Origin of the sequence: Metamycoplasma alkalescens (assembly GCF_900476125.1) — a bacterium.
Classification (GTDB): Bacteria; Bacillota_I; Bacilli_A; order Mycoplasmatales; family Metamycoplasmataceae; genus Metamycoplasma; species Metamycoplasma alkalescens.
In genome coordinates, this window is sequence record NZ_LS991949.1 from 1 (window position 1) to 57,671 (window position 57,671).

The 57,671-nt window shown below is 26.8% G+C and carries 47 protein-coding genes, 5 tRNA genes and 1 rRNA gene (1 of these 53 running past the window's edge); 33 read left to right on the plus strand and 20 right to left on the minus strand.

The window, feature by feature from the left end:
• The 11 genes from dnaA (at nucleotide 1) to recO (ending at nucleotide 6,513) form a co-directional block, all read left to right on the plus strand.
• Nucleotides 1–1,374 carry a chromosomal replication initiator protein DnaA gene (gene dnaA, locus D2845_RS00005; RefSeq protein ID WP_002881396.1) on the plus strand — a complete coding sequence of 458 codons (1,374 nt, stop codon included), beginning with the start codon at nucleotides 1–3 and terminating at the stop codon, nucleotides 1,372–1,374.
• 16 nt (nucleotides 1,375–1,390) lie between these two features.
• Nucleotides 1,391–2,488: a DNA polymerase III subunit beta gene (gene dnaN, locus D2845_RS05845; RefSeq protein WP_002881394.1), complete on the plus strand. Its 1,098-nt coding sequence runs from the start codon at nucleotides 1,391–1,393 to the stop codon at nucleotides 2,486–2,488.
• The gene (locus tag D2845_RS00015; protein ID WP_110858338.1) at nucleotides 2,489–2,713 is read left to right on the plus strand and encodes an RNA-binding S4 domain-containing protein; all 225 of its coding nucleotides are present in this window, start codon (nucleotides 2,489–2,491) and stop codon (nucleotides 2,711–2,713) included.
• Nucleotides 2,714–2,800: 87 nt separating this feature from the next.
• Nucleotides 2,801–2,998 (plus strand): 50S ribosomal protein L28, encoded by a 198-nt coding sequence (rpmB, locus tag D2845_RS00020; protein WP_110858339.1) that lies wholly within the window; start codon nucleotides 2,801–2,803, stop codon nucleotides 2,996–2,998.
• 88 nt (nucleotides 2,999–3,086) lie between these two features.
• Complete coding sequence (locus tag D2845_RS00025; protein ID WP_002881388.1) at nucleotides 3,087–3,791, plus strand: phosphorylase family protein; 705 nt, start codon at nucleotides 3,087–3,089, stop codon at nucleotides 3,789–3,791.
• A complete protein-coding gene (locus tag D2845_RS00030) occupies nucleotides 3,792–4,562 on the plus strand; it encodes a TatD family hydrolase (protein WP_110858340.1) in 771 nt (256 codons plus the stop codon).
• Between the two features lie 5 nt (nucleotides 4,563–4,567).
• A complete protein-coding gene (gene rsmA, locus D2845_RS00035) occupies nucleotides 4,568–5,332 on the plus strand; it encodes a 16S rRNA (adenine(1518)-N(6)/adenine(1519)-N(6))-dimethyltransferase RsmA (RefSeq protein WP_110858341.1) in 765 nt (254 codons plus the stop codon).
• Between the two features lie 94 nt (nucleotides 5,333–5,426).
• Nucleotides 5,427–5,501 (plus strand) — tRNA-Cys (locus D2845_RS00040).
• Between the two features lie 5 nt (nucleotides 5,502–5,506).
• A tRNA-Arg gene (locus D2845_RS00045) sits at nucleotides 5,507–5,583 on the plus strand.
• Nucleotides 5,584–5,700: 117 nt separating this feature from the next.
• Nucleotides 5,701–5,804 (plus strand): 5S ribosomal RNA (gene rrf / locus D2845_RS00050).
• Nucleotides 5,805–5,847: 43 nt separating this feature from the next.
• On the plus strand, nucleotides 5,848–6,513 hold the full coding sequence (gene recO, locus D2845_RS00055; RefSeq protein ID WP_110858342.1) for a DNA repair protein RecO: 666 nt from the start codon (nucleotides 5,848–5,850) through the stop codon (nucleotides 6,511–6,513).
• Nucleotides 6,514–6,627: 114 nt separating this feature from the next.
• Here the strand turns inward: recO and D2845_RS00060 are convergent, their stop codons facing one another.
• From D2845_RS00060 to D2845_RS00065, 3 genes are all read right to left on the minus strand, one after another.
• Nucleotides 6,628–8,193 (minus strand): MAG2960 family serine endopeptidase lipoprotein, encoded by a 1,566-nt coding sequence (locus tag D2845_RS00060; protein WP_231992781.1) that lies wholly within the window; start codon nucleotides 8,191–8,193, stop codon nucleotides 6,628–6,630.
• Nucleotides 8,186–8,431 (minus strand): hypothetical protein, encoded by a 246-nt coding sequence (locus D2845_RS05850; RefSeq protein WP_170107388.1) that lies wholly within the window; start codon nucleotides 8,429–8,431, stop codon nucleotides 8,186–8,188. The genes D2845_RS00060 and D2845_RS05850 overlap by 8 nt, the downstream gene beginning before the upstream one ends.
• 376 nt (nucleotides 8,432–8,807) lie before the next feature.
• Complete coding sequence (locus D2845_RS00065; protein WP_110858343.1) at nucleotides 8,808–10,502, minus strand: ribonuclease J; 1,695 nt, start codon at nucleotides 10,500–10,502, stop codon at nucleotides 8,808–8,810.
• A 191-nt stretch (nucleotides 10,503–10,693) separates the two neighbouring features.
• On the opposite strand from D2845_RS00065, the gene D2845_RS00070 reads away from it, so the two are divergent.
• The 4 genes from D2845_RS00070 to arcC all read left to right on the plus strand — a co-directional run bounded on the left by D2845_RS00070 (nucleotide 10,694) and on the right by arcC (nucleotide 13,789).
• Complete coding sequence (locus D2845_RS00070; protein ID WP_002881378.1) at nucleotides 10,694–11,086, plus strand: hypothetical protein; 393 nt, start codon at nucleotides 10,694–10,696, stop codon at nucleotides 11,084–11,086.
• A gap of 56 nt (nucleotides 11,087–11,142) precedes the next feature.
• Complete coding sequence (locus tag D2845_RS00075) at nucleotides 11,143–11,604, plus strand: large conductance mechanosensitive channel protein MscL (protein ID WP_110858344.1); 462 nt, start codon at nucleotides 11,143–11,145, stop codon at nucleotides 11,602–11,604.
• A gap of 204 nt (nucleotides 11,605–11,808) precedes the next feature.
• The gene (argF, locus tag D2845_RS00080) at nucleotides 11,809–12,852 is read left to right on the plus strand and encodes an ornithine carbamoyltransferase (RefSeq protein WP_117275956.1); all 1,044 of its coding nucleotides are present in this window, start codon (nucleotides 11,809–11,811) and stop codon (nucleotides 12,850–12,852) included.
• A gap of 1 nt (nucleotide 12,853) precedes the next feature.
• Nucleotides 12,854–13,789 carry a carbamate kinase gene (gene arcC, locus D2845_RS00085; RefSeq protein WP_002881372.1) on the plus strand — a complete coding sequence of 312 codons (936 nt, stop codon included), beginning with the start codon at nucleotides 12,854–12,856 and terminating at the stop codon, nucleotides 13,787–13,789.
• A 47-nt stretch (nucleotides 13,790–13,836) separates the two neighbouring features.
• Here the strand turns inward: arcC and rlmB are convergent, their stop codons facing one another.
• On the minus strand, nucleotides 13,837–14,532 hold the full coding sequence (gene rlmB, locus D2845_RS00090) for a 23S rRNA (guanosine(2251)-2'-O)-methyltransferase RlmB (RefSeq protein WP_002881370.1): 696 nt from the start codon (nucleotides 14,530–14,532) through the stop codon (nucleotides 13,837–13,839).
• On the minus strand, nucleotides 14,532–15,737 hold the full coding sequence (gene cysS / locus D2845_RS00095; protein ID WP_110858346.1) for a cysteine--tRNA ligase: 1,206 nt from the start codon (nucleotides 15,735–15,737) through the stop codon (nucleotides 14,532–14,534). Before cysS ends, rlmB begins: the two co-directional genes overlap by 1 nt.
• 65 nt (nucleotides 15,738–15,802) lie before the next feature.
• Between cysS and argS the strand changes: the two genes are divergently transcribed.
• Nucleotides 15,803–17,422, plus strand: a complete 1,620-nt coding sequence (gene argS / locus D2845_RS05855) for an arginine--tRNA ligase (RefSeq protein ID WP_231992782.1) — start codon at nucleotides 15,803–15,805, stop codon at nucleotides 17,420–17,422.
• Nucleotides 17,423–17,574: 152 nt separating this feature from the next.
• On the opposite strand, the gene D2845_RS00105 is transcribed toward argS, so the two are convergent.
• The 4 genes from D2845_RS00105 to rpoE all read right to left on the minus strand — a co-directional run bounded on the left by D2845_RS00105 (nucleotide 17,575) and on the right by rpoE (nucleotide 19,798).
• Nucleotides 17,575–17,668, minus strand: a tRNA-Ser gene (locus tag D2845_RS00105).
• Nucleotides 17,669–17,869: 201 nt separating this feature from the next.
• On the minus strand, nucleotides 17,870–18,622 hold the full coding sequence (locus D2845_RS00110) for a thermonuclease family protein (protein ID WP_110858348.1): 753 nt from the start codon (nucleotides 18,620–18,622) through the stop codon (nucleotides 17,870–17,872).
• A 3-nt stretch (nucleotides 18,623–18,625) separates the two neighbouring features.
• The gene (locus tag D2845_RS00115) at nucleotides 18,626–19,474 is read right to left on the minus strand and encodes a class II fructose-bisphosphate aldolase (RefSeq protein ID WP_110858349.1); all 849 of its coding nucleotides are present in this window, start codon (nucleotides 19,472–19,474) and stop codon (nucleotides 18,626–18,628) included.
• 48 nt (nucleotides 19,475–19,522) lie between these two features.
• A complete protein-coding gene (gene rpoE, locus D2845_RS05860; protein ID WP_002881364.1) occupies nucleotides 19,523–19,798 on the minus strand; it encodes a DNA-directed RNA polymerase subunit delta in 276 nt (91 codons plus the stop codon).
• 350 nt (nucleotides 19,799–20,148) lie between these two features.
• On the opposite strand from rpoE, the gene arcA reads away from it, so the two are divergent.
• The 3 genes from arcA to tsf all read left to right on the plus strand — a co-directional run bounded on the left by arcA (nucleotide 20,149) and on the right by tsf (nucleotide 23,447).
• Nucleotides 20,149–21,387, plus strand: coding sequence for an arginine deiminase (gene arcA, locus D2845_RS00125; RefSeq protein WP_002881362.1), 1,239 nt, complete (start codon nucleotides 20,149–20,151; stop codon nucleotides 21,385–21,387).
• Nucleotides 21,388–21,660: 273 nt separating this feature from the next.
• Nucleotides 21,661–22,542, plus strand: coding sequence for a 30S ribosomal protein S2 (gene rpsB / locus D2845_RS00130; protein WP_110858350.1), 882 nt, complete (start codon nucleotides 21,661–21,663; stop codon nucleotides 22,540–22,542).
• 26 nt (nucleotides 22,543–22,568) lie between these two features.
• Nucleotides 22,569–23,447, plus strand: a complete 879-nt coding sequence (gene tsf / locus D2845_RS00135) for a translation elongation factor Ts (protein ID WP_110858351.1) — start codon at nucleotides 22,569–22,571, stop codon at nucleotides 23,445–23,447.
• Between the two features lie 114 nt (nucleotides 23,448–23,561).
• On the opposite strand, the gene D2845_RS00140 is transcribed toward tsf, so the two are convergent.
• Together D2845_RS00140 and D2845_RS00145 are read right to left on the minus strand one after the other, a co-directional pair.
• Nucleotides 23,562–23,637, minus strand: a tRNA-Lys gene (locus tag D2845_RS00140).
• 5 nt (nucleotides 23,638–23,642) lie between these two features.
• Nucleotides 23,643–23,729: transfer RNA gene (locus D2845_RS00145), tRNA-Leu, on the minus strand.
• Between the two features lie 326 nt (nucleotides 23,730–24,055).
• Here D2845_RS00145 and D2845_RS00150 point away from each other — a divergent pair.
• Entirely contained in the window at nucleotides 24,056–25,069 is a 1,014-nt protein-coding gene (locus D2845_RS00150; protein WP_117275957.1) for an IS30 family transposase, read from the plus strand.
• A gap of 304 nt (nucleotides 25,070–25,373) precedes the next feature.
• Here the strand turns inward: D2845_RS00150 and D2845_RS05865 are convergent, their stop codons facing one another.
• The 7 genes from D2845_RS05865 to D2845_RS00185 form a co-directional block, all read right to left on the minus strand.
• Nucleotides 25,374–26,315, minus strand: a complete 942-nt coding sequence (locus D2845_RS05865; protein WP_110858172.1) for an ABC transporter permease — start codon at nucleotides 26,313–26,315, stop codon at nucleotides 25,374–25,376.
• Nucleotides 26,315–28,240, minus strand: coding sequence for an ABC transporter permease (locus D2845_RS00160; protein ID WP_110858171.1), 1,926 nt, complete (start codon nucleotides 28,238–28,240; stop codon nucleotides 26,315–26,317). The genes D2845_RS05865 and D2845_RS00160 overlap by 1 nt, the downstream gene beginning before the upstream one ends.
• A gap of 102 nt (nucleotides 28,241–28,342) precedes the next feature.
• On the minus strand, nucleotides 28,343–30,103 hold the full coding sequence (locus D2845_RS00165; RefSeq protein WP_231992783.1) for an ABC transporter ATP-binding protein: 1,761 nt from the start codon (nucleotides 30,101–30,103) through the stop codon (nucleotides 28,343–28,345).
• A gap of 5 nt (nucleotides 30,104–30,108) precedes the next feature.
• A complete protein-coding gene (locus tag D2845_RS05870) occupies nucleotides 30,109–31,428 on the minus strand; it encodes a BMP family ABC transporter substrate-binding protein (RefSeq protein ID WP_110858169.1) in 1,320 nt (439 codons plus the stop codon).
• Between the two features lie 276 nt (nucleotides 31,429–31,704).
• A complete protein-coding gene (locus D2845_RS00175) occupies nucleotides 31,705–33,036 on the minus strand; it encodes a BMP family ABC transporter substrate-binding protein (protein ID WP_110858168.1) in 1,332 nt (443 codons plus the stop codon).
• A 245-nt stretch (nucleotides 33,037–33,281) separates the two neighbouring features.
• Entirely contained in the window at nucleotides 33,282–36,014 is a 2,733-nt protein-coding gene (locus tag D2845_RS00180; protein WP_110858167.1) for a DUF885 family protein, read from the minus strand.
• A 391-nt stretch (nucleotides 36,015–36,405) separates the two neighbouring features.
• Nucleotides 36,406–39,117, minus strand: coding sequence for a DUF885 family protein (locus D2845_RS00185; protein WP_110858166.1), 2,712 nt, complete (start codon nucleotides 39,115–39,117; stop codon nucleotides 36,406–36,408).
• 226 nt (nucleotides 39,118–39,343) lie between these two features.
• Here D2845_RS00185 and gpmI point away from each other — a divergent pair, with 226 nt between their 5' ends.
• From gpmI to D2845_RS03490, 5 genes are all read left to right on the plus strand, one after another.
• Nucleotides 39,344–40,861 (plus strand): 2,3-bisphosphoglycerate-independent phosphoglycerate mutase, encoded by a 1,518-nt coding sequence (gene gpmI, locus D2845_RS00190; protein ID WP_110858165.1) that lies wholly within the window; start codon nucleotides 39,344–39,346, stop codon nucleotides 40,859–40,861.
• Nucleotides 40,862–40,916: 55 nt separating this feature from the next.
• A complete protein-coding gene (locus tag D2845_RS06935) occupies nucleotides 40,917–41,840 on the plus strand; it encodes a variable surface lipoprotein (protein ID WP_110858164.1) in 924 nt (307 codons plus the stop codon).
• 295 nt (nucleotides 41,841–42,135) lie between these two features.
• Nucleotides 42,136–43,209: a variable surface lipoprotein gene (locus D2845_RS05875; protein WP_110858163.1), complete on the plus strand. Its 1,074-nt coding sequence runs from the start codon at nucleotides 42,136–42,138 to the stop codon at nucleotides 43,207–43,209.
• A 521-nt stretch (nucleotides 43,210–43,730) separates the two neighbouring features.
• The gene (locus D2845_RS00205) at nucleotides 43,731–44,396 is read left to right on the plus strand and encodes a variable surface lipoprotein (protein ID WP_110858162.1); all 666 of its coding nucleotides are present in this window, start codon (nucleotides 43,731–43,733) and stop codon (nucleotides 44,394–44,396) included.
• 299 nt (nucleotides 44,397–44,695) lie between these two features.
• Nucleotides 44,696–44,839, plus strand: a complete 144-nt coding sequence (locus D2845_RS03490; RefSeq protein WP_276329738.1) for a variable surface lipoprotein — start codon at nucleotides 44,696–44,698, stop codon at nucleotides 44,837–44,839.
• Nucleotides 44,840–45,267: 428 nt separating this feature from the next.
• Here the strand turns inward: D2845_RS03490 and D2845_RS05880 are convergent, their stop codons facing one another.
• Nucleotides 45,268–46,926, minus strand: a complete 1,659-nt coding sequence (locus tag D2845_RS05880; RefSeq protein ID WP_110858161.1) for an ABC transporter permease subunit — start codon at nucleotides 46,924–46,926, stop codon at nucleotides 45,268–45,270.
• 3 nt (nucleotides 46,927–46,929) lie between these two features.
• The gene (gene cypl / locus D2845_RS00215) at nucleotides 46,930–48,066 is read right to left on the minus strand and encodes an ABC transporter thiamine pyrophosphate-binding lipoprotein p37/Cypl (RefSeq protein ID WP_110858160.1); all 1,137 of its coding nucleotides are present in this window, start codon (nucleotides 48,064–48,066) and stop codon (nucleotides 46,930–46,932) included.
• 334 nt (nucleotides 48,067–48,400) lie between these two features.
• Between cypl and D2845_RS00220 the strand changes: the two genes are divergently transcribed.
• The 8 genes from D2845_RS00220 to D2845_RS05890 all read left to right on the plus strand — a co-directional run.
• Nucleotides 48,401–48,736: a S1 RNA-binding domain-containing protein gene (locus tag D2845_RS00220; RefSeq protein WP_110858159.1), complete on the plus strand. Its 336-nt coding sequence runs from the start codon at nucleotides 48,401–48,403 to the stop codon at nucleotides 48,734–48,736.
• A complete protein-coding gene (locus tag D2845_RS05885) occupies nucleotides 48,726–50,069 on the plus strand; it encodes a glucose-6-phosphate isomerase (protein ID WP_110858158.1) in 1,344 nt (447 codons plus the stop codon). The genes D2845_RS00220 and D2845_RS05885 overlap by 11 nt, the downstream gene beginning before the upstream one ends.
• Entirely contained in the window at nucleotides 50,062–51,030 is a 969-nt protein-coding gene (locus D2845_RS00230) for a lactate/malate family dehydrogenase (protein ID WP_002881327.1), read from the plus strand. Before D2845_RS05885 ends, D2845_RS00230 begins: the two co-directional genes overlap by 8 nt.
• A gap of 50 nt (nucleotides 51,031–51,080) precedes the next feature.
• Nucleotides 51,081–51,824: an ATP-binding cassette domain-containing protein gene (locus tag D2845_RS00235; RefSeq protein ID WP_002881326.1), complete on the plus strand. Its 744-nt coding sequence runs from the start codon at nucleotides 51,081–51,083 to the stop codon at nucleotides 51,822–51,824.
• A 212-nt stretch (nucleotides 51,825–52,036) separates the two neighbouring features.
• Nucleotides 52,037–54,838 (plus strand): magnesium-translocating P-type ATPase, encoded by a 2,802-nt coding sequence (gene mgtA, locus D2845_RS00240; RefSeq protein ID WP_110858157.1) that lies wholly within the window; start codon nucleotides 52,037–52,039, stop codon nucleotides 54,836–54,838.
• 149 nt (nucleotides 54,839–54,987) lie between these two features.
• Nucleotides 54,988–55,959 (plus strand): ribose-phosphate pyrophosphokinase, encoded by a 972-nt coding sequence (locus D2845_RS00245; protein WP_110858156.1) that lies wholly within the window; start codon nucleotides 54,988–54,990, stop codon nucleotides 55,957–55,959.
• Complete coding sequence (gene rsmG / locus D2845_RS00250) at nucleotides 55,931–56,650, plus strand: 16S rRNA (guanine(527)-N(7))-methyltransferase RsmG (RefSeq protein WP_197712580.1); 720 nt, start codon at nucleotides 55,931–55,933, stop codon at nucleotides 56,648–56,650. The genes D2845_RS00245 and rsmG overlap by 29 nt, the downstream gene beginning before the upstream one ends.
• A 130-nt stretch (nucleotides 56,651–56,780) precedes the next feature.
• Nucleotides 56,781–57,671: the 5' end (the start) of an ABC transporter permease gene (locus D2845_RS05890; RefSeq protein WP_110858155.1), read on the plus strand. It continues 7,497 nt past the right edge of the window; only the first 891 of its 8,388 coding nucleotides appear in the window; it begins with the start codon at nucleotides 56,781–56,783; the stop codon falls past the right edge of the window.

Here is a 57,671-nt window from a genome sequence, read left to right on the forward strand (position 1 = left end):
ATGAATTACAAAGACGAAGAATTGGATTTAAATATTAGCAATCAAATTTTGCAAAATGAATTAAAAAATACAGCTAGTGATTCAATGACTTATGAAAGTTTTTTTTCACAGTTAAAATTGATTTTTGTTTCAAATGATAATGCATATATCTTGGTTCCAACATATATTATTGATTACATAAAAACAACATTTTATGAAACAATTCAACGTGCACTAATAAATGCTTTAGAAAAAAAAGTTTCTTTGACTTTTATTTCTGATATTGATGAAATAAAAGAATTGGTGAATAAAGAAAAGACAACAAAATTTATAAAAAATGAGACTCAAAATAAGTCAAATAACAATGTAAAAAATAATCTTACATTTGAAAATTATGCAATTGGCAATTTCAATAAAATGGCTTTAAAAGCAGCAAAAGAAATTTCCAAGGAGTATAAAGATAATTACAACCCGCTTTTTATTTATTCAAGCAGTGGACTTGGAAAAACACATTTGTTGCATGCAATCGGGAATGAGTTTGTTAAAAAAAATAAAACATGTCTATATGTTAATCCGGATATTTTAACAAGAAGATTAGTTGAACAATTAAGATTGAAAAACCAAGAACAAATTAACAAAATTGTTGATGAATTAACTTCTTATGATTGTTTGATGTTTGATGATGTGCAACAATATGGCAATAAAGAAAGTACACTAAATGTTTTGTTTAATGTGATTAATATTATGAAAAGTAATCACAAACAAATTATTTTTTGTGCCGACAAAAGTCCTAATCAACTTGGTGGGTTTGAACAGCGCTTCTTAACAAGATTTGAAGGAGGCTTGACAATTGAAATTAACAATCTCGAACTTGAAGATGTAATTTCAGTTTTAAAGTTCAAACTAAAAGAAAATCACATTAATGTTGATCTTTGAGAAGATGCCGCTCTTAGATATATTGCAAGAAATTTCTCAACATCAATTCGTTCAATTGAAGGAGCAATTAGCCGGATTAAATTGTTTTCAGATGGTGATGATTTTTTTACTTATGATCTTCATACAATGCAAAATATTTTTAAAAATGTTACAAAATCAAAAGAAAGTATTACTCCTGAAAGAATCATTGAGACAGTTTGCAAGTATTATGGTGTTGATCGGAAAAAAATTATTAGTAGCAGCCGGGTAAAAGAAATTGTTATTCCAAGAAAAATAATTATTTATTTTCTAAAAAATAATTTTGATTTTACATTAAAAGAAATTGGAAAAATGGTTGGTGATCAAACACATTCAACAGTGATTGCTTCATTAAAATGAATTGAGGCCAATATCCAAAGCAATTCTTCATTAAAAAATGCAATTGAAAAAATTCAAAATATGCTAAAAAAAATAATCTAACTATTAAGGACATAAAATGAAATTAAAAATTAATAAATTATTATTAGATTCAATTATTGAACGAGTTGCAAAAGCAATTGACCCCAATCCTTTCATTCCTGAATTAAAAGGAATTCTAATTGTTGCTGAAGGCAATAAAATTACCTTGATTGGTTCGAATGGAACAATAAGTGTGAAACATGAAATTATTACTTCATTGGATGCAGAAATTATTACTCCAGGAAGAATTTTGGTTGATTTATATCTTTTTAGAAATATTATTAAAAAACTTGAAAATGACATTGTTTTAGAATCGCAAGAAAATAAGTTGAATGTTGAAACTGAAAATGATCATTTTTCATTGAACTTGTACAATATCTTTGAATATCCTGACATTGATTTTTCAATCTATGGTGAACAAATTAAAATAAAATGACAAAAGTTTAAATCAATGGTAAGAAATGTTGCTGTTGCTTCATCTTCACTTGAAACAAATATTATTTTGTGCTGTATAAATATTTCAGCTCAAAATCAAAAATTAAAATTTGTTGCAACAGATAAATATCGATATGCTGAAGAAGTTTTAGATATTGAAGAAAATGTAAATTTCAATATTTCAGTTCTTACTAAAAATTTAAAAGACCTTTTAAACTTTGATTACAGTGGTGACGTTATTCTTAATTTTTCGGATCAAAAAATTTCATTCGAAATTGATGGTTCAATTATTCAATCCAAAGTAGTTGATCAAGTTTATTTAGATGTTTCAAAAATCATTCCAAAATCATTTGATAATGTTTTAGTTATTTCTAAAAAAGAATTGAATGACTTATTGAATAAAGCTTCAGTTATTATTAGTGAAAATTACAATAAAATTCGATTGCATATTTTGGATCAAGTGCTTACAATTTCATCAACAAGAGAAGAAATTGCCAATGCTGAAATTAAATCAAAAAACTTTAGTTACACTGAAAATGAACTAAAACTTGCTTTGAATTCAAGATTTTTAAAAGATGCCATTCAAAGCTTTGATGATGAAATTAAATTATCTTTAACACCAGATAAAATGCGAATTGTTATTACTTCTAATTCAAATCCTAATTTATTTCATTTAATTACACCACAAAGAGGTTTTTAAATGAAGATTGAAATTTATGGCAAAGAAATTAAGTTAAGTCAATTTCTTAAAAAAATTGGTGCTTGCCGTACAGGGGGATTAACAAAATATTTTTTAGATGTCCACATTGTCAAGATTAATGATCGTATTCCAAACGGAAGAAATGCTAAAATCCATGTTGGTGACATTGTTTGAATTGATGACCAAATTTATGTCATTAAGCAAGCAATTGAACAAAATCAATAAAAATATAAAAAAAATTCAAATTAATATAAAATATTAAGATAGCAATTTTACATACAAGACAACAAAAATAAACTAAAGGAGATTAAGATGCCAGGAAGAGATCAATTAACAGGTCAAAAGTCTTTAAGTGGAAACAAAAGATCACATGCTTTGAACATCACAAAAAGAACATTTGATCTTAACTTACAAAAAATAACAATTCTAACTGAAAATGGTGCAAAAAAAACCGTTAGAGTTACTGCTAAAAATGCTCGTACTTTAAAAAAATATGGTTTAGTGGCTTAATTTCAATATATAATAAGTTCTTGGTAATGCCAAGAATTTTTTTATCAAATTTATTGAATGATTATTCAATGGTTGAGGATTAATTATTATGAAAAAAGAAATAACATTATTTGTCTTTGCTGAAAAAACTGAACTTGATCTTGATTTAAAAGAAAATGATCTAATCAAAACTTTATTTTCCTTTAAACAATTAAACTTATCAATATATAAAAATATTGTCTTCAATAAAGAATATGCTTTATTATTTTGTGGGGTTGGAAAAACTAATGCTGCTTTTTCATTGACAAATGCAGTTGCAATTTTAGAAAAAAATGACTATCAAATAAAAGAAATAATTAATATTGGTCCAGTTGGATGTTGTGATAAGGAAATTGGAATTACAAAAACTTATTTGGTTGACAAAGCATACTTCTTTGATGTTGATTTACAAACTATACCTGGGTATAAATTAGGGCAACTACCAGATGATGAATATGAATTTCAAACAAGTGTTTTTTTAAATAATAAAATCAAAAGAATTGTTTCTTTAGAAAATAAAAATATCTTATCAGCAGATCGTTTTTTTTCAATCAACGATTTAAAAAAAATTCAAGATAATTTTTCTGATGTTGCTTTATTGGATATGGAAGCTTGTGCTTTAATTCAATGTGCAAATAAATTAAAAAAAGATATCTCTTCAATTAAAATTGTTTCCGATAACATTTTCTTCAATGAAAATTACTATATAACCAAAGAAAATCAATGAAAAAATCAAGTACAAAAAATATTTTTAAAAGTGCTAAAGGAGATTTAAATGAATTTTAAATATATTGATATTCATACACATCCATTCAAGGAATATTATGAGCAACCATATCAAGTAGTAACTGAATGAAAAAATCAAGATATGGAAAAAATTTTTATTGTTGGTACTTCAAAAGAAGATTGCATTGAGTTACTCGAACTTTGTAAAAAAGATAGCAATTTTATGCATCCAATTATTGGGATTCATCCAACACTTGCAAAAGGCAAAGAAGATGGCGAATTTTTAGAATCAATTATTACTAAGGATGTGATTGCAATTGGTGAAATTGGGTTGGATTATCATTATGATGACTCTCCCTCGAAAGAAATTCAAATTCAATCTTTTTTAGCACAATTAGAAGTTGCAAATAAAAACAATCTTGTTGCTATGCTTCATATTCGCGATGCACTTGAAGATGCTTTTTCAATTATTACTAAAAAAGAGTATGCAAACATAAAAATCGTTTTGCATTCATTTGGTGGTGATTTAGAATTTGTAAAAAAATTACTTCCTTTTAAAAATATTTATTTTTCAATTTCAGGTGTTGTTACTTTTAAAAATGCAAAATCATTGCAAGAAGCTGTAACCTTTATTCCAATTGATCGAATTTTTTGTGAAACAGATACACCTTATTTAGCACCAATGCCAATGCGTGGTAAACCCAATATTAGCCCTTATGTAAAATATACATATGAATACATTGCGAAACTTAAAAATATTGATAAAAAAGCATTTGTTGATCAAGTAAGAAAAAATATTAAAAATGTTTTTGGAGTTTAAGTAGCATGAAAATCAAGGCTAAAAAAAGTTTTGGGCAAAACTTTTTGATTAATAAAAAAATTCAACAACAAATTGTTGATGCTGCAGAGATTGATAATGAAGATGTAATTGAAATAGGGCCTGGACTTGGGGCGTTAACAAATTTATTGCTTGATAAAGTAAAATCGCTTGATGCTTATGAATTAGATAATGATATTTATCAATTTTGGTTAGAAAAAAAACTACCTTCACATATCAATTTTTTAAATCAAGATTTTTTGTTATCAAATCTTTCATCAAGCAAAAAAAGAATTGTTATTGGAAATATTCCTTATAATATCACCTCAGAAATCATTTTTAAATTAATTAAAAATAATCAATATTTAAAACATGTGGTACTGATGGTTCAAAAAGAAGTCGGACAACGCATATTAGCAACTCCAAATTCAAAAAATTATAGTAAATTAAGTGTTTCAGTTCAAAGTATTGGTAGTGTCTCAAAAATTTTAGTTGCAAAAGCAAATGATTTTAATCCAGTTCCAAAAGTTGATTCAATGGTAATTAAAATTACATTTGATCAAAAAAATAATTTTAATTTAGATGAGTATCTTGATTTTATAAAATTATGTTTTCAATTTAAAAGAAAAACTTTGGTCAATAATTTATTAACAAAATACAAAAAAGAAAAAATTCTTGATGTTTTAGAACAAAACAAGATTGATTTTTTGTCTCGAGCTGAAAATTTAGATATCAATCAATATAAAAAAATCTTTTTTGAATTTTTAAAATAATTAATTTTAGATATTTTTACTTATTTTGCAAATTATAGAAAACAAATGACTAAAAAAGTAATATAATATTAAGGAAGCAAAATAAGTGTTGCTTGCCACCATAGCCAAACGGCCAAGGCATAGGTCTGCAACACCTTGATTACCGGTTCGAATCCGGTTGGTGGCTCCATTAATGCGCCCGTAGCTCAATTGGACAGAGTGTTTGGTTACGGCCCAAAAGGTTGCGGGTTCGACTCCTGCCGGGCGCGCCAAATCAAAAAAAAGACCCTTAAAAGCACATTACGTGCTTTTTTCTTTTGATTTAATTTTATATTTTAAAAAAATTAAAAAAATTCAAAATAAAAAAATTTATTCGATATAATGTTAACCATAGCAACCATAACGAAGGGGCCCACCTGATTCCATTCCGAACTCAGCAGTTAAGACCTTCAGTGCCGACGATACCATAAGGGAAAATAGGTCGTTGCTCTTTTTTTTATTTTATTTTTGATTCAAAAAGTAAAATTATTGTAATTATGGATAATAAAGAATATGAAATTGAAGCAATTGTGTTAGAAATTAAAAATCATCAAGACAATGATGCAATTTTAAAAGTTTTGTCTGAAAATGGGATTATTTCTTTGTATGCAAAAGGAATTCAAAAGCCTAGTTCTAAAAACAAATTAAATCTTCCAATTTTAGGTGTTTCTAACTTAGAAATAATTAAATCAAAATTTTTTAATAAAATAAATACGCTAAAAAGAGCAACATTGCTTGCAAATTTTCCTTTTAATACAACATTACAAGTGATATATAATACAACGCTAATGTTTTTAAAGAAAATTAATAATCAACAAATAAGTCATTTTTTAAACAAATATAAAATTTTTTTAAAAAATGTCGAAACAAATCCAAATCAAACTTTTAGTTATTTATTATTAGCTCTTTTAGAAGTTTTTGGATTTAAACCAAATTTTGAGCATTGTGTTGAATGTAACAATAAAGAAAATATTGTTGATTTTGAATTTTATAAAGGCGGTTTTCTTTGTAAAGAGCACTCCCAGGCAACCAAAAACATTGAATTTTTAAAAGCAATTTATTGACTAAATAAGGATTTTTATTTATTTGTAAAAAATTTTGATGAAAATATTTCAATTCAAATTAATTCCATGATCATTGAAGTTCTTAATTCCATAATCTAATTTGCTAAAAACAATTTTATTTTAAATTTTTTTGAAATAAACCAAATTAAATATAAAGATAAAAAGCAGGCTTTTGATGCTTGCTTTTTTCTTGGATTTGATCAATTTTTAGTCTTAAGGATTTAGTTTAATTGTTTTAATTTTGTCACTTTTTAATTTGTTAATTAATCCATCAATGATATGTGGCGAACTTGAATTTTTTGTTTTATAGTCATTGCTTAGACTTTTGAATAATACAATTCCATTTGTTTGTTTACGAACGACAATATTATTATCTCCAAGAGGAATATATTTATATTCTCCACCTGTATCAGTAATTTCAGTGTTTAGAATTCCAATTACATTGAACGATGAATCAATTACCATTGAACCTGAAGCACCTTCTTTAAGCGCTAATTCTCCAAGTGGAATATTGGAATAAAGTGTTGAAAATTGATCAAGAATTGTCAATGGCATTCCATGTTCATTTTTTAAAATTTCTTTATTTGCATCTTTAAGAAACGGGTTAAGATAATTTTTTCAAGATTGATTAATTGCATTGTATTCCTTATTTTGTTTGGAATTATATTTTAGTCATATATCTCTAAAATAATAATCTTCGACAATTTTTCTTTGACTTGAAATTAAACCACCTTGGGATTTTACTCCATGAAATTGAATAACTCTATTAAATGGATTTCAATGTTTTGAATAGCCTGCATAAAATTGTGTTTTAAGTGGACTAAATTTCTTTTTTCCAAATTTAATATATCAATCTTTTTCCTTGTCCGTTTCAATTACATTAGCTAAACTTGGTAAAACATTTTTTAGTTTATTTTTTTTAATTTTTAAACGTAGTGTCACAAGATCAGCTCCAGAGTTTTTTGTGTGTGACCATTTGTTATTATTACCAAAATGATTTAGTCGATGTTTTTCGTTTTCAATATAAATATGATCACTTTCATATCTTGGAACATAATAAGGTGCATCTAGATATTGTGAATATGCCTCAAAAGCATCAACATAATCATTTTTATTATTTTCATATTTGTTTTTACTAAATTCAAAATTACCAAAATTTTCATCTAATTTTTCTCTTGTATGATTAGTTTTAAAATGAATTTGTTGGTTTCGAGTATCTTCACTTGTTGCGTCCGTACCATCATAAAAACCTACTTTATAAGTATCCCAATTTTCTTCTTTGATCCCTTTGTTATGAACATGCAAACTTTTATCAAAAGTATTTCTAAAGTTGAAAACATGCATATTTGTAGCTAATAATAATTCATAATGATCATTGTCTTGGTTATTTTTAATTCGATCAATTACTCAAGCAGTACCTGAACCACTAGTAAAACCTAAGATTTTTTTCAATCTATCTTTTGAATTTAAATCTTCATTATCAAATCATTGTTTTAAGTTGATATTTAGTTCAAAACTACGGTCATAAATATATTGATAAAAATCAAGATTTCTTTTAAGGGAATTATTGTTTTCTTGATTTTTATTAATTGCATAATAATGTTTATTATTGTTTGCAAAAACAAGTAATTCAAATACACCCTTATAATCATCATATCTAGCTTTTAATTTTGTAATTTCTCTTAAATTTAAAAGTCTTTCAATTGATTTAAAATCAACATAGTGAAATAGTTGACTTAAATTTGATGGAAGAAAACCAAATGGATTAGTTTTAATCAAATCATATTAAATTAAGATTCTTAATTTCTAAGTTTTTTATTTCATCTTCAGTAAATTTTTCTAAATATTTTTGGCTTAAATTATACCCAAGTGGAATGTTTGGGTTATAAAACTTTGTTCTTTGCTTACTTGTTGTTCCAATATTGCCATACTCGCCTAAATGCTTGACAAATTCTCAATATGTTTTAGTATTTTCTTGATTAACTTGGTTTGTAAAATTCAATCTATTATCATTCAAAAAACGTTCAAATTCAATCTTTTTCTCAATAAAAGTCTTTGTATTTTGAAGAATTTCATAAGGACTCGTATTTTTTAATTGGTCAAGAGAAATGAAATGTTCATTTGCTAATTTTGGTTGGGTATCTGGAATATTTGGTTGCGTATCTGTAGGATTATCTTTTTTGTTTCTTCCTCTTTAATTTGTTTTTGATTAGTACATGACAAAATTGAAATTAAAGGAAAAAATGTCATAACTGAAGCAAAGAGATATTTAACTTTTTTTATTTGTTTATTTTTTGACATATTAAATTTCCTTAGGGTAGTTTAAACAAAAAATTTAAATATTTATAATTAAAAAATATCTATATTTAAATACATAGATATTTCAATTAAACTTAATTTGTTTTTTGTGTTTCTTTATTTTGATCAGCTAGTAAAATGCTTGGAATAATCACAACATTTCTGCGTTTATGCTTATAAAAAAATGGATTTAAACGATCAATAATTAATTGTTTTAATTTTGGAATTGTTCAATCTTTTTCATTTTTTATTGTGTAGAGTACAGCACCATGAATTAAACGTTTTGCTTCTTCAATAAGATGCAAAGCATTTTTAACAAAAAATGCCCCACGTGAAATAATTCTTGGTTTTCCTAGAATAATATTTTTTGATTTATTAATTGCTAAAACAGCATGAATAAAACCATTTTCACCAAGTTCCATTCTTTCTTTCATGATTTGTGAATTGGTTTTTGATAAGATGTTACCATCAATGAAAACAGGGCCAAAGTAAACTTTTTCTTTTGATAAACTAACTTTGTGATTTTCTAAATAATAAACATCACCTAAATTTGCAACAATAACATTTTTTGGGTCTACTCCAGATTGGATTGCTGTTTGACCATGTGCAACACTCATTCGAAACTCACCATGATATGGCATAAAGTATTTAGGTTTAGTTAGTTCAAAAATTTTAAGATGTTCATCTTTATAAGCATGACCTGAGGTATGTAAGTAACCATCAACACCATTTTCATAAATGATTGCTCCTAATTTGTATAGACGATTAATTAATAACTCACATTTTGATTTGTTTCCAGGAATTGGTGTTGAAGAAAAAATAATAATATCTTTTGATTTAATTGTGACATTTGGGTGTTTGCTATATGACATTTTTGCAAGTGAAGCCAACTCTTCACCCTGTGACCCTGTTGTTAGAATTAATAATTCATTGTCATTGTATTTTGATAAATCTTTTTTATCAATAAATATTTCATCAGGTGCATTGATATACCCTAGTCTTCTTCCCATATCAATGTTATCAACCATTGAGCGACCAAAAGCAATTACTTTTTTTCCAAGTTCTGCTCCAAGTTCAATAATTGCTTTGATTCTTGTTAGATTCGATGCAAACGCTGTGACAATAATTTTTCTTTCAGCTTGTAGCATATATTTTTTAATATCTTTTAAAATATCACTTTCAGAAGGTGAGTGATTTGGACGCATTGCATTTGTTGAATCTGAGAATAAAACGTCCAATCCTTCTTCACCAATTTGCTTTAGTTTTGAAAAATCAGTCATGTTTCCGATTGGGGTGTAATCAAATCTAAAATCACCAGTCATCATTAAACTTCCATTCGGTGTTTTTATTCTTATTCCAAAAGCATCAGGAATTGAATGTTGAGCAGTTCATCAATCCACTGAGCAATCTCCAAAATCAGCAACTAAGTCTTTTGTTATTTCAATAAATTCAACATCTGTTTTGATCTTCATATCACTAAATTTCAATTTTAAATATTGAATTGCAATTCTTGGAGCATAGATTCTTTTGATATTGACTTGTTGAACCAAATAAGGTACACCACCAATGTGATCTTCATGCCCATGTGTTATGAATAAACCTTCAACCTTATCTTGGTTTTCAGTTAAATAAGTGAAATCTGGAATTGAACCATTGATTCCTGTAACATAGGTATCTGAAAATTTTATTCCTGTGTCAATAATAAAGATATGTTGATCATATTCAATAATCAATGTACTCTTTCCAATTTCTTGCATTCCACCCAATCCAAAAATTTTTGTTGGTTTCATAAAACAACTCCTTCCTAATGTTATTGTCATTTAATCATTTTAATGCAAAACAACCGCGTGTTTATTTAATGATTATTTTAACAAATTTGCTATAATAATTTTACAACTTGTGTTTAAACTAAATAGTTCAATATATTGAATGTATATTGTATTAAATTTTAGATAAAAAATATTCAAAATAAGGGGAAATTATGACAAGCGAAAGAAAACTATCAATTGTTTCTTTAATTATAAAGGTAGTTGGAATTATTTTATTAGGAGTTGCAATTTATTTTATTATTCAAAATGCTGCTCCTGCTATAAAGGAACTTAAAGAAAAAATTGAAACTGAGAGTTTTAAAGATACATTTGATCGAATAAAATCAATTATAAAATCAAATCTGACATACTTTATTATCCTTGGTTCAGGATTACTAACTGCAGTTTTAACATATGTGTTGGATTTAGCAATATTAACAATGTCAAGTTGAAAGAGTCAAGCATTTGGAAAAATAATTTTATTCTTATCAACATTACTTCCGGTTTTATGAGTTATATCATGAATTGGGAACATTGGAATTATAGTAAAAACAAAAGTTTATTAAGCATAAAAAAAATTAAATAAAAGCAAAAATATTTTGAAATTTTTAGGAAGGAAAGAATGACAAAAGAAGAATTAAAAGATAAAAAAATGTATGTTAAAAAAGCTTTTAAAGATGCAAAAGCAGCTTTAAAGCGTGGCAATATTTTCATGCTTGCTATTGGACTATTATTAGGAGCAAGTTTTGGGGCTGTTGTTGCTTCATTGGCAAATGACGTAATTATGGCATCAATTGCTTCAATCTTTAGTGTTGATAGTGTAAAAGATCTTAAAGCAGGGAATGTTTTAATTGGTAAATTTCTAGCTGCTTTAATTCAGTTTCTAATTGTAACACTGTTTGTATTTCTTATTCTTTTTCTAGTTTTTTTAATTAAAAATATTATTGCTTATCATAGAGCTAAAAAACAACCAATTGAAGAACCAAAAATAGAAGTCCCACAACCAACTGTTGAAGAATTAATTCTAAAGGAACTTCAAGACTTAAATAAAAAATTTGATTCAATCTCAAAACAAAAAAAATAAGATTTTTATTTTAAATAATTTCATTTAAACAGCATAAAAATTGGACCTTTAAAGTTCAATTTTTTTATTTTTTTCTAATTAGAAAATTAATAAAAATAAAATTGCTATAATTTTAAAGTGTTTTATTTATTATTTCATGAAATAATAAAAAACACTTAGAAATTCCAAACATTAAAAAATTTAAATAGGAGATTTATTTATTATATGCCAATGAATTTAAAAGGTCGTAGTTTAGATACAGCGCTAAATTTTACAACCGATGAAATTAATTATCTTTTAGATCTTTCTTGAGAATTGAAGAAAGCAAAAATGCAAGGATTACATGTTAATAATCGTCCATTAACAGGCTCAAACATTGTAATAATGTTTCAAAAAGACTCAACAAGAACCCGATGTGCATTTGAAGTTGCAGCTGCAGATTTAGGTGCAAGTTGTACATACATCGGACCTACAGGTTCAAACTTTGGTAAAAAAGAATCAGTTGAAGATACAGCTATGGTTTTAGGACAAATGTATGATGGAATTGAATTCCGTGGATTCAAACAATCAGATGTTGAAGCTTTAGCAAAATATTCAGGTGTACCAGTTTGAAACGGGTTAACCGATGCTGAACACCCAACCCAAATGCTAGCTGACTACTTAACATTTAAAGAAGTTGTTGGAGACCTAAGAGGAAAGAAAATTGTTTTTGCTGGTGACATCAAAAACAACGTTGCTCGTTCATTAATGATTGGTGCTGCATTCTTTGGTGTACACATTGTTATGTGTTGTCCAAAAGCACAATGAGAAATTGTTAAAAGTGGTCCAGATCATAAACACGTTTATGAAGAAGTTCAAAAATTATTTGAACGTAATGGTGGATCAGTAACATTTTCAGATAATAAATTAGAAGCTGCTAAAGATGCAGACGCAATTTATACAGATGTTTGAGTATCATTAGGAGAACCATTTGAATTATTTGAATCACGTATTCAAGAATTAGGTGCTTTCCAAGTTGATATGGCTATGATTAAAGCTGCAAAAGAAAGTGTTATTTTCTTACACTGCTTACCTGCATTTCATGATGATAAAACTTTATTCTCAGCAGAAATTAAAGAAAAACTTGGCGCAAAATATCCAGTTGTTGCAACAGGTGCAATGGAAGTTACTGATGAAGTATTCCAATCAAAATACAACAAATCAATTCAACAAGCTGGAAACCGTATGCACACAATTAAAGCAGTTATTTTAGCTACACTAGGATACTAATATGAGTCGAATTGTTATTGCTTTAGGTGGAAATGCTTTAGGAAATACTCCTGAAGAACAAAAAGAATTAGTAAAAATTCCTGCAAAAAAAATTGCTGAATTAGTTAAGGCTGGACACGAAGTTATTGTTGGACATGGAAATGGCCCACAAGTTGGAATGATTTTCAATGGATTTGTTAGTGCGGCTTCAGTTAATCCTAAATCACCATTAGTGCCATTACCAGAAGCTGGTGCAATGTCACAAGGTTACATTGGTTACCATATGGTTAATGCAATTACTAATGCATTTAATAAAGAAGGATTAAAAGAAAAAGAAGTTTTATATATCTTAACCCAAACTTTAGTTGATGCTAAGGATCCTGCATTTCTAAACCCAACAAAACCAATTGGCCCATTCTTTGGTACAAAAGAAGAAGCAGAAGCTGCTAATCCAAATAGTGTGATTGTTGAAGACGCTGGACGTGGTTTTCGTAAAGTTGTTGCTTCACCAAAACCAATCAACTTCGTTGGTATTAATCAAATTAAAAATGCCATTAATTCAGGTGCAACAGTAATTGTTGGTGGTGGCGGTGGTATCCCTACAATCAAACATGAATGTGGCACAATCGAAGGTGTTGATGGCGTTATTGATAAAGACTTTGCTTTAGCAAAAATGGCAGCTTTAGCAAATGCTGACTATTTCATTGTTTTAACAGCCGTTGATTATGTTAAAGTAAACTTCGGAAAACCAGATCAAAAAGATCTAAAACACGTTACAAAATCTGAATTAGAAAAATACATCGATGAAAAACAATTTGCACCTGGTAGCATGTTACCAAAAGTACAAGCTGCAATCAAATTTGTTGAAGAAGGTGGAAAAGCTGCATTCATTGGTGATTTAAAAGACTTAGAAGACATTATTGATGAAAAAGTTGGCACAAAAGTTACTTTAAATTAATCAAAAAGCATAAAAAAAGTCAAGATTTGCTTCTTGACTTTTTCTTATTATTTTTTGCTTTGCTTAAAGATTTCATATAGACAAATTGCAGTTGCAGCATTAACATTCAGTGATTGAATTGCTTGTTTATCTTGTTCAATATATATAATTTCATCAGCATGCTTTAATAATGTTTTTGAAACTCCACTATGTTCATTGCCCATGATGATTGCAATTGGGAAACTAAAGTTTGTATCTGAAATTTTTTTAGCATTTTTATCAAGTGCTGTTGCATAGATTCAAAAACGATTTTTTTTAAGAAATTCAGTTGCTTCAAATAAGCTAGATACTTTAATAATTTTGGTATCGCGAAATCCGCCCGAAGAAATTTTTAGAACAACCGGAGTGACATCAATGCTACGGTCTTTAGGAATAATGATATGCTTAATTCCAAATACATTTGCTGAACGAATAATTGCACCAAAATTTTGGGGATCTTGAATATGATCCAAAATTAAAATTGCTTGAGCTTTATCTTTTAGAATCACGCCAATATCATCATATTTAAAAGCTTCAATTTCAGCAATATATCCTTGGTGATTACCTTTTATTAGTTTATCCATTTCTTTTGTTGTCAAGTAGGTTATATTTTTAAATTTAATTGCTTGATTTTTTAGATTTGAAGCTAAATAAATTTTTTTAATTGGATAATCATTTTTAATTGCTTCAAGAACAGAATTTTTACCATAAATAAAATTTTTCATTATACTAATTTTCTTTCTTTTAGAATTTCTCTAATTGCATCAGCTTGATTGTATTTTTTATTTTTAAGCAACGCTTGTCATTGATTATATAGATTTTTATCTTCTTGACTAATAATTTTAAGGGGAAAAATAAAACCAAGAATTTTCATAATTTCTAAAAATGTTTTATATTGATCTTCTTTTTTGGTAAGTTGAATAATTTCTTTATAAGCATTTGAAAAATTCAAATTAGCAATCTCTTCAATTACTTCTTTAACTTTTCTTTCATCAATCTCATTTTCAATCTTTTTCAATTGAATTGTGTTGTTTAAAAGATTGAATTTGTTGATTATTGTTTGAATTGAGTCTAAAAGTTCATCTGTTAAATTAATTGGTTTTGCAAAATTGGTTGTTAGAATTAATAACTTATATGTGTCAGCATCATATTTTTTTAAAAAATCATGTGGAAAAATTAAATTACCAATTGATTTTGACATTTTTTGATTTTTATAATTTAAAGTGCCAAAATGAATTCATTTTTTTGTGATTGATTTTTTATAGATTGCTCAATGTTGAATATTTTCATTTTCATGATGTGGAAAGATTAAATCAATTCCTCCACCATGCAAGTCAATTGTTTGCCCTTGAAAATATTTGGCAATAAAACAGCTACATTCTGTGTGTCATCCAGGACGACCTAAACCAAACGGACTTTGAAACTTAATGCCATTTGTTGTTTCTTTCCATAGTGTAAAATCATTTGGATTTTTTTTACCCAATATCTTTTCATCCTCTGAAACAAGATGATTGATTTTTTGGTTACTAATATTTCCATAAACATCTTCAAATTGTTTGACATCAAAAAAAACATTTCCCGCAACTTTGTAAGCAGCATTTTTTTCTAGAAGGATGCTAATGTAATCATAAATGTCTTGCAATGAATCTGTAACCCGAACAATTTTTGTAGGTTTTTCTAAGTTAAATGTGTCAAATAATTGCAAATAATATTCTTCATATTTTTTTGCAATTTCTTTTTCTGTTTTGTTTTCATTGATTGCTTTTTGAATGATTTTGTCATCAATATCAGTGATATTGTTTAAATAAAAAATCTCTTCACCTAAGAATCTTTGAGCGCGAATCATGATATCAAAAGTCACAGTTGGTCTTAGATTTCCAATGTGGGGATAATTATAAACTGTAGGACCACATAAGTAATATTTTTTCATGTCATCATTATATATGAAATTAAAATCTTTTAATATACATTTGCTATATAATTTAAATTATGAAAATGGCAAAAGATATTATTATAAATTCAATTCAAGAATCTTTAGATAAATTAAAGATAAAAAAAGAAATTGTATTAACAGAAGCAAAAAATTATGGAGATTATTCAACAAATATTGCCTTAACACTACAAAAAGACTTGGGTAAAAAAGCAATTGAAATTGCACAAGATATTGTTAAAAATATTGATTTAAATAAATACAATCAAATTAGTGAAATAAAAATTGCTGAACCTGGTTTTATTAATTTTTGAGTAACAAATGCAGTATTTGCAGAAACTGTTAATATAATCAATAAATTAGGCGCTGAATATGGAAATGGCTTAAAGGAAGGCAAAGGAAAAATAAATATTGAGTTTGTTTCAGCGAACCCTACTGGATATTTACATATCGGTCATGCTCGTAATGCAGCAATTGGTGCTACATTATCAAATATTTTAGAAAAAGCGGGTTTCAATGTAACTCGTGAATACTTTATTAATGATTATGGAAATCAAATGAATAAATTAGCAATTTCAATTTATTCAAGATATCAACAAATTTTTGATGAAAATTATCAATTACCAGAAAATGCTTATCGTGGTGGTGATATTGTTCAATTTGCAAGTGCATTTCATGAAAAATATCAAGATCAATACAAAAATGCTGAGTACACACCTGAAGTGGAAGACTTGTTTAGAGAATTTGGTAGAGAATATGCTTTAATGAACATCAACAAAGATCTAAAAAGATTTGGTGTTTGATTTGATATTTATACATCAGAAAAAGAACAATATGAAAAAAATTTGGTTTGACCAGTAATTAAAAGACTAAAAACCACATATGAGAAAGATGGTGCGACTTGATTGCAAACAACCAAAGGAGGCAAAGATGATAAAGATAGAGTTATTATCAAAGCAAATGGTGATTCAACTTATATGTGTGCAGATATTGCTTACCACGAACAAAAATTCAAGGCTTTAAATGATCCTGAAAAAGGTATTATTATTGATGTTTGAGGTGGAGATCACTCAGGTTATGTTGAACGTATTAAATTTGCTTTTGAGGATCTAGGTTACCGTAGAGATCAAATGGAAGTTATTTTATTCCAATTGATAAGAATTATGAAAAATGGTAAAGAAATTAAAATGTCAAAACGTCTTGGTACTTCTTTAACAATGAGAGAATTAATGGATGAAGTTGGTAAGGATGCAATTAGATTCTTTTTAATTGAAAGATCATATAATTCAAGAATTGATTTTGATATTAAAAAAGTTACAAGTACAGATGAAACAAATTCACTTTACATCATCAAATATGCCCATGCACGTTGTGCACAATTATTAGAAAAATTTGCTTATAAAAATCCGCAGGCAACTGAATTTAGTGATACATTTTCACAAAAATTAATTGCAGAGTTAAAAGAATATCCTGATTTGATTGCATCAATGGGTAAAAATTACAAAGTTAACTTATTGCCTCCATATTTATTAAAATTAGCCGGAACTTTTAATTCATTTTATTCAAACATTAAAGTTGCTAACTCAGCAAATGAAGAAAGCTATGTTGCCTTAGTAAAAGCTGTAAAAACAGTTTTAGCAGACGGAATGAAATTAATGGATTTAGATATTCCAAATAAAATGTAAGTAAAAAAAATAAAATAAAAAAACCTTCTTATTTGATTATGCAATAAGGAGGTATTTTTTTTAATTAATATTTAATATAAATAAAAATAGGGAGGTAAAAATTGTAAATTTGAAACAAACTTGATATAAGTTTATTTTTTGCATAAAAAAAATGGCGGGTAAGAGAGGATTTGAACCTCCGCGGGTGCTTTAGACACCCCTACAGTCTTAGCAGGACCGCCTCTTCGACCACTTGAGTACTTACCCATGAGATTATTGTATTTTAAATTATGCAGTACAAATTATATACTATATTAAATTTAAAAATATAAATAACCAATTTAATTTAATTTAAATTTAATTCATCAAATTTAAACTATTTATTTAATTAAATGAAATGATTAATATATTTCTAAAAATTAAATAAAAAAGCAAGAATTGAATTTTTTTATTCTTCTTACTTTTTAATTATTTTTTTGGATAAATTTGATTAATATCATTATTTCAAATCAATTTTTTATTTTTTTGTGCAAATTGCTCTGATTTTTTAAGATATCAATAATAATTGTCATTTTCAGTGTAATAAGGATTTTTTTTATTCAAAGAAATATAATAAACTTTTGAATAACCATTATCAACAAGTTCCTTATTTAAACAAATTAAATTATTTTGATTTGTTAAAAGGACAATAATTGCAATAATTCTTTGGTAACGGTCATAAATGTTTTGTGGTTCTTTTTTCTTGCCGAAACTTTTTGTAACTTGGGGGATTACCCAAATTCTTTTTGCTTGTTCTAAATAATTTTTTGTGAAATTTGTTGCAAGTTTACCGTATTTATATTGCAAACCTTTTGTATTTTCAAAACGATTATTTATTCTAATTCTTGTTTCGGGAGTATCAATTCCAAAAAATCTATATTTATTGCTTTGATTTTGATTATTTAAATTAATAAATTGAGCTGTATCACCATCATTAACTGATTTTAATTTAACTTCTGTTGCATGATTTGCTTGCAAGGAATTTGAAAATAAATATTCTTTTTGATTCAATACTAAACTATTTTCATTTAAAAAAACTTCCTTATTTTTAGTAGCATTTTGCTCATTTGCTGCATGATCATTATCATTTTTTTGGTTTGGAAATGTGCATTGAATTAAGGGCATTGATGAAAAAAATAAAGTAGTAACTAAACCTAATTTTAAAAATAATTTCTTCTTCATTTTTTAATTTAAAAATCTTTGTAAAATTTCTTTTGTTTTATTAAAAATGCTTTTGTTTGCTAGTTTATATAATTTTCTTGGGTTATAGTTTTTATTTTTCATAATGTCATTATTTTTAATGAAGTTTTCAATTGCTTTGGCATTAGCAATTTGTAATTCAGTATTGATATTAATTTTAGCAATTCCATTTTCAATACATTTTTTAAGATCTTTTTTATCAATTCCTGATCCCCCATGTAAAACAAGTGGAATATTAAGTTTTTTATTTATTTTTTTTAGGAGTTTAAAATTTATTCCTTGCCAATTTTTGGGATATTGCCCATGAATATTGCCAATCCCGATTGCAAGCATATCAACACCAATTTTTTTGAATTCAATTGCTTCATTGATATCCGTATATGCAACTTTGCTAATAATATTATCTTCATTACCACCAATTCTTCCAATTTCACATTCAACGGAAAGATTTTTTTTGTGGCATATTTCTAAGATTTTTTTAGATAACTTTAAATTTTTTTCAAATGGTAATCTACTGCCATCGAACATAATTGAACTAAAATTTGCAGCAATTGCCTTTAAACAATCATCAAAATTTCCATGATCTAAATGTAAACAAACAGGAATTTTTATTTTTAAATCCAAAATTAAACTATTTACAAGATTATAACAAACATGATATCCACCAAAATATTTTGCAGCATTTGGTGTTACTCCAAGAATAATTGGTTTTTTTAGTTCATTTGCTGCTAACAAAATATTTTTTGCTCATTCCAAATTATTAATATTTATTTGAAAAACAACATCCTGATTTTTGTATGCATTATTTAAAATTTCTTTTGCATTAACAATCATATTTAATTTAAGTAAAAATTAATAAAATAAAAAACTAACTGCTTGAAATTAGTTTTTAATAAATTCAGGTCTTTTTGTTGTTCATGTTCCATCAATATTATGAAAAAATCTACCATCTACGGTTAATAAACGATATAGTTCCCCACGTTTTCTTAACAAGATTGCATCATCACTAATGTTTGGGTCTGTTTCATTACGTCATCTTGGAAATAAAATTTTTTGTGTCATATCAAATAGCTTTGCAAATTCCATATTATCCTTACCATCTAAAATTTCTTCGACAACATCTAAAAGTGTTTTATATTCTTTATTTTGTTCTTGCATGTTTTATCCTTTACTTAATGGGGTATGTATATTGTACAATATACATCAAGTTATGTTTTTGAAATAAGTGTTTTTAAAAAAATATCAAATAGTTTATGTCTATATTATAAACTTTTATTTATCCAATTTCAAAATATCAAGAAAAACAAAATAATTAGTCAAATTTCTTATTTTTTAGTGGTCTTATTTTCTTAATAAACCTAAGTATTAGGTTTATTTTAGTTAGTTATGAAAAAATAAGGCAAGAAAATAGTATAATTGAAATGTATAAATGAACATACTAAGATCATACTAAGATTTGGTAAAAATTTATACATACAAATATTTCTATTTATATTTGAAAGGGAAAAATGTCTGTATTTGATAGTAAATTTAAAGGAATTCATGTTTATTCAGAAATTGGTGAATTAGAATCAGTTCTAGTTCATGAGCCAGGGCATGAAATTGATTACATTACACCATCTAGACTAGATGAATTATTATTTTCAGCTATGCTAGAAAGCCATGACGCAAGAAAAGAACACAAACAATTTGTTGCGGAATTGAAAGCTAATAATGTGAATGTTATTGAGTTAACTGACTTAGTAGCTGAAACATATGATTTAGCATCACAAGAAGCTAAAGACAAATTGATTGAAGAATTCTTGGAAGATTCAGAACCAGTTTTATCTGAAGAAAACAAAATTGCTGTTCGAGACTTCCTAAAATCACGAAAAACAACCCGAGAATTAATTGAAGTAATGATGGCTGGTATTACAAAATATGATTTAGGAATTAAAAACTGTAAATGCCAAGATTTAGTTGTTGATCCAATGCCTAATTTATATTTCACACGTGACCCATTTGCATCAGTTGGTAACGGTATCACAATCCACTACATGCGTTACAAAGTTAGACAACGTGAAACATTATTTTCAAGATTTATTTTTGCAAATCATCCAAAACTAGTTAATACTCCAATTTACTACCATCCTTCATTAAAATTATCAATCGAAGGTGGAGATGTGTTTATTTATAACAATGACACACTAGTAGTTGGCGTTTCTGAAAGAACTGACTTAGAAACAATTACTTTATTAGCTAAAAATATCGTTGCTAATAAAGAATGTGAATTCAAACGGATTGTTGCAATTAATGTTCCAAAGTGAACAAACTTAATGCATCTAGATACCTGACTAACAATGTTAGATAAGGATAAATTCTTATACTCACCAATTGCTAATGATGTATTCAAATTCTGAGATTATGATTTAGTAAATGGTGGAGCTGAACCAAAACCAGTTGAAAATGGATCATCACTTGAAGCAATACTAGAATCAATCATTCATAAAAAACCAATTCTTATTCCTATCGGGGGTGATAGTGCTTCACAAATCGAAGTGGAAAGAGAAACCCACTTTGATGGTACAAACTACCTAGCAATTAGACCAGGTGTGGTAATTGGATATTCACGTAATGTGAAAACAAATGCTGCTTTAGAAGCTGCAGGAATTAAAGTTATTCCATTCCATGGTAACCAATTGTCTCTAGGTATGGGTAATGCACGTTGTATGTCAATGCCTTTATCACGTAAAGATGTTAAGTGATAACTAAAATTTCTAGAAAAACAAGATCATTTATTTTTATATATTAATAAGAAGTCTCCTAGTGCTTGTTGCTAGGAGATTTTATATTGAAAAAAATTTAATTATGTTAAAATTTATTCATACTTTTTAAGAATTAAAAGTAGCGATAAATTATTCAGTTATCTTAATTTATCAAACACTATTGTGGATTCAATTGCTTGTGCCATTTTTTGGTGTTAATTGTTCGAAGCAATAGGAAGAATAAAACAAACAATTTTTTAATAAAAAGGAAAAAATATGTCAGTACAAAAACCAGTTGAACAAAAACAAACTCCGGTTGAACAACCAATTGTTTCAAGAGAAAAATTATTAGAAGCAGGAACATACTTTGGACATAAAGTAAGTCGTTGAAATCCAAAAATGAAACAATACATTTATGGAAAAAGAGCTGGACTTCATATTATTGATATTGCTAAAACCCAAAAAACTTTAGAATATGCCTACAAATTATTAAATAAAATGGCTCAAAAACCAGTTTCATTTATTTGAGTTGGAACAAAAAAACAAGCTAAAAATGCCATTAAAGAAGCAGCGGCAAGAACAAATTCAGTGTATGTTTCAGAACGTTGATTAGGCGGAACACTAACAAATTCACAAACAATTTTTAGAAGTGTTAAAGAACTTGAAAGATTGGAAGAATTGCAAAAAAATGGTTATAAAGGTTATACTAAAAAAGAAGGACTTTTATATGACAAAAAAATTGCAAAATTACAAAAGAATTTAGGCGGGATTAGAAAACTAGCTTCAAATGCACAAATGCCAAATGTGATGATTGTTGCTTCACCAATTGAAGATGAAATTGCTATTAGAGAAGCAAAAAGAAAAGGACTTAAAGTTTTTGCAATTCATGACACAAACTCAAATCCTGATTTATCTGATTTTGTAATTCCAGCAAATGATGATACGGCGAAATCAATTACATTAATCATTACAATCTTAGCCGATGCAATTGCTTCAGCACGTGGTGGAAAACAATTATTTGCATTTAAGTCAAATGAAGAAATAGTTTTACCAGAAGATCCAAGAGCAGCTGAAAACAAAGAAAAAAGACTTGCAAGATATAATCAAAACTCTGAAGCACAACCAAAAGAAGCAAAAGAGCAAAAAGAAAACAAATAATTTTAAAAAATAAAGAGGTATTATAGATGTCAGTCGATTTAAAAAAAATTAAGGAATTAAGAGAAAGAACAAATTTAGGTTTTTTAGATGTTAAAAATGCTTTGGAAGCAAATGATAATGATATTGAAAAATCAATTGATTGATTGCAAGAAAAAGGAATTTTAAAAGCAGCTAAAAAAGCTGGAAGAATTGCTGCTGAAGGGATTGTTAAAGCCGCAGTTAAAAACAATATTGCAGTTATTTTTGAACTTAATTCAGAAACAGATTTTGTTTCAAAAAATGAATTATTCATTGAATTAGCAAATAAAATTGAAGAAGCTTTATTTGTCAATGAATTTACAAACAATGAAGAACTACTAGCAATTAAAATCGATGGTGTTTCAATTGAAGATCATACAAGTTTATTAACAGCTAAAATTGGTGAAAAAATCTGATTAAGAAGAGCACATAAATTTGTTGCTAATGATAATCAAGTAATTGCTGCATATACACATGCAAATAATCGTGTGGCAACAATTGTACTTGCAAACGGAACTAATGCCGAAGCATTAAGAAATGTTTCAATGCATATCACAGCCCTAAACCCAGCATACTTAAATGAAAAAAATCTTTCAGAATCAGAATTAAATGAAATTAATGCAAAAATTGCAACAAATCCAGCTTTGGCAAATAAACCAGAAAAAATTCAAGAGTCAATTAAACAAGGTTTGTTAAAAAAAGAATTCAATGAAAAAGGTGTTTTATTATACCAACCATTTGTTATGGATGATGCAAAAATTGTTGCACAATATTTAGATGAATCAAAACTAAGTTTAGTCGATGCTAAAAGATTTGAAGTCGGTGAAGGAATTGAAAAAAAGACTGTCGACTTTGCTGCTGAAGTTGCTGAACAAATGACAATATAATTGCTTAATCTAGGAAAAAAATCTTCCTAGATTTTTTATTAAAATTTAAGATAGTTAAAAAAATAAAAAACCCACAAGTAAATTTGTGAGTTTTTAAATGTCAGTGACCTGAAATGGTACGCCCTAGAGGATTCGAACCTCTGACCCAATGGTTAAAAGCCATTTGCTCTACCTTCTGAGCTAAGGGCGCTTATTTGGTGCCCAGAACTGGACTTGAACCAGCACGACCATTACAGTCAACGGATTTTAAGTCCGTAGCGTCTACCATTCCGCCATCTGGGCATTGACTTAAATGCAATGCCTTATTATTATAATATATTTTTCTAAAAGTGACAAAAAAAATTTGAATTTATAATTAAATAATTTTTGTTACTTTTTAGCTTGCATTTTTCAACTTAAAAAGCAATAAAAATTTGTTTATAAAACAAAAAATATAATCATAAATTTTCTATAAATTAAAACATAGACCATGATATTTTTTGGTCTATGTGCTTAATTATAAATTCAAGTGCAACACAATAAAGATATAAAATATAGTTGTGGACACTTGAATTTTTATTTTTAAAAATAAGAAAAAAAGTCCCGCCTGAGATAAAGGAACTTTCAATATGAATTATAACAAAAATAATAAGTATAAACATATAAATGAAGTTGAAAGATCTTATATAAAATTTGAGCTTAATCGTAATAAATCAATACGTTCAATTGCAAAAAAATTAGATAGAAGTCCTTCAACAATTATGCGAGAAATAAAAAGAAACACAAGTTTAGGAACTTATGACCCCATTGTAGCAAACATTAAGGCTAAAAAACGTCATAGACATAAATATTATTTTAGATTTTTGTTGCCGAATAAATTTGATAAGTTTACAGAATTATTCAAAAATAAATATGACAAAAAATACTATGGTGTGAAAGCTACATTACATGAGATAAAAAAGGATCCAAATATAAATTGTCCTTCATTAAGAACGGTATACAACTGAATAAATAAAAATCTTTGAGTTATCAAAAGAAAAGATAGATTAAGAAAATGATATAAAAAGGGCGAAAAAAGAACTACATCAGTTATAAAAAGATTGGTTAATTCAGCAGATTACGTTTTTCCAATATGAACAAGACCAAAAAAAATTGATTTAAGAAAAGAATTTGGACACTGAGAAGCTGATCTTGTATTGGGTAAAAAATCAAATGGATATTACAATGTTTTAACACTTACAGAAAGAAAAACAAGAATCGGATTCGCAATAAAAGTTCGTTCAAAATCTGGATTTGTAATAAATTCAAGTCTTAAAAATCTAATTCAAGATAACAATTTATTTGTCAAAAGCATAACCATAGATAATGGTATTGAATTTGAAAAAATTGGTTTATTAGCTAAGTGGTTAGACATAAAAATATATCGTGCAGAACCATATGCATCATTCCAACGAGGTAGTAATGAACATTGAAATGGGATTTTAAGAAGAGAATTTAAAAAGGGGTTTGATTTTAATGAAATAACCCAAGAAGAATTAGAAAAAATAGTTTTCAAAATTAACAATATGCCAAGAGAAATATTAAACTGATTAACACCTTTGGAGTTGTTTAAAAAAGAAAATAGTAATGATTTTATATTATAAAAATTTACTTATTTAAAATTGATAAAATCAAACTAAAAAAAATAATAACTGACTAATGTCAGTTTTTTGAGTATTTCAAATTTTAGTTTTAATAATAAAACTCTTTAAATTGAATTTAGATTCAAAAAAATAATAAATATTTTTTCATTTTAAACAAAAAAATAAGTTATAGAAACATTTAATTTATAATAAAAAAAGCAAATGCAACAGTGTTGCACTTGAACTTTTCATTTAGGACATAGACCATGATATTTTTTGGTCTATGTTTACTATTTTTTTTATTTTAAATAAACTTTTAATTTTTTTATCTTACTGACTTGTCATACGTGATTCCATTTGCTTCAGGGGCACGTGAACGTTTGGACATAATCATAATTACAATTACTGATAACACATATGGTGTCATTTGTAATAGTGGTGAGTATGGAACTAATTCAGTAATAAATGCTCCTGATGAGAAAGAAAGTGCATATAAGAATGAGAACACGAATGAAACACCAGTGATAATAAAGATATTTCATTGTCCCATAATCATAATTGAAAGTGCTAAATAACCATAACCACGAACATCACCTTGGAATGAAGCGGGAAATGCTTGGGCAAAGATTGCTCCAGCAACACCAGCAATTGCACCTGAGATAATGACTCCTTCTCATTTGTATTTATAAACATTAATTCCAGCAACATCGGCAGCTTGAGGATTTTCACCAATGCTACGATATCTTAAACCTCATTTTGTTTTGTACAATGCGAATGCTCCAAGAGCAACAATTAGAATCGTAATAACAATTTTTCATGAAATAATTTCGACACTTTGCGCGCTTGTTTCAATCGCATATTTGAGTTCAATGACACCCATAATTGGTTTTTTATTTCCATTTCCAAAGAAGTCTAAAAGAATAATTGCAACTCCGAATGCTAATAAATTAATTGCAAACCCTGAAATTGTGTGATCACTTTTTAATTTAATGGTTGCAAAACCATGTAACAATGCAAATGCGGCTGCACATAATGAAGCAAATAAAGTGGCAGGAATTTGTCATCATCCGCTTTGTTCTTGTGTTCCTGTTGATTTGGCAATGATATCAGTAAATACTAAATATGTTGCAGCACCAATTACCATCATCCCATTAATACCAATGTTGACAATTCCAACTTTTTCTGAAAACATTCCACCAATTGCACCAAGGGTAAAGATACAAAAGAACACTAATAGTTTTGTATAAATGTCAATTGTTAGTGCCATTATTTTTGACCTCCCTTAGCGTATTTTTTCATTTCTGTACGTTCTAAAATGATATGTTGATAGATTTTTTTGAATTCAAAACTATTATTTTTAATTGCAGCTTTTCTTTGTTGTTTATTATTAAATTTAGTTGCAACACCCAATAAATTTAATTGTGTATTAATTCGATTTTTTTCTTGATTAATTTTTTCAAAATACTCAATTGTTTCATCATCTGTATTTTTGTAATTCATTGCAAATGATAAATGTTTATCAGTTAAGGAAGCTAGTTCTTTACGCAATAGTTTAATTTGAACTTTTTGTGAATTTTCTTCTTTGTTTAATGTAATTTTTTCCTTAATTTCTTCATCAATAAAATCAGTCGTTATTTCTTTGTTTAAGATTTTTTTTGTAAATAAATGATGATTTTTGATGTCATTTTTAATTTTTGTGATTTCTTCTTGATTTTTATTTTTCTTTGCAATATGTAATTGAAATTCTAATTCAAAAAGTTTATTTGCTTGTTCTGACTTCAATTTTGCTTTAGTAATTGAGAGATTTACTTTATTTAATTTCTTTGCAAATAGTTCTTGAAGATGTTTTAGCTTTTGAATAGATTTTTCATAATTTTTAGCATTAGCATTAATTTGCAGATGATGAACTTTGTTTTTATATTTTGTGATTAAATTAATCTTTTTTCTTTTGAGTTTTTCAAGTTCTTTGTTGGCAAAATAACGTTTATCACTTCATAATTTGCTTTTTCTTTTGAAATAATTAATTGGTTGGAAGTTAACAAACATGATTGATGTTGCTGCCATATATAAAATTATTGAGGTAATAACTTGAATATCATATGGTTCAAAATATAGCGGATCTAGTTGTAGATTTGAATTTGATGTATAAATTGCTGTATAGAATAATGATGAAAAAAGTGATCCAATTGGTGAGTTTAGTGCTAGTAAACTAATTGCAATTGCTTCAAAACCTAAAGTAAGTGGTTGTGAAATTTCTGAGAAAACAGGGGTACTTACAGCAACATAGTAATAAAATCCTGCTAATCCAGCAATTGCAGCTGAGGTTGCTAAAACAAACATTGTAATTCTTTTATCATTTACACCAATATACTTTCCATTTGATTTTGAAATACCTTGCATTCTAATTTTATACCCTAAACTTGTGTAATTAAAAACAAATGCAATTGAAAATGCTAAAACAAATAACCCAATTATTCCAGCAATCACAAATCCTTGTCTTGCACTTTTGCTAATTGTCACAAAACCAGGGACAACACCATCTAAATTATCAGCGAAATAATATTTTATTTGTTCGGGACTAAGACCATTTCAAATTACTGGTGCGGATGTTTGTTTGAATAAAAGTGTTGCAAAACCAACAATGATTCAGTTAAGCATAATTGTTGAAATAACTTCGTGGACATTTAAATATGCTTTTAAGGTTCCAGAAATTAATCCAACAATAAATGCAACAGCAATTGAGAAAATTAAACTAATCAAAAGAACATGGACAGGAATAGGAGCTTCATTGTTGTAACGAAACTTAATAAAGATTGAAAAACTTACAATCCCTGTCACCATCATCTGCCCGGGTATTCCAATATTAAATAATCCGGCTTTAAAACTTAGGGCACATGCAATTGCACTAAAACCAAATACTAAAAAATATTTTAAAATTGTTTCTTGATTTAATGAATTGAAACTTTGACCAATAGCTTTGAATATTGCAAACGGGTTTACAAAAATACTTTTTCCAACACCCTTACTAATTGCAATATAAATATAAGCTAATAGCATTCCAAAAAATAGTGCTCATAGTGAAGAAGCAATTTTTCTTCCTGCTGACCTAGTTTTATCCATTTTAATAAAATCGGATGCTCATTTTGAGATTTTACTAAAAGCATTAGGAGTTTTATTTTTAGACTTTGTCATTTCTTGCTTTACCTCCTTCTGTTTTTATTAAATTTAGTTTATAGTTCTCATAAACCATGTCAAATGAGTTTTTTGCTTCAAATAGAATTTCTTTGTATTTTTTTAGCAACTCTTTTCGATCTTTTTTTGTTTGAAGATATTTATTTTTAACTCTTCAATTTCATTTTTTTCAACATCTTTTGCTTTTTTAGCAATTAATAAACTTGAATGAATTGATTTTTCTTTTAAAATCAATTTTTCTCTTTCATATTCATATTTTTTATTAATAAATGCAATGTAAGATAGTTTTGAATCATCAATATCATCTGGATTAAATCAGTTTTCAATTGTTGTTGATGAGGCAGACATGAATTTACCAATTTGTTCACGACTAATATTTTTAGCATCATTAATTGAAAGAATTTTTCCTTCATTAATAACAGCAATTGTGTCAGCTAAAGCTAAAATTTCATCTAATTCATATGAAATAAGTAAAATTGCTTTACCTTTTTTCTTTTCTTCAAGAATTTGCGAATGAATATGAGTAATTGCACCAATATCCATTCCTCTTGTTGGTTGAACAATTAAAATAAAATCATGTTCAAACATCATTTCCCGACCAACAATAAATTTTTGTTGATTACCACCCGATAATGATCGAGCAATACTTTTTGGACCTTCTGCACTTCTTACATCATAATTTTTAATAATTTCTTTTGTAAAAGCATTAATGTTTTTGGTTTTGAAAATCCCATGTGTTTGGAATTGTTTATCCCAAAGACGACGGATGATTGAGTTTTCTTGAATTGTAAAATCAAGAATTACCCCATGATGGTGCCGATCAGCTGGAATGTATGCCATATGATTAATACTTCGTTTATATGCATCAATATTTGTTATATCTTTGAATTCATATTGATTTGTTTTTGGATTCTTAGTTTGCATATGGATTGAACCTTTATAAGGTTTAACCATTCCACTAACGATATGTTCTAATTCATTTTGCCCATTGCCATCAACCCCGGCAATCGCAAAAATTTCACCTTCATGAACATCAAAAGAAATGTTATTAAGATTTTTTTTAAGTTTTTGTGTTGATAGATTTTTAATTGAAAAAACAACTTTTTTTCTTTGAGCTTTTGTATTATTTTTGATTTGTACTACTTTGTTACCAACCATTGCTGAAACAATATCGTCTAATGGCGTGTCTTTCATCACAAAATTTCCAGCCACTTTTCCTAAACGAAGGACAGTTGCATTGTCAGCAACTTGTTCAATTTCTTTTAATTTATGTGAAATGAAAATTATTGTTTTACCTGCTTTTTTAAATATTTTAAAAGATTTAAGTAAACCTTGAATTTCTTCATCTGTCAAAACAGCAGTTGGTTCATCAAAAACCAAAATATCATTTCCTCTGTAAAGCATTTTCATGATTTCAACTTTTTGTTGTGTGGAAACCGTTGCTTCACCAGATTTTTGAAACAAATCAAAATATAAATTGTATTTATTTTGAAGTGCTTTAATTTTTTTAATAGCAATATTTCGATTAATAACACCTAATCCTGAAGTTCATTCTTCACCAAGAATAATGTTATCAAGGTTTGTGTATACATTAACTAATTTGAAGTGCTGATGAACCATCCCAATACCTAATGCATTAGCATCATTTGGTCCAGAAAAAAGTACTTTGTTACCATTAATTAATATCTCACCACTTGTTTGTTCATACAGTCCAAACAAAATTGACATTAATGTACTTTTGCCAGCCCCATTTTCCCCGATTAGCGCATGAATTGAACCCTTTTTAACCTTAAAAGAGACATTATCATTTGCAACAATTCCTGGGAATTCCTTAGTTATGTTTTTAAATTCTACAGCATACATAATAATTAATTTGTAGGTAGAAGTAATTCTTTAGCAAGTCTGTTTAATAATTCTCCGACAGTTTTATGATCTTCTTCTTCTTCAAATAGTGCTCTTTTAGATTTTAATCATTTCTTTGTATTTTCATCAAGATTATCAAATTCTTTTCTTCCATCTTTTAGAGCTTCTTCAGCTAAAGTTTTTTTATTAGCATCAGTAATGTATGTTTTTGTGATATCTACTCAATTTTTAGCATACCCCTCAAATTGAATACCATCTTCTTTTCCTAATTGGAAACCACCAAGTTCGCCTATTTTATTACTTGATAAATCTTGAATAGTACTAATTCTTGCAATTGCATCATATGCTGCTTGTCCTAAACTTTTTGTTATTGATGTAAAGAATAATCCCTTTTTGTTTCCTTGTGCAGCAATTGCTTGATCAGCATCAACCCCAACAACATATTTATTTTTTATGTTTTCTTTTGATATTAAGACATTAGTTGCTGGTCCTGCAACAGGTAAAACCATTTTTGGATTTTGTGAAAGAATCTTGTTAATAACTGTATCCATTGTACTTCCAGTTTTAAAACCTGAAGTCAAATCAACATCTGATGAAGTAATATATACTTTTTTGTCTTCACTAGCTTTTTTATTTCATCAATATACACCCTTCATAAACCCTTCAATAAAATCAGTAACTCCAGGGAAATCACCGCCACCAAATGTACCAAAAGTTCGATCTTTTTTATCTTTTTCATTTGATAAGAATTTAGCCGCAGCATACCCGGCAGAAAATGCTGCTTCTTTGGTGTCAAATTCTTGGTAGATACTGTATCCTTTTATTGTGTCTTTGGTAGTAAAGTCTTGACTAACAAAAATAATATTTTTTTCTTTTACCTTTTGAATATTCTTTTCAATTCAACTTTTTATATGTTTTTGGTGAAGAAAACCAGGTAACACTCATATGTTATAGTCACTTGATAAAGCTTGGGTATATGCTTCTTCAAATCTGTGGTTTTCTACTTCTAAAACCCCATATTTACTACGATTTAATTTTGCTTGGATATCAGCAAAAGTTAATAACCCTTCTCATGTTGATTGGTTAAATGCTTTATCATTGATATCGCCACCATCTGTAATCATTACTATTTTTTTATTAAAGTTTTTAACTTGTTCAGGTGTTAAATTAAATTTTTCATCAATTCTAACATCTGCAACAGGTTGTTTAGGTGCTTTAGGATGTGAATATTTTGAATTATTACATCCTGCAGCTATAAGTGGTAATGATCCGATTATAGCTAATGCTGATATTGATCCTAATTTTAAAAGTATTTGATTTTTCAATTTGTCCTCCCAATCTAATTTTCAATCTAAAAATTAGATTTTTTTTATTTTATGATAAGTGTTTAATTCTTATCTTAACATTATTATAATATATTTACATTATCTAGAAATAAAACCAATGTTATTTAGTTTTTACTTTAATATTTTTTTGATTTTAAGATTAATTTTTATTTGGTTTTATCAAGTAATAAAATGAGGAAAAAAATTTTAAATTTTCCTCATTAAAATTATTAAGATTGAACATTTCATTTAATAATTTGAGTTTGAGTGATTCAATTAATTTTTTGGTAAAAGTAATTCTTTAGCAAGTTTGTTTAATAATTCTTGAATATTTTTAAATTCAGTATCATCATTGAATAATGCTTTTTTAGATTTTAGTCATTTTTTTTCATTTTCATTTAGTTTATCAAATTCTTTTCTTCCTGCAGCAAGAGCTTCATCAGCTAGCATTTTTTTAGTTTTATCACCTATGTAGGTTTTAGTGATATCGACCCATTTTTTTTCAAAACCTTCAAATTGGAAACCATCCAAAACACCAAATTGGAAACCACCTAATTCATTTACTGGATTAGTTGATAAATCTGCTTCTTGTGAAGTGGCAACTTTTGCAATCGCATCATATGCTGCTTGACCTAAACTTTTTGTTATTGATGTAAAAAATAATTCCTTTTTGTTTCCTTGCGCAGCAATTGCTTGATCAGTATCAACACCAATGACATATTTATTTTTCATTTCTTCTTTTGCAATGATTACTCCAACTGCTTGACCTGCAACAGGTAAAACCATTTTTGGATTTTGTGAAAGAATCTTACTAATAACTGTATCCATTTGCGTCCCGGTGTCAAAACCTGAACTTAGATCAATTTCAGGGGAAGTGATATAAACTTTTTTATCTTCTGTTGCATCTTTATTTCATCAGTATACACCCTTCATGAATCCTTCAATAAAATCAGTGACAGCTTCCTCAGATCTTCCACCAAACGTACCAAAAGTTCGATCTTTTTTATCTTTTTCATTTGATAAGAATTTAGCAGCAGCATATCCGGCTGAAAATGAAGCTTCTTTGGTATCAAATTCTTGATAAATGCTATGTCCTTTAATACCATTAGCATCTTTATTTGAAAAATCTTGGGCAATAAAAATAATTTTATTTTTCTTTACTTCTTCAATATTTTTTTCAATTCAACTTCTAATTCGGTCTTTATGATTAAAACCAGATAGTAATCATATGTTGTAACCTTTATTTAAAGCTTGATTATATACTTCATCAAATTTATGATCCTTAATCTCTAGTGCTCCATATTTGTCTCGGCTTAATTTTGACTGAATATCAGCAAAATGTAATAATCCTTCCCAACTAGATTGATTAAATGCTTTGTCATTTAAATCGCCACTATCTGTAATCAAAATAATTTTTTTATCAAAATTTTTAAGTTGTTCAGGTGTTAAATTAAATTTTTCATTGATCTCAACCTGAGCAATTGGTTGTTTTGGTGCTTTAGGATGCGAATATTTGGAATTATTGCATCTTGCAGCAATTAATGGCATTGCTCCAAAAGCAATGATAATAGGAATTAATCCTATTTTTTTAAATATTTTATTTTTCAATTTTTGCTCCTTTTTTAAATACAAAATTAATTTTTATTATTATGCGAGTAATATCAATAAGTAATTTCAAATTTATAATTTAGTTATATATATTATTAATTATAATCTATTGCGATAATCTTAGTTTTATAATAAGAAATCTTTGTTTTGATTTTGGGTTTTAGCTTTATTTAAATTTACTTATTTGTTAATTAAAAAATAAAAAGAGAAGAATTTTTTTCCTCTCATTTTTTTGGATTTTTTTATTATAAATTGTAATGTAATTCAGTAATTTCTTTTAGTGCATCAAGCGGTAGTGCACCAGTTTCTAACATTAGATTTAAAAATTCTTTAATGTTTTCTTTATTTGAAACAAAGTCTTTTCTTGAAAGATTTTTTGATTTTCTAACTTTGTCATATAAGTTTAACATCTCTTCTTTACCAGCATTATATGAAGTTGATTGACCAGGAAGATTTAAATAACGTTTTGATTCTGCTGTAATATCTCCAATCCCTAATGCTGAATTGTTTTTTAAGAAGTTTCTGATGTCTGAAATTGAAGGATTTTTTGGTAAGTCAGCTTCACCTTTAACATTACCATGGTATGCAGTATCAACAGCACGTCTCATGTTACGTAATTGAGCTTCATTCAAAGCTCCGTAGTATTGAAGAATGTTTGTTAATTCTGCGGCTTTTAGGGTATGTTCTTTTTCATTATTAATTTTTTTGACTGAAGCAACTAAGTTTCAATAAACACCACCATGCAATTCCTTCATTTGTTTGGTTTCATCTTTTGTTACATCTTCAACTTTTTTAGCTTTGATGAAACTTGTTATTCCTTTTGCTTTGGTGAAATCTTTTGGACTAGCATAGTAATCTTTGTTTTCAAAATCAGGTTCACCATATAATCCAGCTTCAATTCCAAATCATTCCATGAACAATGCTCATCCTTCAATGTATGAAGTATAATTAAAGATATTTCCAATTGTTTGACCATTGATTGTTTTTAAGAATTTTTCAGCATAATAAATTTGGTTATGATGTCCCATCACACTTTCGTGGTTAGCAAATGAAGTTACTGATCATTTTGGAAGACCATAGTATGGATCAGCATTGAAGATAAATGATCCAAAAGTATTTGCTTCAGATTGTCTTTCACCATTGTAAGCTCCAACTCCAGATTTTTCACGATCTTTAAATTCATAAATTGTAATTCCATAGTTAGGAACTTGTTTTGGGAAATAACTAAATCCTTCATCAATTGTTGTTTTTCTAAATTGTTGATATGCTTTAAATCCTTCTAGGGCTCCTAAATAAAATTGTTCATTTGTGATTGTGCCATATGGATCTTTTGAATCTTTTAAATGGGCATATCCTAATTTATCTAAATTTGCAATTGATTCTTTTAAATTTGGGTCATTTAATAATTCATTTCTTTTGTCTTGATTGTAATATTCTTTGCCTTCACGGCCAAAGAAAAATTGTTCTTGGTTCATTCATTTGTTAAATTCAGAAAGATTAATGTTACCTTCTTCATCACGAATTTTTAGTTGAACATTATTTACTCTTTTTCCACTAACCCCCTTAGGGTTGTATTGGATAGTTGGCTCTCATGCACCACTGTCTTCACCAGTGATTAATTTTGCTACTGCTTTAGCGGCAATTTCCATATTTTTTAAGGCAGTTTTCGTTGTTTCATAACCTGAATCAAAGACTTCTTGTGATGAATAATTTGAGGTTGTTGACAATTTTAAAATTGTGTCATATAGTCTTTGCCCTTGTTCTTTTTTACCTTGAATTGGCATACCACTTAAACCAACATCTCTTGCATCTAAGTCTTTTTTGGTTAATCCTAAACCATAAATTTTCTGAATTCTTCTATTTTGATTAAGAATTTCAATTGTGTCTTCAACTTCATTAATTGAATTTTCCTTTAGAATTTTTAATTCCTTGATGTTTTCACCCAATCCATGTTTTGATGCTTGATAGTATTTAGTAACATAAAATTCATGGAATGCCTTGGTTTTAGGATCAACTTTTGTACTAGATTTAATAATATCTAAAACAGTTTTTTCATTTTCTCTACTTCTTAAAAAATTAAGTAGTTCATCTTGGTAAAAGGCAGTTAAAAATCCGCGAATGTTGTTTTTAATGACAACTTTTGATAAAATGATTCCTTTTTCAATTCCTTCTTCAAGATTTCTTTGAACTTTTTCAGCTTTATCACCAACAAATTTATTAAATGTTCCATAAAAGATGTTTGCTGGATAAGCACTTGGAATTCCTCATTCTAAGAAAACACCAATCAATCGTAATTCTGATGCATAAATATCCTTAGCAATTTCTCATTCATATTTTAAACCACTTACTCATGCAGTTGAGGTCACATTTAAATTAATTTTGCTAATTTTATTTAATTCATTGATTCACCCTTGATAAAATCTTGAAATTCGGGTTGCTTCTTCTTCTTTTGGATAATATAAATCAACACTTTTGCCTAAATCTTCTAATTTCGTGTTAAATTGCTTATGTTTGTTAACAATATATAAAGCAGTATATTTAATAATGTCTTCAGTGTGTTTTGAATTACCTTCTCTTGCTAATTTTTCTAATGAAGGAAGAACAAACTTAAAAATTCCTTCTTGGTATTCATTTTCTAATTTTTGAATTTTTTCTTTAGATTTAGCAATTTGCTCTTGCAATCCTTTAATTTCTTCTTGATTTGGATTTTCTTGATTTATTTTTTCATTATATTCATCTTCTAATGCTGCTATTTCATTTTTTGTTTCTGAAATTCTCTTTCTTTTTTCATTATATTTAACAAGGAATTCTTGTTCACTTTTTTTGTATTGTTCAATCAATTCATTGTTTTTTGCAATGATTTTATTAAAAGCACTTTTTTGAATTGAATATGGGATTAAAGTTAATGCTGCAGGAACTGCAATGACTGCTGCAACAATACCTGTTGCAATTAACCCTTTTTTTATTTTTGATGGCATATTTTTCCTTATATTTATTATTTGATTTGTAATTTATTTGTTTTTTAATGATTGAATTTATTGATATTCTAAAAACAAAAACATTTAACCATGAGTAAATGCTCAACTGATTAAACTTTTCTTTTTTTGAGTTTTTTATAAACCTTAAGTTCACTATTTAGACTTAAAGTTCAAAATTTATTTCTATTATATTATTTAAATTAAAAGGTTTGTTTTATATATCAATATGATTATTTTTTGTATTTTATAATAAATTATTATAAAACAAATCTAAGATGATTCTATTTTTTTATGTTAAATTATTTGTTAATTTCATTATTGTATTTGAACTTTATTAAAAAATAAAATGAGAAGAATTTTTCTTTCTTCTCATTATTCTTTTATTTTTTAGTTATAAATTGTAATGTAGTTCAATGATTTCTTTCAATGTATCAAGTGGCAATGCCCCTGTTTCTAAAATTAGATTTAAAAATTCTTTAATGTTTTCTTTATTTGAAACAAAGTCTTTTCTTGAAAGATTTTTTGATTTTCTAACTTTATCATATAGTTTTAACATTTCTTCTTTACCAGCATTATATGATGTTGCTTGACCAGGAAGATTTAAATAACGTTTTGATTCAGCAGCAATATCTCCAACTCCTAAAGCTGAATTATTTTTTAAGAAGTTTCTAATATCAGAAATTGATGGATCTTTTGGTAGATCGCTTTCACCTTTAATATCCCCATGGTATGCTGTATCAACAGCACGTCTCATGTTACGCAATTGTGCTTCATTTAGAGCACCGTAGTATTGAAGGATGTTAGCTAGTTCAGCAGCTTTTAGGGTGATTTCTTTGTCATTATTATTTACTTTTTCAGGTTTAATTAGATTTCAATAAACACCACCATGTAAATCTTTCATTTGTTTGATTTCATTATCAGTTACTTCTTCAGCTTTTGTAGCTTTGATGAAGTTTGTTATCCCTTTTGCTTTCTTGAAATCTTTTGGAATTGCATAGTAATCTTCATTTTCAAAATCAGGTTCACCATATAGTCCTGCTTCAATTCCAAATCATTCCATGAATAATGCTCATCCTTCGATGTATGATGTGTAATCAAAGATGTTTCCAATTGTTTGATCATCAATTGTTTTTAGGAATTGTTTAGCATAATAAATTTGGTTGTGGTGTCCCATCACACTTTCATGGTTAGCAAATGAAGTTACTGATCATTTTGGAAGACCATAGTATGGATCGGGATTAAAAATAAATGATCCTTGAGTCTTTTCTTCGGATTGAACTTCGCCATTATAAGCCCCAACACCAGAACCAGTACGTTCATCAAATCTATAAACAGTAATTCCATATTTTGGAACATTTTGTGGGAAGTAACTAAAGCCTTCATTAATTGTTGTTTCTCTAAATTGTTGGTAGGCTTTGAAGGCTTCTAAGGCTCCAAAATAAAATTTTTCATTTGTTATTGTTCCATATTTTGCATTCGAATCTTTTAAATGTGAGTAACCTAGTTTATTCAGATTTTCAATAGCATCTTTTAAATTATTATCTTTTAATAGTTCATTTTTCTTTTCTTGTGTGTAGTAATCATGAGTTTCACGTCCAAAGAAGAAATCCTCCTGATTCATTCATTTGTTAAATTCAGAGATATCAATATTGCCATTTACATCACGAATTTTAACTTTTGTTTGTTTAGTTTCACTTCCATTAACCCCTTTAGAGTTGTATTGGATAGTTGGCTCTCATGCACCACTGTCTTCACCAGTGATTAACTTGGCAACGGCCTTGGCAGCTGCTTCCATATTTTTTACTGCTGTTTTGGTTGTTTCATAACCAGAATTGAAAACTTCTTGTGATGAATCATTTGAGGTTGTTGATAATTTTAAAATTGGTGAATAAACTTTTTCATTTGCTGATTTTTGTTTTTGAATTGTCATTCCATTAAGTCCAACGCCCTTGGCGTCTAGATCTTTTTGTGTTAAGCCTAATCCATATATTTTTTGAACTTGCCCATTTTCACCAACAATTTCAATTGTGTCTTCAATTTCATTAATTGAATTATTTCTTAAAATTTTTAGTTCTTTAATATCTTCACCCAATCCATGTTTTGCTGCTTGATAATATTTAGATACATAGAATTCATGGAATGCTTTAGTTTTGGGATCAATTTTTTTGCTTAATTTAATAATATCCAAAACACTTTTATTGTCTGCTGCATTGCTTAAAAATTCTTTTAATTCATCTTGATAAAATGCAGCTAAGAATGAACGGATATTATTTTTAATTACAACTTTTGATAAAATAATTCCTTTTTCAATTCCTTCTTCAAGATTTCTTTGAACTTTTTCAGCTTTATCACCAACAAATTTATTAAATGTCCCATAAAATGTGTTTGCTGGGTATGCAGCTGATAAACCTCATTCTAAAAATGCTCCAACTAAACGTAGATCTGATGAATAAATATTATTAGCAATTTCTCATTCATATTTTAGCCCACTAACTCAGGCTGTTGAAGTTACATTTAAATTATTTTTATTAATTTCTTTAAATGATGCAATTCAATCATTATAAAAGTTAGCAATTTGATTTGCTTCATTTTTATTTGGATAATTTAGATCAATTTTTTCTCCCAATTTTTTTAATTGCAGATTGAATTGTTTATATTTAGTAACGATATATGATGCTGTGTATTTAATAACATCCGCATCATCTTTGGCATTAGCATATCTAGCAATTTTTTCTAAATGAGGTAAAACAATTTCAAAAATTCCATTTTGATATTCTTGTTGTAATTCAGCAATTTTAGATTCAATTTTAGCAATTTTTTCTTTTAATCCCTTACCTTCGGTTTCCTTTTTTTCTTCTTCAATTTTGTCGTATTTTTCAATTAATGGTGCTAATTCTTTTTGTTTGTTTTCAATTTCTAATTTCTTTTGACCATGAATTTTTGCAAATTCATTTTCACTTTCTTTAAATTGTTTAATTAAGTTATCAGTTTTAAAATAACCCTTTTGAATTCCATAGGGAATTAAGGTAAAAACAGCGGGAATTGCAAGCGTTGCCGAAATAATTCCTGTTGTAATTAAACCTTTTTTTGCACTTGGCGACATATTATTCCTTTTTATATCTTATTTATTTAAATTTACTCTTTTTCTTTGATCCTATTTTCTTTGATCGATATTAATTATATTGGGAATTTTGCTTTTAAATGCTAAAGTTTATATCTAAAAAAGTCATTTAAAGTGCAATATTAAATAAAGATGTTTAATTTTATTTATTATAATTTAGTTAGATTTAAAACCAATTAGTTTAATAAACTAATTTTTAAGGAAAATTATGAAAAATCAAAGCAAAAAAATTATTTTAACAATCATTGATGGACTTGGATTAAGAAAAGAAATTCAAGGTAATGCATATGCACAAGCTTCGCATCCAACATTTGATTTATTATTTGAAAACTATCCAAATGCAGTTTTAGAAGCTTCCGGTGAATTTGTTGGTTTACCAAAAGGCCAAATTGGCAATTCAGAAGTTGGACATTTAAACATTGGTGCTGGAAGGGTTGTTTATACAGGACTTTCATTAATTAACAATGCAATTGAAACAAACAAATTTGATGACAATGAAGCTTTAAATTTAATCATTGATGATTCAATTAAAAACAAACGAACTTTACATCTAATGGGATTATTAAGTGATGGTGGTGTCCATTCCCTAGATAAGCATTTATTTGAAATTCTTAAACTAGCAAACAAAAAAGGGTTAAAAGATGTTTCAATTCACATTTTTGGTGATGGTCGTGATGTTAAACCCCAATCAATAAAAAGTTCATTAAAAACTCTAGAGGAATTATCAGCAAAATTTAATTATCCAATTTCAAGCATTTCGGGTCGTTTTTATGCAATGGATCGTGACCAAATTTTTGAACGTAATGAATTAGCACTTGAAGCAATTTTAGGTAAAAGCACAAATACTTATTTGAATCTTGCTGAATATATTGATAATCAATATCAAAATAAAATCTATGATGAATTTATTTATCCAGCACAAAATAAAAATGGTTTATTTCTAAAAAATAATGATAATGTTTTATTTTTTAATTTTCGCCCAGATCGTGCAAGACAGTTAAGTCATTTACTTCTAAACAGTGATTTATATCAATATGGACCAAAACATCAAATTAAAATAAACTTATTTGCTTCATTGATGAAATATGAAGGAATTAAGTCATTAGTTGCTTTTGAAGAAATGAAAATAACTAATCCTATAGGTGAAGTGATTTCAAAAAATCATTTAAGTCAATTAAGATTAGCTGAAACACAAAAATATGCGCATGTAACTTTTTTTATGGATGGTGGTCAAGAGATTTTATATCCAAATGAAAAACGCATTTTAGTGGATAGTATTAAAGCTAAGTCGTTTGCTGATTATCCCCAAATGTCAGCCAAAGAAATCACAGATGCATTATTAAACAATATAGAGAAATTTGATTTTGTGATTATGAATTATGCTAATCCAGACATGGTTGGGCATACTGGAAATTTAAAAGCTACAATTCAAGCAATTGAGTTTCTTGATGCGCAATTTAAACGCATTTATGATTATGTGCAACAAAATCAAAATGAAGTAACTTGATTTATTACGGCTGATCATGGTAATGCTGAAATAACCGAAGATAAAAATAACCAACCAGCGACAAAGCACACGACAAGTCCAGTGATGTTTATTTGCTCAGATAAAAAAATCAAACTTCAAAATGGTTCACTGTCTGATGTTGCACCAACGATTTTGGATTATTTAGATTTTGAGATTCCAAATGAAATGAATGGAAAAAGTTTACTTCAAAATAATTAAATTAATTTTTTTTGATTTATTAATAATATTAAATAAAGGAGACATTTTAAATTAAATGAAAAAAATAAATAAAGTTTTATTGAGTTTGGGTTTTGTTTCATCAATTTTAACTCTGCCTTTAATAGCAGCAAAATGTGATAATAAAAATAAGGAAGAATCAAATGTAAATCCAAAACCACAACCTCAACCTTCGCCAACTCCAACTCCAGAACCAAATCCTCAACCTACTCCAAATCCTAATCCTGATAATAATGAAAACAAAATTGTTATTGATAAAGAAATTAAAGAAAAATTAGAAGAATTAAAAATTCTTTTAAAAGAAGTTTTTGCCAATAAAAAAGTATTTGATCAATTAAAAAAAGAAAAAAAATTAGATGAATTTTTTAAGGAACTTAATAAAACTAATAAAGATGGATTGACCCATTTTAATGATGTATTATCAAATTTAGGATTTATAGAACGATTTGCTAACAAATATGAAAATTTATCTAAAAATAATGATCTTGATAAGAAAATCATTATTAAAGAAATAAATGAATTTAAAAATGTTCTTAACTCAGTTTGAGATTCTGAAACAAAAACTTTTAAACTATTCAATGAATATAATATTGATTATGATGAAAATAAAAATGATACTGAGGAAAGAAGCAAATATGATGAAATATCAGTAAAAGACACTCTTCAAGATATTAAAAGAAATCTTGAACTTTTTAAAGAAATAAATAAATATGTTTTTGACGAATCAAAATTTAGTAATGAAGAAGAAAAGAAAAAAACTTTTGAATCTACTAAAAAAGAATTAACAGAAGAAATAAATAAAATTGAAAAAAAATATGAGGAAATGAGTGGGGTTAAAATTGATAGGGGAGAGTTAAGCAAAGAAGAACTTGAAAAGTTTTGAAATGAAGTTTATTCTTTCAGAGAAGATGTATTTTTAAAGAAAAAACAAGAATTAGATAAACTTAGAAAACAAGATTAACTATAAACAAAAATTAAGTAAAAATGATCCATTTTTGTGGATCATTTTTTTAAAATTATTGTTAATAAATTGTTTTTATACATAAACAAATTAAAATCCAGAAAATTAATACATTTCTTCTAAAAAAAAGACTATTTTTCAACAAAAATTGCTGAAAATTAACTATTTTGTGCAAAAAAAAAAAAAAAAACTATAATTGAGTTCGTAACAATGTAATTGTTATAAATTTCAAACTTAAGTAAAAATTAAAAAACAATTTAAATGTAAATTTTTTAGGAGATTTAGTATAAAAGTAATGAAAAAATCAAACAAAATATTATTGGTCTTGGGTTCAATTTCATCACTTTCAGCATTGCCACTTGTTGCTGCATCATGTGGAAATAAAACAAAACAAGAACAAGAAAATAAATCTAATGATACATCTAATAATGAATCATCAAATCAGCAAAAAGGTGACAAAGATAAAGATAATAAAAATGATGGTGTTAAACCTAAAGATGGTAATTCTCAAACAGAACAGGGATCAAACACTTCAAATAATAAAGATACTACTTCAAAAAAAGATGATGAAAAAAATAAAAATGAAGATAGTAATTCAGCAAATGCTAAAGAATCAAATAGTGTATTAAAAGAATTGGAAGAAAAATTAACTTCATTAAAGGCACTTAATTCAAAAATAGAAGAAATTGAAAAAGAACTAGATAAAGAATTAGATGACGAAAATTTAGGTTCTAGTGACACTTCTAATGAAGAAAAAGAAAAAACCTTAGAAAATGTCAATAGAGTTAATGAGACATTAACTGCATTTATAGGTGCTCTTGAGGAAATCAAGAAGGATGATTCATATATAAAGGGAGAATTTCAGGAAGAATTATTAGAAATTTTTTCTGAAATTAATGAATATATTGAATTAATTTGAGACTCTGAACAAGAAACATTTAAATTATTTAGTGATCAGTTAGATATTTATGATGAAAAAAATCCAATAACTGAATTTGAATTATATTCAAAAATTGAATTATTAAAATCTATTAAAGCTAAAATAAACACAGCAATTGAAAAATTATCCCCTGATGAAGATCAAGAAGAAGATCAAGAAGAAGAGGAAAAAGAGTCTGATCTAGAAACTTTGTATGAAGTTGATGAAATTATAGATTCATTTATTTCTATACTTGAAAAAATAAAAGCTGAAGATAAAAATACTTATTTAGATTTAGATGAAGAATTAAAAGAACATCTTGTTGAAATACTTGATGACATAGATGATTTTATTGACATAATTTTTGATTCAGAAACAAACACATTAATATTAAATAAATCTGCTATAGATGCATTTGGTGAAAAAGATATTAATGATGTAATCGATTAAGTTAAATAATATGATTTAAATTAATGACTTGCATGAATAATGCAAGTTTTATTATTTTTTTATTCATTATCAAGTATATTTTCCATAGATATCATGTTTTTAGTAAAAAATATAAAAAAAATTATAATTCCTGGTTTAACAATTTGAATTGTTATGGTTTAAACTTAAGTCAATATAAAAAAAGTGCTTATTAATTTAATAATTTATAAATTTTAATTTAGGAGATAGTTTAGTTTATATTTAAGAAATCAAATAAGATATTGTTAACTTAAGTTAAATTGGATCGTTGTCAACTTTGCTACTTGTTGCAGTAACATGCGGTGAAACAAAAATAGCAAATATTTTATTTTAAAAGTTGCATTACTTTCAACAAAATCGCTGAAAATTAACTATTTTGTGCAAAAAAAAAAAAAAAACTATAATTGAGTTTGTAACAATGCAATTGTTATAAATTTCAATCTTAAGTAAAAATTATAAAAACAATTTAAATGTAAATTTTTTAGGAGATTTATATAAAAGTAATGAAAAAATCAAACAAAATATTATTGGTCCTAGGTTCAATTTCATCACTGTCAGCATTGCCACTTGTTGCTGCATCATGTGGAAATAAAACAAAACAAGAACAAGAAAATAAATCTAATGATACATCTAATAATGGATCATCAAATCAGCAAAAGAATGACAAAGATAAAGATAATAAAAATGATGATGTTAAACCTAAAGATGGTAATTCTCAAACAGAACAAGGATCAAACACTTTAAATAATAAAGATAATACTTCAAAAAAAGATGATGAAAAAAATAAAAATGAAAGCTCAAAAAGTGAACAAAAAGAAGATAAAAATAAAATAGATTCTTCGAATGAAAGATTAGTAAATAAAATGCCTAAATCTCAACCAACAAGAGTAGAAGCTGTTTATGGTGAACATAATGGGAAACCATATGAATATGTATGGGATGGTGATTATAATTGATCATTAAAATTAGGAGAAAAAAAAGATATTGATCCAAGACCTACTAATTCAAATAAAGTAGAAGCTGTTTGAGGAGAACACGACGGGAGGGATTATACATATTGATCAGATGGTAATTACAATTGATCTTTAAAATCAGGTTCAGAATATGATCTATATTCTTATATTGATGAAGACCCAATTGATGTAAGAAAAGTGAATATGAAAAACTAAAAAAAACAAGTATTGAAGGTGGACTTGATTATTTATCATCTCAAGTAGAAAAGTCCGGATTTTTCCTATTAGCTAAATAACCTATTTATAAATTCTAATTATGAAGTTCCCGATTGTTGGGAACTTTTATTTTTATTAAAAATTTTTTCTAAAAATCGACTATTTTGTATAAAAAACTACAATTAAACTCTTAACAATACTAATGTTATAAATTTTAAGTTTAAATAAAACTGAAAGAACAATTTAAATATAAACCTTTCTGAGAGATTCATATAAAAGTAATAAAAAAATCAAACAAAATATTATTGATCTTAGGTTCAATTTCATCACTGTCAGCATTGTCACTTGCTGCTGCATCATGTGTTGAGACAAGAAAAGAAGAAAATAAATTAAAAGAACCTCAAAAAAACAAAATACAACTCCACAGAATGATGATAATGTAAAAAAGGAGAATCAAAAAGATAATCATAAAGAGCAACCTGGTATTGATAAATTTACTAAAGAAAAAAAATATCTTCAATTTTAATATATACAAATTTAGGAGAAATTTCACCAAAAAGAGGAACTAGACTCTTATCTAAAGATATAATAAAAGTTCTTACAGAAAAATATCCATCTCTTAATAATAAAGCCAAAGATATAGGAGTTGCTGTTTCTTTAAAAGAAAATAAAGCATATATCAGTGTTGTGGGATTTGATGGAATTTTGGTAGTTAAATTTACAATTGAAGAAACTCTTGATTTATTATCAGCAATGGTTGAAGACTCTTGAATTTAATTAATAATAAATAAATTATTTTCGTTAAAATGAATACTTTTATTAATAAAGTGTAAAAATAAAAAAAATCGACCTAAGATCATTGCGTCAATTTTTAAATTCATTTTTGATTTGTTCATTTCAAACGAGTAATATAAGATACTAAATTGATAAGACTAATAATTAAAAATCCAATTCATAAATATGGAGCTATATCTTCAATGTCATTAAATTTTGTGATGTTTGTTTTTTGCCCTAATATTGAGGAAGATAGTGATCCATAAGTAATAAAATTTCTTGTAATTCTTTCAATTTCAAATGTTGAAAAAGTAATAAAATCAAGTTTAATTTGGGGGCGAATATAATTCCGATAAATTCAGAAATTACCATACTTCATTTTTTTTAATTCTGAAATTTTTTCTTCATTAACTGCATTTATTGTTTGGTATAAATTTCTTGATATTGATGAAGAGCTATGAATTGAAAAAGCTAAGACAAAAGCAGCAGAAAATTGGTTAAATAAATTTGATATTAATAAAAATAAAACAACAACAGGAATTGCACGCATAAAAATATTGAAATGTTTAAAAATTCAAGCGACTTTTTTTCCTAATAAACTTTTTGCCATCAATAGCATTTTGAAATATGAAATAATATAAACAAAGAAAAATGTTAAAAATATTAAGGAAAAAAATTGCAATAAGATTCAAAAAATTCCATCATGACTAAAATTTCAAATTAGGTTTTTTCAATCCGGATTAAAAATTTTTTGAAAAAAAGAAATTGCTCCAGTTTTGTAAAATTTTTGACCAATTAAACTTTGTAAAGAAAAACTTGCAATGGCAATTCCAATTAAAATAAAAAAAGTTAATAGCATGATTTTAATACTTTTAATTGTCGTATATTTTTTTTTATTTGCACCATTAATTGTTTTGGATTCAAATAAAAATTTATTAATATGTTGGGAAGAAATTTCAAGTAAAACTAAAAAAGTTACTAATACAAATAAAGGGATAAGTAATTGCGTATAATCAATTGGATATTCTTGTGGATTTAATAAAATTCCAATTCCAAAATAACCAAAATTAGCTAAAATTGTTGATCATCTTAAATTACCTTCAAAAGCATAAATATAATGGCTAATAAATTTAATTTTTATTTGTGGTCAAATATCAATTCAAAAAGCTTTTCATTTTGATTGTTTGGTTTTTGTGATATGAAAAAAAATACTAAAATTTGCATTTTCAATTGTCTGTGAAAAATATTCATGTAATCAAAGTCAAGTAAACCAACAATAAATCAAATTGATTGCTAAGGCTTTATCAAAAGAAATTTTAAATAAATAAATAAAAAATAATTCAGGGAAAATTCTTAAAAAAATAATGATTATTTTAAAAGGTATTGCAACATACTTAATATTCATTTTCAAATTTGAAAAATATGCTGTAATCATTGCTAAAATAAAGCCAATAAAGGTACTTAAAAAAACTAATTTAATACTGTTTCATAAAAAACTTATGGAAAGTAAAAATAAGTTTTTTTCATATAGTTCACTATATGAGGAAGGACTAAAAAAATCCTTTAAATTTTGAGATAATAAATTTAGACCATTGGAAGTGATACTAAAATTAATAATCAAAATTGATCCAATGACTAAGGCAATAATTAAAAGAAAAAAAATAATTCTCCAAAATGGTTTAATTGGACCATTTTTTAAAATAGTATTATTTTCTAACTGAATACCTTCTTTAAAAAAACCATTTTTTATACCCATATGCTATGAAAATATTTTTTTATAAGGATCAATTACTTGTTTTTTGACATCAGTAATGATTTCATAGCCATTGAAACCCAATGATGCTCCATAATCATCCTTTTTTTCCTCTCATAATTTAATTATAATTTCTTGTAAAATTTTAATTTCTTCGGCACTAAAAATTTTTTTATCAACCACAATAATATTATATTTTATAGGATCAGTAGCTGTTAGAAATTCAATTTTTACATCACCATTTGCGTTTTCAGGCGAAAAATAACCTTTACTTGAATTTGTATAAGCAAATGAACCAAAATCATCAAAAACAATATTATAATTTTTAGTTTCGCCACGTCCAATATCTCTGCGCGCATTATCTGTTGTGCTATATTTTTCTGGATTTTTAATGCGATCAATTGCAAATGAAATAAATTTATTTCCTTCTTTATTGAAATGTTTTTTGAATAATTCCTGTTGCAAAATGTATTTTGATGCACTACCAGTTTTACCACTTAGAATTCCAAAATTTCGAAATGCATTTCAATCTTTTTGATCTCATGCCTTCTTAATTTCATCTCTTTGTTTTTTATTGCCTTGAATCATGATTATTCCACGGTAATAATCAACTAGTTTATTATCTGGTTGATAAAAAAATTCATATTTTTCACCATCTCATTGATATTCGGCATCATTTCAAAGTGCATGTGGAACTTTTTCAAATAATTCTTGTGCTTTTTTAGCAATTTGTCTTAATTTATCATTTTCTTGACCATTGCTATATTGGTCATTAAAATTATAATCAAATTTAAAAGCTTTAGTTTTTGTTTGAATGATTGGCAAAATATTTTCATTTCCTTTTTCATGAATCTGGGAAATATAATTTGGAAGTGTTAAGACAGCAATATTGCTTGTCCCTTTTTTAATAACATTGATTGAATCATTATTTTGGCTGCTATAAATTAATTCAAGTTTCAAATTTTGTTTGGTTTTTTGATTGAATTGATCTAAGATGTCTTTAAAGAAAGTGTGTTGTTTTTGTTTTGAATATGGGGCATTGACAATGAAACTAAGACTTTTTTCTTTTTGGTAGCATGAAATGGCTAGCGTTGAAAGACTTATAATTGGTATTGCTGATAAGAAGATTTTTATTTTTTTCATATTGTATAATTTATTAATCCTTTCATAAATTATGAAAAAGATAAGATAAACCCATCATATCAATAATTTAAGATATTTAATTAAAATATGGGTATTTTTTTTAGTCTTTTGCACCCTTATCCTTTTTTGATAATTTTATACTAAAAAACCCAAAAAGAAATGAAAGTATCTAATTTATTGTTTTTATTACTAAATATTTAATCGAATTTATTTTTTAGGGATTAAAAATCGGGTTTTTAGAAACTATTTTTTTAAGTTTAATAAAGTTATATAATATAACTTATACTTAAATATTTAAAATTGTGTAACAAAATAAAAATAAAAAAAGGAGATTATGGAGTATTTTGTTGGTCAAATAATTAAAGCAAAAGTTTTTAGAATCTCAAAAAATGTCATTACTTTTAAAACAGAGAATGGCAATATTTGTTATTTAAATATTTCAGAAGTAAGTGATTATTTTGTTAAGGATTTGAATATGATGTTTCGTGTCAATGATATCAAAGAAGTAAAAATTATTGAAATCATGCCGAATAATGAATTATTGCTTTCATTTAAACAAATTCATCCTAAAGAATTAAGAAATCCCTTTGAATTTCGTCTTGATGCGAATGATGCTGAATTTGAGTCATTATTAAACTTTACAAATAAGGAAATTGAACATGGCAATTAAAAATAAAATTGATTTTGTTTGCGATCAAGTCATTAATCAAAAAGTTTTTGAAGGTAAATACAAAGAAATTATTCATTCCATCAATGAAAAAATTAAAACCAATGAGATTTCTTCACAAAAAAATTTAGGTTTTTTGCATGTCAAAAAAAATATACAAAAAAGTGATTATTCAAAACTTCAAAACATCTTAAAGTTTTTTAATGAAGAAAAAATTGAAGTTTTAGTTGTAATTGCACCAGAATATATTTGTTTACAATCAGAAAGCATTATTAATTTAGTTGATACACATCTTAAGGAAGATAGCGATATTGATATTTTATTCATCAATGAAAGTTATTCAGGAATTGATGTGGCAAATTTAATTAAATATTTGGAAAATAAGCGTTTTGCTTTAAATGTGATTTCAAAAAATGGCGATGATTTTGAATCTTTGATTATCTTTAGAGAATTGATTTCTTTATTAACAAATCGTGTCGGAAGAAATAATGCGACAAAATATATTTATGTTACAACAAATAATAACTATGGGCGTTTATTTAATTGAGCCCAAGCAAAAAATTATCAACATTTAGTTTTATTGGATAATACAAATGAACGTTTTTTAAACTATTCAGCAGCTGTGTTGCTTCCACTTGCTTGTGCAAGAATTAATATTGATTCATATCTTGAAGGGGCAAATGAGGCGAATTTATTTTATGAAAATTGCCCGCTAGGAAATAATAGTGCTTACAAATATGCTTTGGTGCGTTATATCTTTAGTAAGTTAGACCGCAATACTAAACAAAAAGATATTTTTGTCAATGAAAATATTTGTGTTTTTTCACAAACACATCAAAAAATTGGTAATTTACTTGCAATGTATTTGAATGAAACCTCATATCGAAGTTATCGCGGAATAAAGGTTAATTCATTTTTGCAACCTTCAGATACAAAAACATATACGAATATATTTTTTCAAAAGCATCAACAAATGTTTGATACGCATCTAATTGTTAAAAACCCATCATTTGATTTTAATGTTAGCATTATGGATGATAGTGATTTAAATGATTTAAACTACTTAATGAAATATTCTTATAATAAACTAAATAAGGTTATGAATAAAGTAATAAAAAATTGTCATTTAATCAATCAAATACCTTTTGTCGAAATTATTATTGATGATTTAAATCACAAAACTTTAGGTTGAATTATTTCTTTTATTCATCATGCTGCAATCATGTCTGCTTATTTAATGGATTTAGATCCATTTGAAGATAATGGCTTAAGAGCTTATAATATTGAGTTAACAAAGAAATTTACAGAATTAATGGGAGAAAATAAAAATGAATAAAATCGGAATTATTGGTGTTGGTGCAGTTGGATCATCTTTTTTATATGCGGCATTGAATAAACAAATTGAAGCAGATTATATTTTGGTTGATGCATTTGCGGATTATGTCAAAGCACAAGCTAAAGATTTAAATGATGCGGCATGTTCAATGGCAAATAATGGATCAACATTTACACCTGGAAATTATGATGATTTAAAAGATGCACAAGTTATTGTTATTACGGCCTCAGTCAAACCAAAAGATGGTGTTTTAAAAGATCGTTTGGAACTATTAACTGATAATGCGAAATTAATAGCAGAAATTGCTAAAAATGTTAAAAAATCAGGTTTTAATGGAATTACAATTATTGCTTCAAACCCTGTTGACATTATGGCTTGTGTTTATCAACAAGTAACGCAATTTGAATCAAGCAAAGTTATTTCATCCGGAACAATTTTAGAAACAGCAAGAATGAAAAAATTCTTGTCTGAAAAAATCAATGTTAAAGCCTCATCAATCACAGGTTTTGTGATTGGTGAACATGGTGCAAGATGTTTAATTCCTTTTTCAAAAATGCGGATTGGACTTGGCTCATTAAAAGATTGATTAGCAAATGGGATGATTACAAAAGAATGACTTGATAATTTAAACCAAAAAGTTAAAGACGAAGCATTTGAAATTATTAGTGGGAAAGGTATTACAAATTTTGGTATTGGTGCAAACTTAGCAGAAATTGTGCAAGCAATTTTAACTGATCGGAAAGTAATTTATTCACTTGGTGTAAGATTGCCAAAAGAATACAAACATAGTGGCGTTTATTTTGGACTACCAGTCATTCTTGGAAAAAACGGTTATATTCATCTGCCAAAAATAAGATTAGAAGATGATGAACAAATCATTTTTGATAATTATTCAAAAGAAATGAAAGATACAACAATTCAAATTCTTCAAAATCTAAATATTAAACCCGATTTTGAATAAGGTGATAAACCTTATTTTTTATTTGTCTTTTTTCATTATAATATTCAATTATGCAAAGCATTAAATTTAAAAATTATTTCGCTTCATACCAAAAAGAAAAAAATAATGTTTTAAAAAATATCACTCTTGAAATCAATCGTGGAGAAATGATTGCAATTATTGGTAAATCAGGTTCAGGAAAAACAACATTATTTAATGCCTTACTAAAACAGTTAAAAACAAGATCGGGCAATCTTTTTATTAATGATAAAAACATTGATTTGATTAAGAAAAAAGAATGAAAAAAAATTATCAATAAAGTTGGATATTTATCGCAAGAAACTAATTTGATTAATCATTTAAATGTTTATGAAAATATTTTGCATTTTTATTTAAATTACAAAAATAAATTTTGTGCTTTTTTTAAAATTCTTACTAAAAAACAAAAACAAGAAATTTATGATGTTTTAAGTAGTTTAGATATTCTTGACAAAATTTATACAAAAATTTCTGATTTATCAGGCGGGCAAAAACAACGTGTTGCGATTGCGAAATTATTATTAAAAAATGTTGACATTATTTTAGCTGATGAACCAACTTCTTCTCTTGATATTAAAACATCAAAAGATATTATGAATATTCTTAAAAAAATTAACAAGGAATACCAAACAACAATTTTAATCAATATTCATGATCTTAATATTGTGCAAACTTTTTTTGATCAATATTGCTTCATTAAGAATGGTGAATTAATTCAAGTTGGAAATCCCAAAAATTTATCACAAAAAGAAATTGAAAAATTATATGAAGTTTAATTAAGAATAATATTCTTAATTTTTATTTTTTTATTAAACAGGAGTTATTAAGGTAAAATTAAGGAATATCTCATTCAAAAAAGTAATTTGTTTTATAAATTAAATAAAACTAAAATTAAGAAAAAATTAAATTTTATTAATGATATTAAATTCAATAAATTTTTAAAATAAATTACTTTTTTAAAAAAACAATAAAAAGGAGGTGCAAACTTATGAAAAGAAAAGCAAATAATTTTGTTTCTGAAGAAGAAAATAAAAACATCAAAACAAACAAAGTTTCACAAAAAAGAAATTTTATTAATCAACGTTTAATTGAAGCTTCAGAATCTAATATTGAAAATCTTTATAAAAAATACAATACATCAGAGCATGGTACTCTTGATGAAGATGTGATTAAAGAAAATAAAGAGAAATATGGAACAAACAAAATTTCTAAAAAAGGTGAAGATAATGGATTCAAGCGATTTTTTAGGTCATTTTTTAATTTGTTTAACATCATTCTTTTAGTTTTAGTTTTTGTTTCGGCAATCGTTGATATTATTTTGCCACTTGTTCAAAATAAACCCGATGATTTAAATTACATCACTGTGATTATTATTGTTGTAATTATATTTTCAAGTAGCATCATTCATTTTATTCAAGAACAACGATCAGCTTCAAATGCAAATAAATTAATTGAGATTATTGCAACAACATGTTTAGTTGAAAGAAATGGCGTTTTGAAAGAAATTCCAATGGATGAAGTTGTTGCTGGAGATATTGTGCATTTGGCAGCGGGAGACATAATTCCTGGGGATGTAAGAATTATTAGTGCTAAGGACTTATTTGTTTCGCAATCTTCTTTAACGGGTGAAAGTGTTGCAATTGAGAAATATGCACAAATTGATACGCAAGGCAAATATGACAATGTTACTGATCGACAAAATTTAGCATTTATGGGGTCAAATATTATTTCTGGATCTGCTAAAGCATTAGTTATAATTGTTGGAAATGAGACATTCATTGGTTCAGTTGCTTCGAAATTGAATGAAAAACCAACTCCAACCAACTTTGATAAAGGAATCAAAAAAATTTCTTTATTGTTTACAATTGTAATTTCGATTGTTATTCCAATTGTTTTTTTAATTGTTGGATTAACACAACAAAGAACAGATGGAAATGTTGCTTGATTAAATGCGCTATTGTTTGGAATTTCAATTGCAATTGGAATTACCCCTGAAATGCTTCCGATGATTGTGACTGCTTGTTTATCAAGAGGTTCAATTGCAATGGGGAAAGCTAAAACAATTGTTAAGAGCTTAAATTCAATCCAAAACTTTGGAACAATGGATATTTTGTGTACTGATAAAACTGGAACATTGACGCAAGATGAAATTATTTTAGAACGTCATTTGGATGTTAATGGTAAAGAAGACTTACATGTTTTAAAATATGCATTTTTAAATTCATATTATCAAACAGGATTAAAAAATATTTTAGATACTTCAATCATTACAAGAACACTTGAATTAGCAGAGGATAAAAAATATTTAGATAATCTTGAATTACATTATTTAAAAGTTGATGAAGTTCCTTTTGATTTCAATCGGAAAAGAATGTCAGTTTTAGTTAAATCATTAAAAAATGAAAAAGTGACTTTAATTACTAAAGGAGCTGTTGAAGAAATTATTAATGTATGTAGCAAAATTTATTTAGATGGTAAAGTTGTTCCATTGGATAAAAAAATCACGAAAAAAGTTTTAAATAAAGTTAGAGAATTTAGCGAAGAAGGAATGAGGGTTGTTGCAATTGCTTCAAAAAAATCAACCTCGGAAGCAATTGGAAAATTATCAGTTGCAGATGAAAAAGAAATGACATTAATTGGTTATCTAACATTTTTAGATCCACCAAAAGATTCGGCCGAAGATGCAATTAAAAAATTACATAATTTAGGTGTTGCAGTGAAGATTTTAACTGGGGATAATCCTTTAGTTACAAAATCAGTTTGTGCAAAGGTTGGCATTCCATATCAAAAAATTCTTTTAGGACAAGAAATTTCAAAAATGAGTGATGAAGAGCTAGCAATTGAGGTTGAAAAAACCGATATTTTTGCAAAACTAAGTCCTGATCAAAAAGCAAGAATCATTGCAATTTTAAGAAAAAATGGCCATGTTGTTGGTTATATGGGTGACGGAATTAATGATGCTCCGGCGATGAAAATTGCTGATGTTTCAATCTCTGTTGATACAGCTGTTGATATTGCAAAAGAAACAGCAAACATTATTCTTTTAGAAAAAGATTTAAATGTTTTAGCAACCGGAATTATTGAAGGTAGAAAAACACATGCTAATATCAACAAATACATCAAAATAACTGTTGCTTCAAACTTTGGGAATATTTTAAGTGTAATGATTGCATCGGTTATGTTGCCTTTTATTCCAATGGCACCAGTGCAAATAATTTTTCTAAACTTAATTTATGATATTTGTTGTGGGGCAATCCCTTGGGATAATGTTGATAAAGAAACAATTGAATCACCGCCGAAATGGGATCATAAATCAATTTGGAAATTTATGCTTTGGTTTGGAATTACAAGTTCAATCATTGATGTCATGACATTTTGTTTATTGTTTTTCTTGATTCTACCAAAATCAGTTGGGAAAGAAACATTCACAAAAATCAGTGATTATCACAACTTATTATCAAAAGAACAACAAACACTATTTAAATCAATGTTTTGATCAGGATGATTAATTCTTTCAATGTGAACACAAGCAATGGTTCTACATTTCTTGAGATCAAAAAAAGTTGCAATTATTCAAACCAATGCTTCAGTTCCACTGATTATTTCAACATTAATGGGAATTGGTGTCGTAACAGCATTGCCATATATTCCAAAATTAAATTCAGCACTGCTTCTATCTCCACTTCCAGCGATATATTTTGCTTGATTAGCATTGCTTTTAACAACCTATTTAACATTAGTTGCAATTGTCAAAATAATCTATCGAAAAGTTTATCGTTCGATTCTATAATTAATTTTTTTAAAAAAAGACATCAAAAATTTCAAATGTCTTTTTTTGTTTTTTAAAATTAAAATTAAATCTTGATAAAAAAATCCAAGTTTGGCATTAATATATTACAATTTACTATATAAATTAAATAAGGAATTAAGTTTTATAATATGACACAAAAAGATGATAATATTGCTATTTTCACGATGGATAATTCCGAAAAATTAGCAAACGAGATTGGAATTTATTTAAATCGTGAGATTAAAAAAATTAATAAAGTAATATTCGCCGATGGAGAAAGAATGCTTTTTCCCAATGAAACAGTGCGAAACAAAACAGTTTTCATTATTAATAACACCTCAAAACCAGTCAATGATAATTTAATGGATTTATTAATCTTTATTGATTCATTAAAACGCGCCAATGCCAAAAGAGTAATTTGTGTAATGACTTATTATGGTTATGCAAGACAAGATCGAATGGCAAACCCACGCCAACCAATCACAGCACGTTTAGTTGCGGATTTACTTGAGACAGCAGGAGCAGATAAATTAATTACGCTTGATTTACATAATGCTTCAATTCAGGGGTTTTTTAATATCCCAGTTGATGATTTGCGAGGACAATTTATTTTTTCAAAAGAGTTTCGTTTAAGAAATGATAAATTTGTAATTGTTTCTCCTGACCATGGTGGCGCTGTGCGGGCAAGACAACTTTCAGAATTACTAAAAACTGAAGAACAAATTGCAATTATTGACAAAAGAAGAACAGCCCCAAATGTTTCAGAAATTATGGGTGTTTTAGGGGATGTTAAAAATAAAAATGTGATTATTTATGATGACATTATTGATACAGGTGGAACAATTGTTCATGCGGCAGAAATTCTAAAGAAACAAGGGGCGAATAAAATTATTATTGCCGCAACACATGGACTATTTTCAAAAGGTTTTGAAATGTTTGAGGAAAGTAAGATTATTGATGAAGTAATTATTACTAATTCAATTGATCATTCACACTTATCACATTTTAAAAAATTAAGAGAATTGTCAATGGCAGAGTTTCTTGGATTAGTCATTAAAGCAAATATTAATAACACTTCAATTGGTGAAATATATGAAGATTATAGCAAGGGAAGAGTTTAATCAATTAATTAAAACTTCTTTAAATAAGATAGATGATATAATAATTTCCAAACTTTGGGATTATTATTTTTTAATTGAAAATCATAATCAAACTTATAACTTAACTGGTTATTATCAAGATAAATTAGTTAAAGAAGGGATTATTGAATCAATTTTAATTTTTAAAGAAATTAATAAAAATATTCTTTGTTTAACAAATAAAAAAATTTTAGATATTGGTTCAGGAGCAGGATTTCCAATCATTCCTTATTTTATTTATAATCCAAATTTTGAATTAACAATTTATGAACCAAGTCAAAAAAGAGTTAATTTTTTAAAAAAAGTTATTCAAGTTTGTGATCTTAAAAATATCACAATTAAACCCCTTCGTGCCGAAGAATCAAACGAGTTTGAATCTTTTGATTTTATTAGTGCGAAAGCAGTTTCTGAGCTAAAAAATTTAGTTGAAATTTCGCATCATTTAGGAAAAAAAGATGCGATTTTTTGCTTTTTAAAATCTTCAAATTATCAAAATGAAATTAATAATTCAAATTGAATTAAAAAAAATTTAAATATTGATTATCAAATTCTTGATTTGGGGATTTTTTTTAATATCCCTAATGTATTAGTTTATTATCAAAAAACAAAAAAAACACCAGATTTTATTCCAAGAAAATGGTCAATTATTATTAAAAATAATTTAAAAAAATAAGCTTACTTTTAGTTAAAAAGTAAGTTTTTTTATCAACTTTTTTTCTTTAAATAAATTTTTTATTAAATAATTTATTTAATAAATTATATAATTTTACCTATTAAGTATATTATTCAAGGAGATAAATTTTATGAAAAGGTTATTTAAAGAAGTTTTCAGATCTTTATCGAAGAATAAGGTCACATTAGTATGTTTAACCATATTAATCTTTTTAACGACATTTTTATTTACCCTTTTAAATGATGTTAGAACTTCTTACTCAAGAACAATAAATGCATATGATAAAGTATCTAAGTTACATGATTTAACAGTTGACTTAGATCTTAATCCTTCTGGAATAATTCCGCATAATGGCTATGACCAAATTGGTGAAGACAATGTTACAAAGGTTAATGAACCAATTAAATTTGAAGCAACACCAAATAGCCAATCCCAAAATAATAATGAAAAACAAGTTACCTATACACTTAATCTACCTGCTGATAAACAAAATTATCTTAAAATAAGTGATATTGGAAAATGAGATGTTGATCAAAAATATAAAAATTTTTATATCTCAACACAGGATTTTTTAAAACTATATTATGAAGAAATTAATGGCAATATAACAAGTACAAAATTTGCGATTAATAATAAAGCAAATACAACTGAAGACAGAATCAATGAATTTAGTTTTTCAGGTGGAAATAATAACAATAAAAAATTTAAAGTTTATACAAATAAAAACGGAAAATTTGAATTAGTTAAAGAGACTATTACATTAAAAAACTCTGAAAAATATGAATTTAAATCAGATGTTACTTTAGGAGATATTTTAACAATATCTTTTGCTGCTAGAGGTGCATTTAATGATCAAGCAACTAAAGATGCAGTAATTGATGCATCCCCATTATTCATTAATGTCAAAACTAAAGAAGCTTCATTTAAAACTAGTGATTATGACCAATGAAGAGATGAAGGCATTTTGCATATTATTCCTTCAACAGAAGTCTTAAAATTACTAGGATTTGAAAAAGATTTA